This is a genomic window from Flavobacterium sp. 21.1, assembly GCF_057801535.1.
Genome location: NZ_JBYNXA010000003.1, coordinates 230,686 through 288,356, shown reverse-complemented (window position 1 = coordinate 288,356; position 57,671 = coordinate 230,686). Strand labels below are relative to the sequence as shown.

The window sequence follows — 57,671 nt, the reverse complement described above, 5'->3', positions numbered from 1 at the left end:
CTTCATAAACATCCGGAGCCCAGAAGTGGAACGGAACGGTTGCGATTTTGAATAACATACCCACAGTAATCATAGAAACACCGATGTAAAACCATTCTTCCGTTCTGGCTGAATTGGAAGCCAATTCGATCATTTCCATGTCGAATGAGCCTACAGCGCCATAGACCAATGCGATTCCGAAAAGGATAATGCCCGATGCGAACGATCCCATTAGGAAATATTTCATACCGGCCTCATTACTTCTCATATTCATACGATCACTTCCTGCTAAAACATACAAAGCAATGGAAAGCACTTCGATACCAAGGAAGAACATGGCTAAATTTCCGAACGAAACCATAGCAACCGCTCCGGTTAACAGGAACAACTTAATGGAAACAAAATCAGAAATTTTAGAAGCCTGGGTTTCATAGAAATTATGAGTCAGCGTAACCAAAAATATCGTCAGTACTATAAATAGACTTGAAAAAGCAACCGTGAAGTTGTTTACCACAATCATGTTGTTATAGTAACTCGCGGTTGTTCCGAATTCAGTCACAGTCATACCTAAAATGCCCAGTAACCCAATAATGGTTACAGGAACAATGGCTTTTCTTAAGTTGAAAATTTCAGCCAAAAGGCAAATAACGCCCAGGACTGCAATTGCTATTAAAGTATTCATTCTCTTTGACTAAATTTATTTAATGTGTACTAAAATCTCTTGGATACTTGGTGCAATCAGGTCGATGATTGGTTTCGGGAACAATCCGAAGAACAATAAGAAACCGATGATCACTACCATTACAATGCCTTCCGTCAGGTTAACATCCGCAAAAGGTTTTGCGTTGGTTTCGCCTAACATTACATGCTGGAACATTCTCAACATGTAGAAAGCTCCTAATATGATTGTTGTTCCGCCTAATACAGCGAAAGCCATATTTTTGGTAAACAAACTGTATAAAACGGTGAACTCACCAATGAAGTTAAAAGTTCCCGGTAAGGCAACAGAAGCCAATACCAAGATCATGAACATTGATGCAAATTTTGGCGTTTGCTGACGTATACCACCCATTTCGCTGATGTTTCGCGTTTCGTAGCGTCTATAAATGATTTCTGCTGCGAAGAACAAACCAACGATTACAAATCCGTGTGCGATCATCTGTAAAACAGCACCGCGAAGACCATCAACAGTTAAGGTATAACAACCTGCTGCAATTAAACCAACGTGTGCCAATGAGGAATAAGCCAATAAGCGCTTTAAGTCTTTTTGTTTTAAAGCCACGATGGAACCGTAAATTACACCGGCGATACTTAGACCGATAATAGTGTACTGTAGTTCTTTAGCTGCATTCGGTGCTATCGGCAACTGCCAACGAATTACGGAATACAATCCCATTTTTAACATGATACCGGATAAAAGCATGGTTCCTACAGTCGGAGCTTTTTGGTATACACTTGCCTGCCAAGTGTGGAAAGGGATTAGCGGGATTTTGATCGCATAAGCCATAAAGAAGGCCATGAAAATCCAAAATTCCTCTTTAGCTGATAATTCTAAAGCGTATAATTTATCCAATTGGAAACTTCCCGCTTTTTGATACATGTAAATGAAGGCAGCCAACATGAACAGTGAACCTACGAATGTGTAAATGAAGAATTTGATGACCGCTTTTTTGCGCTCAGAAATATCATCGTTACCCCAGATTAGGGCTATGAAATAGATTGGAATCAAAGATAATTCCCAGAAAATATAGTATAGGAATCCGTCTGATGCCAAAAAGGTTCCTGCCATCGCGAATGCCATGAACATTACTAAAGCGTAGAAATTTTTTGGGTTACTGAATTTGTTTCCAAAAGAAGACAGAATAATTAACGGTATTAAAGCCGTATTTAATAGTATCATGGCGATAGCCAAACCATCCACTTTAAGGGAAAATAAAACGTTAGGGTTTTTCATCCAAACTGCAGAGAAATTGCAGTCAATACCCTGATTGAATTGATTTAAAATAACAAAGGAAGCACCTAAAGCAGCCAAACTGAAAAACAAGGCTACTTTGGAAGCCAACGCATTTCCTGAGAAATAAGTCGCCAGCGCTCCGATTAATAATAGAATAAGTACTATAGTTACGTCCATTATATGTATAGATTATCGTAAGAAGAATAAATAAAACACTACCGAACAAAGCCCGAATACAAAGGCAAACAAATAGAAACCAATGTTTCCGTTTTGCAGTTTTTTACCTTGTAAAGACAATCCTTCCGCCACATTTCCGAAACCGAAAACCACGTTGGAAAGACCTGTTTCGATATAATCGCGGGAAAATTTCGAAATAGCGTATATCGGTTTTACTATAATTCTCATATAGCTTTCGTCTACATGATATTTTTGATATACGACATTTGCAAAACCGGTGATCTGATCGTCTTCGGCAGGAACTTCTCCTTTTTTGATGTATTTCGAATAAGCGATTGCAATACCCACTAAAGCGCCAGCAACAGCAAGTCCCATCAACATGTAGGCAGTGTTGTCCAAATGATGTTCGGCGTGTGCTTTTTCGCTAAAAACCGGTTGAAGGAAGTTGTTTAACCAACTGTTGCCCGGTAAGCTCAACGCCCCACCAACGGCAGAAAGAATTCCTAAAACAATCAATGGGAAAGTGATCAAGGCCGGACTTTCATGTAAGTGATGTTTCTGTTCTTCCGTACCTCTGAATTCTTTGAAGAATGTCAGATACATTAGACGGAACATATAGAAAGCTGTCATGATAGAAGCGATTGCTGCAAGAATCCAAAGTACTTTATCTTTATGGAAAGCTACCATTAGAATTTCATCTTTAGAGAAGAAACCTGCGAATGGAGGAATTCCAGAAATCGCTAACGTCGCAATAAAGAAGGTGATAAAAGTGATTTTCATTACGCCTTTCAAGCCACCCATTCTTCTCATGTCCTGTTCGCCATGTAAAGCGTGGATCACAGAACCAGATCCTAGGAACAGGCAAGCTTTGAAGAAAGCATGTGTGATTACGTGGAAAACGGCCACCTGATAGGCACCAAGGCCTAAAGCCAGGAACATCAATCCTAATTGGGAAACCGTAGAATAAGCCAGTACTTTTTTAATATCGTTCTGCATCAAGCCGATAGAAGCTGCTAAAACTGAAGTAGCCACACCAACTGTTGCAATAACCGTTTGTACATCCGGAGTAAGATCGAAAAGGAAATTCATGCGCGTGATCATAAAGATGCCTGCTGTTACCATCGTCGCCGCGTGGATCAATGCCGAAACAGGAGTCGGACCTGCCATCGCATCCGGTAACCAAGTGTACAATGGAATTTGCGCCGATTTACCACAAGCTCCGATAAACAAGCATAAAGCAGCGATACTTAACCAGCCCATGTTAGCGGCTGCATGTCCTGCAAGGATCTCTTGTTTTATGGTCATGAAGTCCAAAGAGTTGAAAACATATCCAATGATAAAGATACCAATAAGGAAACCTAAATCCCCGATACGGTTCATGATGAAAGCCTTCTTAGCTGCATCATTGTAATCCTGGTTTTTATACCAGAATCCGATCAATAAGTACGAGCATAATCCAACGCCTTCCCATCCGATAAACATGATCAGCAGGTTGCTTCCGACTACCAATGTAATCATGAAGAAAATGAACAGGTTCAGATAAGAAAAGAATTTGTGGATGTTTTCATCATCATGCATGTAGCTGATGGAATAGATGTGGATCAACGATCCGATTCCGGTGACGAACATCAGCCACAATAGTGATAACTGATCTAAATAGATGCTAAAATTAACATTCAGTTTATCCAGGGAAAACCAGTCGAACAAAGGAACAACAATAGCTTCTTTGGTCTCGCTTACCTGTAAAAAGAATACGGTGGTAACTACGAAAGAAACAATCACCGCTAAACTTCCTAAGTAACCGGAAGCATTTTTACCAAGCTGTTTTCCTAAAAATATATTCGCTAAAAACCCTACGAACGGGGCCAATAATAAGAGTAAAACTAATCCTGTGTCCATTAGGGCTTATCCTTTTAAGTTTTTTAATTTGTCAATATCAATCGAGCCGTGATTTCTGAAAATAGAAACCAGAATCGCTAAACCTACGGCAACTTCCGCCGCAGCTACCGCCATTGAAAAAAATACGAAAACCTGGCCCGAAGCATCCTGATGGAAGGTAGAAAAGGCTACCAGCATTAGGTTAACGGCGTTAAGCATAATTTCAATCGACATGAACATGATGATGGCATTTCTTCGTAAAAGAATACCGAACACCCCAATACTGAATAATAAAGCCGATAAGTATAAGTAGGTTTCTACTCCAATTTCCTTTAAAATAGTTTCCATATAATTATGCTTCTTTTTGTGTGTCTTTTTTCGAAATCAATACTGCTCCGATCATCGCTACCAATAATAAAACAGAAGCAAATTCGAATGGTACCATATATTCGTTTAATAATACTTTACCCAATACTTTAATCGATTGGAAATCTTCGCCCGACTGGAAATAACTTTCCACTACTGGTTTTGTTCTCAGTAATCCGGCCAACAAAACAATACCAACCAAGCAAAAGGCTATAGTGGCGGCGATTTGAGACGCAATGGATTTGTGGGATTCATCTTCCTTATTGAGGTTCATTAACATGATGGTGAACAACATCAGGATCATGATCGCACCGGAATAAACGATAACGTGAACGATTGCCAAAAACTGGGCATTCAGTAATAAATAGTGGCCTGCAATCGAAAAGAAACAAACTACCAATGAAATGGCGCTGTGAATGGGATTTCTGCTAAAAATTGTAAAAAAAGCAGTGCCCAGGGTAATTGTCGCTAAAATGTAAAATAGAATTTGACCCATGATTAACTTGCTTTGTTTTTACTGTTACGCAATGCCATTTCCAAAGGCATTACCAATTTATCTTTACCGTAAATGAAGTCTTCACGTTTGCTTGCTGAAGCTACCATAACTTTTGTTTCCGTTAAGTAAATAGCGTCTTTCGGACACGCTTCTTCACATAAGCCGCAGAAAATACAACGCAACATGTTGATTTCGTAGATTTCGGCATATTTTTCTTCGCGGTACAGATGTTCTTCTCCCGGTTTTCTTTCGGCAGCCTTCATGGTGATGGCTTCCGCCGGACAGGCAACAGCACAAAGTCCGCATGCCGTACAGTTTTCTCTACCCTGATCGTCGCGTTTCAGCATGTGCTGTCCGCGGTAAACCGGGCTTAATGCGCGTTTTTGTTCTGGATATTTGATTGTTACTTTTCGAGTGAATAAGTGACGAATCGTAATAAATAATCCTTTAACTATCGCTACCAAATAAAGGCTTTCCCAAAAAGACATCTTCTTGTTGGAAACCTCCATTTTTTTTCCTGATAATGAAATTGTATCTAGTGACATTTGTTATGATTATAATTTATCGGCTAGTAAAATTACTATTCCTGTGATAACTATGTTGGCAATGGCAATTGGAATCAGCATTTTCCATCCTAAATTCATCAATTGGTCATAACGGAATCTCGGGATTGTCCATCTTACCCACATATAGAAGAAGATGAAGAAACAGATTTTTCCGAACAGAACGGCAATACCAATGGTGTTTCCGACATTCACACCCCAGTTTTCAACGACCCACTGCATACCCGGATAATTATAAGCTCCGAAATAAAGGATAGCCAAAATAGCAGAAGATATAAACATGGAAGCATACTCAGCGAACAGATAGAATCCCATTTTCATTGAAGAGTATTCCGTGTGGTAACCTCCGATAAGTTCCGCCTCACATTCTGCTAAGTCGAAAGGTGTTCTGTTTGTTTCTGCAAAGGAACACACTAAGAAGATAATGAATCCTACCGGTTGGTAGAATACATTCCAGTTCATACCGGATTGTTGTGCCGCGATTTCGCGTAAGCTTAACGTTCCGGACATCATAATCAATGCAATAACTGCAAGTCCCATTGCAACCTCATAGGAAATCATCTGGGAACCTGCACGCATGGCACTCATTAACGAGAATTTGTTATTGGAAGCCCAACCTCCGATCATGATTCCGTAAACCCCTACAGATAATACGCCGAAGATATATAATATAGCCACGTCGATATCGGTTGCCTGAAGAATAACATCTCTTCCGGCGATATGTAATTTGTCTCCCCAAGGAATAACCGCACTGGTCATTAATGCGACACTCATGGAGATTGCCGGACCGGCAAGGAATAAGAATTTATTTCGGGTATCGGGGATGAATTCTTCTTTTGAGAATAATTTTAAACCATCGGCAAGAGGCTGAAGTAATCCAAGAGGTCCTGCTCTGTTCGGGCCGATACGATCCTGAAGCCAGGCCGCTACTTTTCGTTCTGCCCAAGTGGAATACATTGCCATGATCATTGTAATCGCAAAAATGGCTACAATGAAAATTCCCTTTTCTATAATAAGTACCTTATCCATGGCTTATGATTTAGAATTACCGTTAGTGTTCAAAGGAACTTGAACCATACTGATTTTCTTCTGATCCTTCTCACGGCCTAATAAAATCTGGTCTTCGGTCTGGATTTCCACTTTTGGAGGGTGGTTGGCGTATTTATTTCTGTTGATAACCGAGAATTTCTCGAATTTACGAGGGCCTTCGATTACCCAGTCTTTAACCTCTTTTTTGTCAAAACGACAAGTATTACAGATGAATTCTTCCACTTCATGATATTCGTCTTTACGGGCAGTAACACGTTGGATTTCCTCACCAAACATCCAAAGTGTGGTTTTTCCGCAACATTTGTCGCAGTCTCTGTGCGCGTTGTAGGGTTTGTTGAACCAAACTCTCGATTTGAATCGGAACGTTTTATCAGTCAAAGCTCCTACGGGGCAAACGTCGATCATATTTCCGGAAAACTCATTGTCAATCGCTTTGGATAAACAAGTAGAAATTTGAGCATGATCACCGCGGCTGATAACTCCGTGCACACGTCCGTCGGTTAATTGGTCTGCCGTTAACACGCAACGTTGGCATAAGATACAACGGTTCATGTGTAGCTGAATGTTCGGGCCGATATCTTCCGGTTCGAAAGTTCTTTTTTCTTCGATGAAACGGGTTTCGGATTTTCCGTGTTGGAAACTCAGGTTCTGTAAGTCACATTCTCCTGCCTGGTCACAAACAGGGCAATCCAGCGGGTGGTTGATCAACAAGAACTCGGTAACCGATTTTCTCGCTTCTTCCACACGGGCTGAACTTTTACTATTCACTTCCATGCCATCCATTACACCGGTAACACATGAGGCTACCAATTTAGGCATAGGGGTAGGGTTGGCGTCACTACCTTTCGATACTTCCACCAAACAACAGCGACATTTACCACCACTCCCCTGTAATTTGGAATAGTAGCACATCGCAGGCGGTACGGACTCGCCTCCAATCATTCTTGCAGCCTGCAGGATGGTCGTCCCCGGTTCTACATGTATTTCCTGACCGTCTATTGTTACTTTCATTTTATATACTGTTTAAAGTGCAAGGGTTGCGTTCAGTCCCTCATCACTTTTTCCTTTAATTATACTATTGTTTTTCCAACTAAGTGACGTACTTTTTCGAAAGGCTCGTTTACAAAGTGGTCTCTGTTTTTAACTTTTTCTGGGAAACGAACGTGGTACTCAAACTCGTCTCTGAAGTGACGGATAGCCGCCGCAACAGGCCAGGAAGCCGCATCCCCTAAAGGACAGATGGTGTTTCCTTCGATTTTACTTTGAATGCTCCATAATAATTCGATATCCTCTTCGCGACCGTGACCGTTTTCGATTCGGTGTAAGATTTTCTCCAACCAGCCGGTTCCTTCACGACACGGAGTACACTGTCCACAAGATTCATGGTGATAGAAACGCGAGAAATTCCAGGTGTTACGAACGATACAGGTAGTGTCGTTATACACAATGAAACCTCCGGAACCTAACATGGATCCAGTTGCGAAACCTCCGTCAGATAAAGACTCGTAAGTCATTAAACGGTCTTCTCCGTTGGCAGTTTTGAAAATCAGATTAGCAGGAAGAATTGGTACTGACGAACCACCCGGCACTAAAGCCTTTAATGGTCGATCGTTTAACATTCCTCCTAAATATTCGTCAGAATTCATGAACTCGTCTACGGATAGTCCTAACTCGATTTCATAAACTCCAGGGTTTTTGATGTGTCCTGATGCGGAAATCAGTTTGGTTCCAGTAGAGCGACCAACCCCAATTTTTGCATATTCTTCTCCGGAATTCATAACAATCCAAGGCACGGCAGAAATAGATTCTACGTTGTTTACCACGGTTGGATTTTGCCACAATCCGCTAACAGCAGGGAATGGGGGTTTGATTCTCGGGTTTCCTCTTTTTCCTTCCAACGATTCGATTAGGGCAGTTTCTTCACCACAGATGTATGCTCCGGCACCACAATGGACGTGTAAATCCAAATCGTACCCGCTTCCTAAGATGTTTTTTCCTAACCATCCTGCCGCATAAGCTTCTTTAATGGCTCTTTCCAGTATTTTATACACCCACATGTACTCACCGCGAATATAGATGTACGACAGGTTAGCGCCTAAAGCGTAACTTGAAGTAATCATTCCTTCGATCAATAAGTGCGGAATGTATTCCATTAAAAAACGGTCTTTGAACGTTCCCGGCTCGGATTCGTCGGCATTACAAACCAAATGTCTTGGTTTGCCAGATTTTTTGTCGATGAAGCTCCATTTTAGTCCCATTGGGAATCCTGCACCACCACGTCCGCGAAGTCCTGAAGTTTTTACTTCTTCGGTTACTTCATCCGGCGTCATCGATTTCAATGCTTTTTCCACAGAAGCATAACCTCCGTTCTGGCGGTACACTTCGTAGGTTTTGATACCCGGAATATTTATTTTATCTAATAATATCTTTTGTCCCATGGTATTATTTATCGTGTAATGTTATTTTACCGGCTCTGCAGTCGGCTATTAACTGATCTACTTTTTCCTGGTTCAGATTTTCGTGGTAGAAATCCCCGATTTGCATCATAGGAGCATAGCCACAAGCGCCCAAACATTCGACACCTACTACGGTAAACATTCCGTCAACGGTGGTTTCACCCTCCTGAATGCCTAATTTGTTGCAGGTATAATCCATTAAATCTTCCACGCCGCGTGTTACACAGCAAGAAGTGCGGCAGAATTCGAACATGTATTTCCCGATCGGTTTTTGGTTGAACATCGTATAGAAAGAAACTACTTCGTATACTTCGATCGGTTGGATGTTTAGGATTTCAGCCACTTTGTCCTGCAGTTCGTAGCTCAACCAGTTGTCGTGAGCATCCTGAACTTCGTGCAGAACAGGCAATAAAGCCGATTTTCTTTTGTCTTCCGGATAATGACTGATCAGTTCGTTGATACGGGTCATTAATTCGGGAGTGATATTGATATCCTGTTTGTAGATATATTTTTCCATAATCATTAAGCGTCTAATTCTCCGGCAATAACGTTCAAACTCGATAGGGTTGCAATGGCATCGGAAAGCATTTGTCCTTTTACCATATCGTTAAATGCCTGATAATATATAAAACAAGGTCTTCTGAAATGTAGTCTGTATGGGGTGCGGCTTCCGTCAGTAATTAGGTAGAATCCTAATTCACCGTTTCCGCCTTCTACCGGGTGGTATACTTCGGTTAACGGCACCGGTACTTCTCCCATTACGATTTTAAAGTGGTAGATCAGTGATTCCATAGTGGAATATACATCTTCCTTCGGAGGCAGATAATATTCAGGAACGTCAGCATGATAAGGGCCTTCCGGCATTTTGGCCAACGCCTGTTTGATGATGCTCAAACTTTCCCAAACTTCTTGGTTACGAACGCAGAAACGGTCATAAGTGTCACCCGATTTTCCAACCGGAATATTAAATTCGAAATCTTCATAAGAAGAATAGGGCTGCATTATACGAACGTCATAATCGATACCTGCTGCTCGAAGATTCGGACCTGTGAAACCGTAGCTGATCGCTTTTTCCGCTGAAATCGGACCTACATTAATAGTACGGTCCATGAAGATACGGTTACGGGTCAACAGGTTTTCGAATTCCTGCCAGATAGGAGGGAACTCTTCAAGGAACTTGTCCAGTTTTGTCCAGACAGCTGGGCTCCAGTCTCTTTCGAAACCACCGATACGTCCCATATTGGTAGTTAAACGGGCGCCACAAATTTCTTCGTAGATTTCGTAAATTTTTTCACGGAACTGGAATACGTATAAGAATCCAGTCAAAGCACCGGTATCAACACCTAAAACCGAGTTACAGATAATGTGGTCGGCAATACGTGCCAATTCCATTACGATAACGCGCATATACTGTACGCGTTTTGGCACTTCGATACCTAAGGCTTTTTCCAACGTCATCCACCAACCCATGTTGTTAATTGGTGCTGAACAGTAGTTCATACGGTCGGTTAATACGGTAATCTGATAAAATGGTCGGTTTTCCGAAATTTTTTCGAAAGCCCTGTGGATATAGCCTACCGTTCCCTCGCCGTCTACGATGCGTTCTCCGTCCATCAAAAGGATGTTTTGGAAAATACCGTGAGTGGCAGGGTGTGTTGGTCCTAAATTCAGTATAGAAAGCTCGCTTCCATCCTCATTTCTTCTTTGATTGATGATGTTGGCGTAGCGTTTTTCCGGTGGTAATAATAGGTCTGACATTGTTCTTTAAAAGTATTTCAGGGTTCTATTAGCAGTTTTGTGTTGTTCTTCCGAAGAAACGATCGTCTTTGTCGGTTCTTCCGCCGTCTTCCAATGGGAATTCTTTTCGCATCGGGAAAACGGTCATCTCATCCATGTTTAAAATACGTTTCAATTGCGGATGTCCTTTGAAAATGATTCCGTAGAAATCGTAAGTTTCTCTTTCCTGCCAGTTAGCGCCAAGGAAAAGATCGGTAACTGTATCGATTTCCGGATTTTCGCCGTGCAGGTAGCATTTGATGCGGATACGAACATTGTCGATCCAATTGTGCATGTGATATACCACGGCGAACTGACGGTCCACTTCATAAGCCGGGTAGTGAATTCCGCAGACATCAGTTAGGAAGTTAAAACGCATGGTTGGGTCTTCCTTTAAGTAACGCATTACTTCTGTGATAGATTCAGGGGTTACTTCGAAAGTTAAAATATCGTGGATCTGAACAAAATCGGATACTTTTAATCCGAAGTTTTCAATAAGTTTATTCTGTATTACTGAGGATTCTAAAGCCATTTTATTTGATGTTATAAGAACCTAATAAGTCATTGTATTCGTCGGAGCTTCTTCTTCTTACGGATTCGTTTTTCACTATTTCCTGTAATTTCATGATACCGTCCAGAATTTGTTCGGGTCTTGGAGGACATCCCGGAACGTAAACGTCAACCGGAATTACCTTGTCAATCCCCTGAAGTACAGAGTAGGTATCAAAAACACCACCCGAACAAGCGCAGGCTCCAACAGCGATAACCCATTTTGGTTCTGACATTTGTTCGTATACTTCGCGTAAAATCGGGGCCATTTTTTTGGCAATGGTTCCCATAACCAAAAGCATGTCAGCCTGACGCGGAGAAAAACTCATACGTTCCGATCCGAAACGCGCAACGTCATAATGCGATGCCATAGTAGCCATGAATTCAATTCCGCAACAGGAAGTGGCAAATGGTAATGGCCAAAGAGAATTGGCTCTGGCAAGTCCTACAACATCACTAAGTTTGGTGGCAAAAAAACCTTCTCCGGAATATCCTTCCGGAGCCGCTACCGTATTATATTTTGATGAATCGCTCATTTTGAATATTTTAAATTTTAAATTTTGAAGCTGAATTAAAATAATAGCTGTAATTCAACGTTCAACAATTTAGATTGTTATTCCCACTCTAAACCTTTCTTTTTGATAACATAGTAAAAACCAATTACCAAAAGCGCCATAAAAATGCCCATTTTGAGAAGTCCTTCCATGCCCATGGCTCTGAAGTTTACTGCCCAAGGGTACATGAATATCACCTCTACATCGAAAAGCACGAAAAGAATGGCAACCAGGAAGTATTTTACCGAGAACGGAATTCGGGCGTTACCTACAGACTCGATACCACACTCAAAATTTTTATCCTTATTCTTGGAATGTCTTTTCGGTCCTAAAAAGCTGGAGATTATAATGGTTGTTACCACAAATCCCACCGCTAAAAGTAATTGCATTGCAATAGGAATGTAATCGATTTGGTTTGTTTGCATGGTTAAAATCTCTTTTTATGAAAGAATTCACAAATATACATTCCTAAACTTTAAACGCAATGTAATTTTTAATGATTTTGGCCTTATATCTGCCATAAATGTAAAACATATTTAGACTAATTACAAATAATTAACTTGCTGTTGTGCGGGTATTTCTGAATTTTCTGAATAAAAAAAACCGCTCCTGTTTGGGAGCGGTCTAGACCTTCAGTCGGTAATCAAAAAATAATATATATTAGTCTTCGATAACAGCTACCTCAGCAGCCACTTTACCTTTTCTTCCTTCTTCTTCTACGTAAGACACTCTTACACCTTCGCTTAAGCCTTCAGATTGAAGACCTGTAGCGTGAACGAAAATATCGTTACCTGTTTCGTCGTCTGTAATGAATCCGTATCCTTTAGATTCAATAAAGAATTTTACTTTTCCTGTTCGCATTCTGTAATAAAAAAATAATTAATAATATTCCAAAGATAAACTTTTTTTCAAAGCAAACAAGTTTTTGGTTAAAAATTTTTAAAAAAAGTGTTGAAGTCTTGAAAAATATAAATAAAAGTTAATTAAACATTAAATAAATGAAAAAAAGCGGCCTGAAGTCGCTTTTTTTGTACTATTTTACATCTGATTTTATAGATAATTCCTCCAATTGTTTGTTGTCGATCAGGGAAGGTGCATCAATCATAACATCTCTTCCGGAGTTGTTTTTCGGGAAGGCGATGAAGTCTCTGATGGTTTCCTGTCCGCCCAAAATCGCTACCAGTCGGTCCAGTCCAAACGCTAAACCTCCATGTGGAGGAGCACCAAACTGGAACGCATCCATTAAGAATCCAAACTGATTTTTAGCTTCTTCTTCGGAGAAACCTAAGTATTTGAACATAAGTTGTTGCGTCTCTTTATCGTGGATACGGATAGATCCTCCACCGATTTCGTTTCCGTTCAAAACCATGTCGTAAGCGTTTGCACGTACTTTTCCAGGATCCGTTGGCAATAAATCGATATCCTCAGGTTTTGGCGATGTGAACGGGTGATGCATCGCGTGATAACGTCCGCTTTCTTCATCAAATTCCAGTAATGGGAAGTCTACAACCCAAAGCGGTGCGAATTCGTCCGGTTTACGCAATCCTAAACGCGTTGCCACTTCCATACGAAGCGCACTTAATTGCGATCTGGTTTTATTGGCAGGTCCTGACAATACGAAAATAATATCGCCTTGTTTGGCGCCGGTTGCTTCCGCCCATTTTTTCAAATCATCCTGATTGTAGAATTTGTCCACTGACGATTTTAAGCTTCCGTCAGCGTCCAATTTACAATATACCATTCCTGATGCGCCAATCTGAGGTCGTTTTACCCAATCAATTAAAGCATCGATTTCTTTTCTCGTATAGGAAGCTCCGCCCGGAACTGCGATTCCGACTACCAATTCAGCCGAATTGAATACGGCAAAGTCTTTATGTTGTGCTACAGCATTCAATTCGCCAAACTCCATTCCGAAACGGATGTCCGGTTTGTCGTTACCGTAGGTTTTCATGGCATGGTCGTAGGTCATTCTTGGGAATTTGTCTACTTCGATCCCTTTTATTTCTTTTAATAAGTGTCTTGTCAATCCTTCAAAAGTGTCCAGAATGTCTTCCTGTTCTACAAAGGCCATTTCGCAGTCGATCTGCGTGAACTCCGGTTGACGGTCCGCACGTAAATCTTCGTCACGGAAACATTTTACGATCTGAAAATATTTATCCATTCCACCTACCATCAACAATTGCTTAAACGTTTGAGGCGATTGCGGTAAAGCGTAAAACTGTCCCGGATTCATACGTGAAGGCACTACGAAATCACGGGCTCCTTCCGGTGTGGACTTAATTAAATAAGGTGTTTCCACTTCGCAGAAATCCTGAGCTGAAAGGTAATTACGAACTTCCTGCGCTACTTTATGACGGAACAATAAACTGTTTTTAACCGGATTTCTTCGGATATCCAAGTAACGGTATTTCATACGGATGTCTTCACCACCGTCGGTTTCATCTTCAATAGTGAAAGGAGGGGTAATCGCTTCGTTTAAAACCGTAAGCTCAGTAACAAGGATTTCAATGTCTCCGGTAGCCATATTAGGATTTTTCGATTCACGCTCGATAACGGTTCCTTTTACCTGGATTACGAATTCACGGCCTAATGTCTTAGCTAATTCGAAAACGGTTTTATCGGTACGGCTTTCGTCGAAAATTAACTGAGTGATTCCATAACGGTCACGAAGGTCAACCCAAATCATAAATCCTTTATCTCTTGATTTTTGAACCCAACCCGCAAGTGTTACTTCTGTATTGATATTGGAAGCGTTTAATGCTCCGCAATTATGACTTCTGTACATTTTTATAAAATTTGATGCAAATTTAAGTTTTTTTTTGACTTTGTTATTGGCTTTTTTGTATTCGCCGTAATTTTAATTTTGTAAGATTTTACTTTGTTGTGTTAAGTTTTGCTTCAGTGTTACCGAATTGTTACCTAAAAGTTTCTTTAATGTAAAATATGTCGTAATTTTATTTAATTATTTCAGCTAACCTATTAAAAAACAGATACTATGAGAAAGACTTTATTCGCAGGATTATTACTGATGGCAGGTGTGGTTTCTGCTCAGAAAATTGAACCAAAATATGAGATAGTAGGCAGACAAGTAAAAGCAACCTATTATTATGATAACGGTCAAGTAAAACAGGAAGGATATTATAAAGACGGTAAATTGAGCGGAAAATGGGTGGCTTATAATGAAGATGGCTCAAAACAGTCCATCGGAGAATATCAAAAAGGTATGAAAACAGGGAAATGGTTCTTTTGGAATAATACCACACTAGCTGAAGTAGATTACAGCCACAGTAAGATCGTCGAAATGAAAAAATGGACTAAAGACGCGATAGTAAACAGAAATTAATCACGGTCTGCTTTCGAGAAAAGATTATATCTGTTTACATAAGATGGATTCAATACCAGCGCCTTTTAGGAGAATGGCTGTCACAGAGTAGTGGCAGCCATTCTTGTTTTCTGCCGTAAATAAAATTTTCAATATGAAGTTTAATCTGACAAAATTGATATATTTGAAATCATAATCAACAAAAAAACTAATATCAATGAAAAAACTTTTTTTTGCTGCCGTTACTTTACTGTTAACCAATGCAACTATCGGTCAGAATAAAAGCTATGCGACTTTCTCCGCTCAAATCGCTAATGGTCCTAACGAAGTTATTATTTCGGCAAACGGGAAACCAATCAAAAAATTATCGGGGAAAAATGGTGTCTTTAAGGATACCTTACGTGTAAAAGAAGGTTTGTACGAATTGCAGGTAGGTGAGGAGTATACCGATCTGTACCTGAAAAACGGTTACGATTTAAAATTGAAAATGGATGTCAATCAGTTTGATGAGTCGGTTGTTTATGAAGGAAGCGGAGCTACAGAGAATAATTTCTTAGCGAAGCAGATTTTATTGGATGAAAAGTTGGATGTTAAAGGATTGTTGACTTCCAATGAAACGGATTTCAACACAAAATACAATGAATTGCTTAAAAGTAATTTGTCCCGTTTGGATGATAAAAACCTAAGTTCGTCTTTTGTAGCTATTCAGAAGAAACAAATGGAAATGAAATATGGTCAGTTAAAACAAATGTATGACCAGAATGCGCACATTGCAAAACTGAACAATACTGCGGCGCCATCTTTTGATTATGTAAATTATAAAGGTGGGAAATCAAAACTGGAAGATTTCAGAGGGAAATATGTATACATTGATCTTTGGGCAACATGGTGTGGGCCCTGCCGTGCGGAAATTCCGTTTTTGAAAGAAGTGGAGAAAAAATATCATGATAAAAATATTGTTTTCATGAGTATTTCCATTGACAAACAATCGGATATGGAAAAATGGAAAAAAATGGTAAATGAAAAGGAATTAGGGGGCGTGCAGCTTTTTGCGGATAACGACTGGAATTCAAAATTTGTAAAGGATTTTCAGGTAACCGGAATTCCGAGATTTATTCTGATCGATCCGAACGGAAAAGTGGTTAATGCTGACGCGCCAAGACCTTCTATGCCGCAATTGACTTCCGTTTTTGATAAATTACTGAACTAGTCTGATTGCGAGTTCTATTTTAAAACAGATGACACAAATCAACCATGGAAGGAATAAAAACGGTTCAAGCTTGGCTTGACGGAGTAAAGCCCGAGCATAGTGAAATCGCAATACGTGTTGACGCGCTAATAAGGGAAATTCTTCCGGATATAGTGTGCACTACAAAGTGGCATAAGCCTTCACAGCAACTTGGCATACCTTTTTACGGACTGCCTGAAAAAGGTTGGATGTTTGCTATGTGGTCGTTTAAGGACAGTGTTGGTGTTGGTTTTTTTGCCGGGACACTGCTGAACCCGGAACCACCCGTGGCAAAGATGGCAGGGCCGTGGAATAGAGGATCCAATTATAAAGCACGGAGAATCGACATACATAACGAATCCGATTTTGATGAAAAACTGCTTCGTTCATGGTTGACACAGGCAAAGAATTTGCCCGGATGGAGTAAGATAGAATAGATAAAGAATGGCTGTTACCGGAAAGGGACAGCCATTCTTGTTTCTTAAGCAAGCAATAAAAAACCGCCACATCACTGCAGCGGTCTTTTCAACAAAACTAAATTTAAAATTACATTTCGTGTTTCGGGTTAAAACCGTCTTCACTTAATTCTTTATGCACATAATCGGCTACCATTTCAGCTTCATAATCAATTTTTTCTCCTTTAGAGAATTTGGCAACTATTTTCTCCATGATTTCATAAATCACCGGAACGATGATCAGGGTCAGGAATAATGAGGAAATTAATCCACCGATGATTACCCAGGCCAGGCCGTTTTTCCATTCTGCACCGGCTCCGGAAGCTAATGCAATCGGGAACATACCAAATACCATTGCAATCGTAGTCATCAAGATTGGACGCAAACGGGCGTGGTTGGCCTGTATTAATGCCGTACGGATCGTTTCGCCGGCTTTACGACGCTGATTCGTATAATCCACCAGCATGATCGCATTCTTACACACCAGACCGATAAGCATGATGATACCCAAAATGGTGAAAATATTCAAACTGTTATTGGTTAATCCTAAGGCGAGTAAAGCTCCGATGAAGGAAAGCGGAATGGCAAATAATACTACAAACGGGTGTACAAAACTGTCATACAAACTCACCATCACAAGATAAACCAAAATAATAGCAGCCAATAATGCAATTCCCAAGGTGCCAAAACCTTCGTCCTGGTTTTCCTGCTGGCCTCCCCAAATGTAATTTACCCCATTTGGTTTTTTAAGTTTTTCTAATTTCGTTTTCCATTCGTTAACAATGGTTCCTGAAGGAACTCCAACATTCTGACCCTGTACAGTTACAGAAGCCGTTTTATCTCTTCGCTCCAACTGGCTTGGCCCTGATCCTTCTGAAATTGCAGCAAATTGAGATAATTTGATTTGTTGTCCTGCATTGTTTACGAAAATCAGATTACTTACGTCTTCAACACTTTTTCGGTTAAAGGCATCGTATTTAATATTGATGTCGTACTCGTATTCACCGGCTCTGAACTTTCCGTCCGTATTTCCGCTGAAGGCAGTCTGCATGGTCATACCCACCGTTTGTAAAGTAAGACCTAAAGCGGCCATTTTATCACGATCCACCTGTACGTTTACCTCCGGGTTACCTTCTTCGACCGTTAATTTGATTTCGGTGGTTCCGGTTATGGTACGCAATTGTGCTTCAGCTTGTTTGGCAAATGCCATCGCTGTTTTTACATCCGGTCCGGTTACAATTAGAGCTAATGAAGCATCTTCGGCAGTTCCTAAAATACCTACCGGTACCGTTTTTACTTTAGCGCCGACTAATTCTTTTTCGAGTTTACGTTTGATTTTCGCAGCAAATACCGAAGCATCATCAGAACGTTTGGACTGATCAATCATTTTAACATCGATTTCGGCCTTATAAGCTGTCGCCTGCGTTCCGGCAAATCCTTCTGAAGTTTGTCCGATAATGGTAAACTGACTTTCAACATATTGTTCTTTTTTCAAAAAGGCTTCCGCTCTTTGCGTCATGAAGTTGGTCTGTTCTAAGGAAGCATCTTTCGGCATCTCAATCTGAACTAAAAATTCCCCACTATCCGAACTGGCAAAAAACTCTCCTCCGATATATCCTCCGCCAAAGAGACCGAAAATAGTACCGAAAAATAAAACCAAAACCACTAAAATTGTTTTGATGTAATGATCCAAACACCAGGTCAATAAGTCGGTTATCCAATTCGTAAAACGGGTTAAATATCTTTCGAAGCCTAAAATGATTCTTCCGAATAAGTTTTTGCCTTCAATATGTTCCAGTTTACCAAAACGGGAAGACAACCACGGAATAATCGTGAAGGAAGCTAGTAAGGATAACATGGTTGAGATCATTACCGTAACGCAGAACTGTGTGATAATGTCCGAAACTAGCCCGGTGCTCATTGATATTGGTAAAAATACCACCACAATTACTAAGGTAATCGAAGTTACCGTACCTCCGATTTCGGCTGTACCGTCAAATGCGGCACGGATACGGCTTTTACCCATCTCCATATGCCTGTAAATGTTTTCCAGAACCACAATGGCATCATCCACCAAAATACCTACAACTAGCGAAAGTCCCAGTAAACTCATTAAGTTCAGGGTGTATCCCATCAGATAGATACCGATGAACGTTGCAATTAACGAGGCCGGAATAGACACCATTACAATAAGCGAGTTACGGATACTGTGCAGGAAGAACAACATTACAAAAGCAACAAGAAGAACGGCGAAAAATAAATCGTGAATTACAGAATCTGCTGCGTCTAAGGTATAAACCGAACTGTCTTTGGCGATCTGTAAAGTAAGATTGTTTGAAGCGTATTCTTTTTGTAGTTTGTCGAGCGATACTTTTAAATGCTCACTTACGGCTACCGCATTTGCATCGGATTGTTTTACAATCTGTAGAATGATGGCGCTTTTCTGGTCAACTCTGGAAATTTTTTCGGCTAATTTCTGAGCGTCCTGAACATCGGCAATATCTCTCAGACGAATGTCAATTCCATTTTGCGAAGAAACTACAAGGTTTCTCAGTTCTTCAACACTTTTGTATTTTCCGGCTAAACGAATTAATATTTTCTGATTTCTGGTTTGGATGTTTCCGGTAGGGAAATCAAGATTCGAAGCCAGAATAATTTGTTGCAGCTGTGGCACTGATATACCATAGCCCTGCATTTTCAACGCGTCTAAATTCACCTGGATTTCACGCTCCTGGCCACCAATAATGTTAACCTGAGCCACACCTGGCACACGAGACAATACCGGTGCTACTTTTTTATCTATTAAATCATAAAAGGCGGCTTCGTCCATTTTGGCATTGGCGCCAAGGGTCATAATGGGTAAATCACTAAAGGAGAACTTGCTCAACGCAGGCGTTTTAGCGTCTTCTGGTAAATCACTGATCAAAGCATTTACTTTACGTTGGGCGTCGTTCATCGCAACGTCAATGTTAGCTTCCGTGGTTAAAGTAACCGATACTACTGATAAACTTTCGTATGATTTGGAATCGATTTTTTTAATGTTTTCCAAAGAGGCAATTCCGTCTTCGATCTTTTTGGTCACTGTATTTTCTATCTCACTTGGAGAAGCTCCCGGATATACGGTAGAAATTGTAATAACGTTTGACTCGAACTTCGGAATCAATTCATAGCCCAATTGGCTATAGGTAAAAAGTCCCCCTAAGGTTAGTATCGCGAACAGTACGATTACCAACGAAGGACGTTTGATGGATATTTCGGCTAGTTTCATATAAGTCTGTTTTGTTACCACCAAGTGAGTACCTGGTGTAATTTTGTTTTGCTATTAATTACAGGACGATTATTTTATAATTTCTACAGCATTGCCGTCTTGCAAGTTGATCTGTCCGGTAATAATTACGCTTTCACCATCCGATAATCCATCAATAATTTCAACCTGATCGCCTAAAATTCTGCCGGCAACTACTTTTTTTAATTTGGCTTTACCATTTTCAACTACGAAAAGCTGGTTGCTGTTTACGCTTTCCAAAAACGCGGTTCTCGGAACAACTTTTAAATTCTGTTTTTGGTTTGAACCAAATTTTGAAGTACCATACATACCTGCTTTTAAACTGTTATTAGCATTGTTGGTCACTTCGATTTCAACCGGGAAATTCAATGTCGCGTCTGCCTTAGGGGCAATGAAAGTAATTTTACCGGAAAACGTTTTGTCAGGATACACCGTGGAAGAAATAGCCACCGGTTGCCCTAACTGTAAACTTGCTACTTGATTTTCAGTTACCGTAACGTTTAATTTCAATTTAGAAACATCCACAATGTCAAACATTTGTGTGGCAGGCATTCCTGTTAAAATAGATCCCGGCTCAATGTATCTTTTGTTGATATATCCTTTGATAGGCGCTTTAACTTTAGTGTCGCCCACGTTAATGTTTGCCTGGGTTAAATTGGCTTTGGCATTGGTTAAATTCAGTTTTGCCTGATCCAATTGTTGTTTGGTAACTCCTCCTGTTTTATAAGCGTTTTCATAACGATCGTAGTCCGCTTTAGCATTTTGATATACGGCGTTTGCGGTATTGGCATTTACGCTGATAACATCGGCTCTCATAGTCAAAAGCGGTTGTCCTACGGTTACATAATCGCCTTCATCTACCAAAACTTTGATTACTTTTCCTGATTTTTCGGCAGCGAACGTAAGTTCCTGAATGGGTGAAAAAATACCGTTCGCGCTGAAGTCTAAGGATATATTCTCGGTTTTTACGGTTGCTGTTTTTACCGCTACAGCAGCATTTTTTTCAGCAACGATGTCTGTTTTGGCTTTGTTCTCGGCTTTGTTTTTATTCAGGATATAGCCTATTAGAGCCAAGGAGACAAGAATTATTATTGTGGTTGTAATATACTTTTTCATATAGGTTGATTATTTTAGAAGGGTTTTTAGTTCAGCTCTTGATTTGATTAATGCTACTTCGGCTATTTTATAATTTAAAACGGCTCTGTTGTAATTGTTTTGGGCTTCAAGTGATGCATTTTGAGCGTCCAGTAAGTCGGTCAGTGATGCTAATCCCTGTAGGTAATTGTTCTTTGTGTTTTTCGTAATTTCCATAGCCAAATGCATATTTTCTTTCTGATTCGAAATGATTACCAGGTTGTTTTCGATCTGGGCTTTTGCATTTCTGTAATCTAAATCAAGAGAAAGTTGGGTGTCTTTAATGTCTTCCTGAAGTAATTTAATATCCATCTCCGCTTGCTTTACTTTAGAACGTGTTCCAAAACCCGTAAAAATAGGCACTCGCATAGTCAGTCCGACAGACGAATAATCCGACCAGTACACGCCGTTAGCCGGGTGTGCAAACCATGGCATTTCCGGGCCTTGTCCTAAATAGTTGTAGCCTGCAAATAAAGAGAGTGTTGGGTACAGTTGGGCTTTAATTGCTGTTTTTTGGTACCCTAGCAATTCTTCCTGTTTTTTCAATAACAAATATTCCGTTCTGTTCTGAGTATTTGGGGTACCCGTTAGGATTTCAAGGTTTATTTCGTACTCCGACTTCGGTATGGTGAATTGCGTTTCTATCGGCATTCCCATATAGAATTTTAATGCATTTTCCTGTAATTGGATCTGATTGCTGACTTGCTGACGATCGGCGTTAATGTTGGATAACTGCACTATGATTCGGTCTAAGTCTATTTTTTTCGCGAGTCCGTTGTTGTATTGTCCCTGAACAACATCTCTCACTTTTGCGGTGTTTGTATAAGTGCTGTCCAATAAGGTTAATCTTTCGCGTTGTACATAAACAGCGTAATAGCTGGTAGCAACTCTTTCAATTATCTGTTCTTCTGTCAGCTGACTGTTGATCTGATAAAATTCACGTGTGGATTTTGCTGCTCTTAATCCGGTAAAAACTGCTAAATCAAAAATGGCCTGGTCTAATCCGATGCCTGCCGTGGAAACCCATTTTTGGCCAAAAGTTGCCTGGATAGATGTTCCGGGCGCTCCAAAAGCAGATCCGTCAATAACGCTGGTCTGTAAAACGGGATTGTATGTCAGTCCCCCATGTGCAGCGATTTGCGGTAGTGCCAGCGAGCGGATTTCCTGGATTTTATAGTCGTTTTTTTCGATCTCTAATTTGGCTTTCTTCGCTTCGGATTTATTTTCCAAAGCATATTGCAAAGCATCCTTCAGGGTAAGTTCTTTTACCTGGGCTTTTGTGGAAAAAGCGGCTAAAAGTGCTATTAGGAATAATTTTCTCATTATATATTAGGGTTTTGTAAGTGTTTTTCAAGTTCCGTGATTCCTTTCGGAGTGGCGATCGCTCTGGTGTGGTATTCCAGGGCTTTTATTTCCATTTCGTGGACATCTTTTTCGTAAATGGTGTTTTCATTAATGTTGAATATCAGCGTGTAATAAAATTCAACCGCTGTTTTAATGTCTAAATCGGCCCGGTATAAACCTTCGGTGATTCCTTTTTCAATATTCTGTCGGAAGCTTCCACTGCAGAATTCAATACTTTTTTCCTGAATTTTCACATAAATCATCGGATAATGTTTTTTCAGTTGGTATACCGGCGAGGTATCGTACGATTTGAACATCTCTTTAAACATTTTCTGGATTTCAAAGTTTTCTTCGATGGCATTGAAGTTTTCCAGTGTTAATGCTTCGATTTTTTGGTTGACATCGTTATGTATTCTGGCTGTCGTTTCTTCCACCAAAATTTCCTTGTTGCAGAAATATTTGTAGATGGTCTTTTTGGAAATACACATTTCCCCTGCAATATCGTCCATCGTCACGCTCTTAAAACCCAGTTTTAAAAACATTTCTTTGGCTTTGGACATGATTTTGTCTTTCATAATCGTGTAAAATTCTATGCAAATGTACTTGGAAACTTTAAACACTGAAAAAGTTTCCGCGTTTTTATAGAAAAATTAACATTTGCTTAATATTTGATAAACTCCCGCTTTTGAAGTACTTTAGCCGAAAAATAATTTCATGCATTCCATTTTAGACTATCAGGCTATTATTTCCGATCATTTTTCTGAGATTTCAATCGACAGGGAGCCTGAAAATTTATATGAACCGATTCGTTATATATTGTCGCTGGGCGGAAAACGAATGAGGCCGGTCTTAACCTTAATGGCTGCAGAAGTATTCAATGCGGACTGTAAAGAAGCCTTGGCAGCGGCTACAGCGGTGGAAGTTTTTCATAATTTCTCCCTGATCCATGATGATATTATGGACGATGCGCCATTGCGTCGCGGGCATGAGACGGTTCATGAAAAATGGAATGTGAATACCGGAATTTTATCCGGTGATGCCATGCTGATTTTGGCATATCAATATTTCGAACAATATGAACCGAAAATATTCCGTTCATTAGCTAAGTTGTTCAGTAAAACGGCTTTGGAAGTATGCGAAGGGCAACAATGGGACGTCGATTTTGAAACCAGGGAAGATGTTACCATTCCGGAATACCTTAAAATGATCGAATATAAAACCGCGGTTCTTGTAGGTGCTGCCATGAAAATGGGGGCAATCGTTGCTGAAACTTCAGAAGAAAATGCAAATCTGATTTATGAATTCGGTTTAAATCTGGGAATTGCTTTCCAGTTGCAGGATGATTATCTGGATGCGTTCGGTGATCCGGAAACCTTTGGGAAACAGGTGGGCGGTGACATCATTGAAAATAAAAAGACTTATCTTTACCTGAAGGCTATGGAATTCGCCAAGGCCTCGGAGAAAGAAGAATTGTCACATCTGTTTTCGATTCAACCGAACGACAATACGGTTAAGATCAATTCGGTAAAAGCAATTTTTGATGCAACCGGTGCCAGCGAAGCTACGCAGGAGGCTATTAAAGAATACACGTTCAAAGCGTTTGATACTTTGGATAGAATGCAGATCGAAACCGCGAAGAAAGAAGTTCTGAAAACGTTTGGTGACAATTTGATGAACCGAAACGTGTAAAAAGAACAAGAGCAAAGAAGAAAAGAGATTGGATTTATCATGTATATAGCTCCTCAAAATACCGATTTGTTGCTTTCTGAAGCTCAGAAAGAAGCTTTGTATATAAAATTGGTGGAACAGATCAATAAGGATTTTACGTTTGCCAACGAAAGTGTTGATTTCTCTCCGGCTATTTCTCCCATTGACCTGAAAGTGCAATTGCATGAAAAAGTCTATCGCCTGATTCAGTATAAATTTGCGGAGTACCTGAACCTGCTATACATTATCGATGTCCCTGAAGATCAGGTCAAAAAACTGGACGGTTCCGATTTGGTGGATTTGTCCGAACAGGTGGTCTTCCTGATTTTGAAGCGCGAATGGCAGAAAGTCTGGTTTAGAAATAGGCTCTGACAAAAGGCATCCACGCTTGTCCGTACACATTTTTGTCTTCCTGGTACAGAAGGTTGAAGCGAAAACCAACCGTCACATTTTGAGACTGATATCCCAATCCTAAAAACAAACCGGTATTCCAAAAATCCTCTTTTATTTCCGGGACGTAATCGTAAGTGTTATTAACGCGCAATTGTTCCAATTCTACAGAAAGTTGAAGTTCGCGAATCGGGTTGATCAATGTTACGAAATTTGGACCGTACATGTGCGAGTCGTAAAAATCTTTTTCATGTACATAACTGTACTGTAATCCCAAGCCCACAGCCACATATTGATTTATAGGGTAAAGCGCTCCGGGTGCAACTAAAATATTGGTGTAAGTGTTGCTGATGCTCAAACCCAAACCGCCGCCAAATTGCAGTCTTTGCCAAAAATCACTTTTTTGTTTCGGAATGCTGTCGTACTGTGCCTGAATGGTGAGAGTTGATGTTAAAAAAAGAAAACAAGTCAGAACTATTGTTAAAAAACGAGGCAGGTTTGTTTTCAACTTCATCATTAGGAATATTTTATGATATAAAAGTATGAAAAACATTAGAAGATTATTGTAAAGAATTGTACTTTTGCGTAAAAATTTTTTTAACCCAAAATCGTCATTCGACAGAGTTATGGATAGGTTTTCCTTTTTAAACGCAGCACATACGGCATTTTTCGCCGACTTATACGATCAATATTTACAAAACCCGGATAGCGTAGAGCCAAGCTGGAGGAGTTTTTTCCAGGGATTTGACTTTGCTACTGAGTTTAACGGAAGTCCTGTAGAGGGATTAATGAACATGGCAGACGGCGCAGATTGTTCTGTGGTTTCGGATAAACTTCAAAAAGAATTCAACGTTTTAAAATTGATCGACGGTTACAGAACCCGTGGGCATTTATTCACCAAAACCAATCCGGTTCGCGAAAGAAGAACCTACTCTCCGGATTTGGCGATCGAAAATTTCGGTTTGTCTTCTGCTGATCTGAACACTGTTTTTGATGCAGCAAGAATCGTAAACCTTAACCCTTGTACGTTACAGGAAATCTTAAACCACCTGAACAAAGTATATTGTGAGGCTATCGGTATCGAGTACATGTACATCCGTGATCCTAAGGTGATCGAGTGGATCCAAAAACGTTTAGACATCAACGATAACCAACCAAGTTTCAATGTTGACCAGAAAAAACGTATCCTTAAAAAATTAAACGAAGCGGTTTCTTTCGAGAACTTCCTTCACACTAAATATGTTGGTCAGAAACGTTTCTCGTTAGAGGGAATCGAATCGGCTATCCCTGCTTTGGATTTCTTAATTGAAGCAGCTGCGGACCAAGGCGTAGAGCAATTCGTGATGGGAATGGCACACCGTGGCCGTTTGAACGTATTGGCGAACGTTTTCGGAAAATCAACTCAGGATATCTTCTCCGAATTTGACGGAAAAGATTATGATGATGATGCTTTGTTCGATGGTGACGTAAAATACCATTTAGGTTTAACAGCCGACCGCCAAACACAAAGCGGCAAAAAAATCAACGTAAATTTAGCACCAAACCCTTCACACCTTGAAACAGTAGGAGCGGTTATCGAAGGGATTGCGCGTGCAAAACAAGATAAATATTACGCAGACGATTTCTCAAAAGTATTGCCTATCGCGGTACACGGGGATGCTGCAGTAGCCGGTCAGGGTATCGTGTATGAAATCATACAGATGGCCAAACTGGACGGTTACAGAACCGGTGGAACCATCCACGTGGTGTTGAACAACCAGGTTGGATTTACAACCAACTACTTAGATGCACGTTCATCGACTTACTGTACGGATATCGCAAAAGTAACGTTGTCGCCGGTATTGCATGTTAACGCGGAAGACGCAGAAGCTGTGGTACACGCAATGTTATTCGCTTTAGAGTACAGAATGGAATTCGGAACCGACGTGTTCATCGATCTGTTAGGATACAGAAAGTACGGGCACAACGAAGGTGATGAGCCTCGTTTCACCCAACCAAAATTATACAAGTCCATTTCGAAACAGAAAAACCCAAGAGATATCTATGCTGAGAAATTAAAAGCAGAAGGTTCTATCGACGGGAATTATGTGGGCCAATTGGAAACAGAATACAAAACGAATCTTGAGCAAAGCCTTGAAGAATCCCGTAAAAGAGATTTGACGGTTATCAAGCCGTTCATGCAGGATGCGTGGGAAGGATTCAAGCAGGCAGAAGCGGATGTAATGCTTCAGAAGTTTGAAACTAAAGTGGATAAAGCGGTTTTAACCGAAATTGCAAAAACGGTAACGGAATTGCCTTCAGACAAAAAATTCATCAGCAAGATCACGAAACTTATCGGCGACAGAAAAACCATGTTCTTCGAAACCGATAAATTGGATTGGGCGATGGGAGAGATGTTGGCTTACGGTTCGTTACTGACAGAAGGTTTCGATGTTCGTATCTCCGGTCAGGACGTAGAGCGCGGAACATTTTCACACCGTCACGCGGTAGTAAAAGTGGAAGATTCAGAAGAAGAAGTGATCTTGTTAAATCACGTTCCAAACAAAAAAGGAAATTTCTTTGTATATAACTCACACTTGTCGGAATATGGTGTTTTAGGATTTGAGTACGGATATGCCTTAGCCAATCCAAACGCGTTGACGATCTGGGAAGCACAGTTTGGAGATTTCGGAAACGGAGCGCAAATCATGATCGACCAGTACATTTCGGCAGCGGAAGACAAATGGAACAACCAGAACGGAATCGTAATGTTGTTGCCTCACGGTTACGAAAACCAGGGTGCGGAACACTCTTCGGCTCGTATGGAGCGTTTCTTACAGTTGTGTGCCAACCACAATATGTATGTAGCAGATTGTACCACGCCGGCTAACTTCTTCCACTTGTTGAGAAGACAGTTGGTAACTAACTTCCGTAAACCATTGGTAGTATTCACGCCTAAGAGTTTATTGCGTCACCCGGAGGCGGTTTCTTCCGTAGATGAATTTGCAAACGGACAATTCCAGGAAGTGATCGACGATGCAAACGTGAATGCAGCCGATGTGAAATCATTGGTGTTCTGTACAGGTAAATTCTACTACGACTTAAAAGCGGAAAGAGAAGCGAACGGAAGAAATGATGTGGCTTTGGTGCGTGTGGAGCAATTGTTCCCGTTACCGGTTGAGCAAATGAAAGCCGTTATCGCTAAATATACTAATGCAGACGATTACGTTTGGGCACAGGAAGAGCCAAGAAACATGGGGGCTTACGGTTACCTGTTGATGAATTTCAACGAAGTGAAGTTCAGAGTAGCATCGCCAAAAGCATACAGTGCACCGGCAGCGGGAAGTTATGTGCGTTCTAAAAAACGTCATGCAGCCGCTATCGCGATGGTTTTCGACAAGAATTTATTCCAATAAAATTGTATTTTTGATAAAGTAAGATAATAACAACACCTATAAAATTATATACTGATGATTTTAGAAATGAAAGTCCCTTCACCGGGAGAATCAATCAAAGAAGTAGAAATTGCTACTTGGTTAGTTAAAGACGGAGATTATGTAGAAAAAGACCAGGCAATTGCCGAGGTTGATTCAGATAAAGCTACTTTAGAGTTGCCAGCTGAAATGAGCGGAATAATCACGCTTAAAGCGGAAGAAGGAGATACAGTAGCCGTAGGTGCGGTAGTTTGTTTAATTGATACAAGTGCTGCAAAACCAGAAAGCAATGGTGCTCCTGCAGTTGCAAAAACAGAAGAAGCTCCTAAAGCTGAGGCTCCAAAAGCAGCTCCGGCTCCTGCAGCAACAACCTATGCTACAAGCGCGCCTTCACCTGCAGCAAGAAAAATATTAGAAGAGAAAAGCATCCAGCCAACAGATATCGTTGGAACTGGAAAAGGTGGAAGAGTAACTAAAGAAGATGCTGTAAATGCAGTTCCTTCTATGGGTACGCCAACTGGTGGTTCTCGTGGTTCATCAAGAACTAAATTATCAATGTTGCGTCGTAAAGTAGCTGAGCGTTTGGTATCGGCTAAAAACGAAACAGCGATGTTGACTACTTTCAACGAGGTAGACATGAGTGCGATCTACGCAATCCGTGATCAGTACAAAGAAGAGTTCAAAGCGAAACACCAAATGGGATTAGGCTTTATGTCTTTCTTCACTAAAGCGGTTACGCGTGCGTTACAATTGTACCCGGATGTAAACTCTATGATCGACGGTCAGGAAAAAGTTTCTTACGATTTCTGTGATATCTCTGTAGCGGTTTCTGGTCCTAAAGGATTAATGGTACCGGTAGTTCGTAATGCAGAAAACTTAACGTTCCGTGGAGTTGAAGCGGAAATCAAGCGTTTGGCGATTCGTGCCCGTGACGGACAAATCACTGTAGATGAAATGACAGGCGGAACCTTCACGATTTCTAATGGTGGTGTTTTCGGTTCTATGTTGTCTACACCGATCATCAACCCTCCACAATCGGGTATCTTAGGAATGCACAATGTGGTGGACAGAGCGATCGTTAAAAACGGTCAGATCGTTATCGCTCCGGTAATGTTCGTGGCGTTATCTTACGACCACAGAATCATCGACGGACGTGAGTCAGTTGGATTCCTGGTAGCGGTTAAAGAAGCGTTGGAAAACCCAATGGAAATCTTGATGGATAATAATCCTAAGAAAGCGTTAGAACTTTAATAGTTTTATCTTATAAATTAAAATCCCGCTTAGTGATAGGCGGGATTTTTTTATGAATTTGATTGTGGGCACGGCTTGCTGTTAGGAGCCGGTTTGGTTTTTCAGTTTTTTATATTCTCGGATTAACTCTTTGAGTTGTCGGTTTGAGGTAACGTCGATCTGTTTATCCGATAGAAAATGTTTGAATCGGAATTGGCTTTTATAATTTTTTGAGATTATTTCCTGATCCACAACAAAGAGCTCATTCCTTAAATGTTGTTTTTCATTTTCGAGATTTTCCAAGCTTTCAAATTTATCTTTTAAGTCTCTGCGAAAAGTAGTGGTATTGAAAGGAATAGAATTTAAAAGTTGCATTTGTTTTTTAGACTTGAAATCTAAACTTGCAATAATTTTAACGGCAATTTCTTCAATATCTTTTTTGGATAGGGTGTCCATTTTTGCAGGCAGAAAGGATTCTGGTTTGTATTTTTTCTTTGTCATGTTTTCAGATTAGGTTTTTTTTAAGCTGGCGCATATGGTTTTGGGGTTTGGCCGCCGTTGCCGTAAATTTAAGAAAAATATGTTATGAAATGCGTTGCTCGAAAAACCTCGTGCTACGCAAAGTCTCCTGACTTTGCGTGCTCATTTCTAAAACAAAAAGCTACAATTTAATGCTGTAGCTTTCTTTTTGTTTCACACTTAGTGGTATTTTAAATAGTATTGCTCAAAGTCGGGAGACTTTGCGCAGCGGGGCAGTCCTTATTCTGCCTCAATTTCAATTCCTATACTTTCAAGTAATGCTTCATATTGGTCATTATCGTTATGTTGGATTTTATCTAAAATGAATTGTGCAACTTTTTTAATTTCTGGAATTTCTACTGGTATTGTTCCTCTATCAAATATTTCCTCTAAATGTGATAATTCATTATTTACTCTGTCTGTTAAAATAGTTGCTTGATGATTATCTCCAAAATATTTTAATAATTTCTTTGAGTTTGCATTGCTTGTCTGGTTGTCAATTCTTGAAGGGTATTTATAGAATAAAAGCGCTTCTAAAAATTTACGTGCATTATTTCCAAAATTATAAAAAACATGATGGCTTTCTTCTGATAAATCATTTTGTTTAGCGCATTTATATATTTGTTCAAAAAGGTAATTAAATTCTGTGGTATAATCTTTCAAATATTTTGGCATTAACTTAATCATGCTATTTGTTCCTTCTCTTGAAATAATAAAAAATTCATTCTTGTTTCTTTCAAGTTTAATACGTTTTAAATATTTTAGAAAATCAAGATTGTGTGTAGAAATGAATATTTGTTCAAACTCTTCTTTAGCAATAATTTCAGCATTAATCAGAGAATATACGAAAAAAATATGGTTGCTATCTAAGCTTGAAATTGGATCGTCTATCCATATAATTGGTTTGCTGCCTTTAGTTTCAATATCTTCAAGCTTCGCCATAAAATAGCAAAATGCTATTAAACTACATTCTCCTTCACTTAAATGATGTGCTTTTCTTCCATTTCTTACAATTTCAAATCGTATTTTTTTGCTACCCGAAGTATCTGCCTCTTCTATTGCCTTTAATGTTAGAAAGTCGTGTCCGAAAAAGTTGTTTAAATACTCATTTACTTTTAAAGCTCCCTTTTCTTCGTCCTTCATTAGGTGTTCTTTTTCTTCAATCGTTGCAATTTGTTGTTGAATTTTCTGCTCTATTTCTCGCTTACTTTGTGTTTCACTGTCTGAAGTTGCTTTTAAGGTTGATATTCTTGCTGTTACATTCGTGTATTGTATTGTAGCGATAAAATCACTAACTTCTTTTAATCTTAATAAATTTTTTGCTTTGTTTTGTTCGTTTTCTAATGAACTACTGTAATCATTTGCCTGAGTTCTGAAGCTTTCAAATGTTGTCCAACAATCTTCAAGTTGTTTACTATTGTCCGTTATGTCAATAAACGTTTTTGAATTTAAAAGATCTTCTTTACGTTCTTGTAGGCTTGCTTTGATGCGATTTAATTCAGATTTTATGCTGTGGATTACTTGTTGTTTTTTCGAAATTAAAGTATCTAAATCCGTATGAAATTTTGAATAGAAAGAATTTTTATTAATTGGCAATTGCATGTCAACAATACCAATTGAGTTTTCAATTTCGGAAATTAACATTTCAATTTCTTTTTCTAATTTTTCCGATTCTTCGTCAAAATGGCTGTCAAGTTTATTCCAACGCTCTAGTGAAATGTCATTCCCACAAAACGAACATTGCTCAAGTTTGTCTTTGTGTATTTGCCTCCCTTCTTTTACCCAACGATTGAGAACAGCATCTTTTAAAAGTTCTTCAATTTTGTTTGAACTACTAATTGATTTTGTAACAAGATCTTTAGATTTTGTATTAATCAAGTTTAAATCCAAGTTAGGTTTTGCAATTGGTGGAACGTCTGCATTTGCCCTTTCGTTTAACAAATTAAGCTTTTGTGTAACTTCAGTATCTGTTAAAGGTTGAAAAGAAGTTTTTAAAACAGAAGCAATATCTGCAGATAGTTTTGCAGTTGTATAATTTTGATCACCAAATTTATCGGACCTATATTTTATGCCTGTGTTTCTGTCTAATGCTTTTGTTGTTAATTGGAGGTTTAAATTGCTACTTTCCGTTTGATATATTTGCAGAGCAGTGTTTTCTGTTGCTGAAGCATTTTTAAGCTCAAGATATAATCCACTTTCATTATCTTCTTTGTTACTTCCTAAAACATTTTTTAGTGCTTGTATTTCAGTTTCTATTGTTGCATTACCGCCAATTATTGCAAATGGTGTGATGCTTTCGTCGGAATTCACAATGAAGCGAAGATTGTCTTTAACAAAATCTTCGTTAAATACTCGGATTTTCTTTCCGTGTGATGTTAGATTATTTTGTGTTGTGTCCGCAATACCTTGAATACTAACTGCAAATTGAGGGTTTTCGTACTTATCAGAAATAATGCCTGTTTCTAATGCTCTAACTATCCTAGATAGCGTTGTTTTTCCAGAATAATTACGACCATATAAAATGTTGATTGGTTTAAATAAAACTACATTGTTTCCGTCATCACGAATGTTTGCATTCCAACTAAAATTTTGGAAAACAGCAAGATTAGTTATTGAATTGAATTTTGTAATCATTTTTAATTGTTATGTGTGATTGTGTATCTGGGTAGCATTGACCATAACCCGTAAATACATACAACCAACGAGTCCCCACAAACCTAACCATAAAAAAACACCTTCACAATCACCAAATCTGGTGATATTTTGAGAAGCCGTACAAACCTTTTGAAGTTTATAATTATGCTCCGTAAATCGATTCCAGCCTTTCTTGTTTTTTTCAGTAATCGGAAGGATTGTTCATGTTTGGTGGCGTTATTCTTTAATCAATTTTCGGTACACCTTTCCCTTTTTCGTAGCGATTTCCATGATGTAAATTCCCTTTGCGAGATTTTCTACATTAATTTCATTGGTGTTCTGCGTTTGGACTACGATTGCTTTGCCCAGCGCATCAAACAGGGTCACTTTTTCAATTTTACGGTCACTTTTTATCTGAGCGACATAGCTGGCCGGATTCGGAAAGAGCTGCAATGCACCGGCAGCTGAATCTGTAGCAAAGTTTTCATTTGACAAGGTAGCCATATAGGACCAAACATAAGAGGTACAATTTGGAGCAGCTGCAGCTACCCATGGACTAAAGTCAGTTGGTGAGCAACCGGATCGAATGAAAATAGCAGTACATCCTGTCTGAGGTAAATTGGTCAGCAGAATTGGATTAGTAGAGGCTGGAATCCCACTGCCATTGGGTAAGGGGTCTCCAACCGAAAAATCAGGTACTACTACTATTTCCCAAAAGGTAGCGGTTCCATTTTCGGTCCAGCTTACTTGTGCTGCGCCGGGAAACGGCGTGGATGAGATTAAATTTGAGGGAGCAGGACATTGTGCGTTACCTATCAAATTGACAAGCAGGATAGTTAACGTAATTATTTTTTTCATAGAAGGTTGTTTGTATGCGATTCGTAAATATAGTTAGTTTCAGATTATACTTACAAATTTTATTATAGAAAAACACTTGCACAATCGTCAAAAGTGGTTCTGTTTTGAGGTCTTTTCTCTGCATGACAAAACCTGTTTCAAAAAAATATTTTTTTATGGAAAAATGCAACAATGAAAAAGTAGTGCCTCCATAAAAAAAAATCCTGCGCTATTGGAACGAGATTTATTATTGCTGCTGTTTACAAGAATACCGAAAAGTTTGAAGGGACGAAAGTTGAGAAATAAGAGAGAAGTGTAAACACCACCAATCCAAAAATCCAGCCCGGACTAGTACAAAAACCCGGTTGTACCCCAGCTTTCTTATTTAAATAAATTAATTAGCTCTGTTAGGTTTGAGTTAATAGAAAGTTTGCTTCCGATATTAAATATTTCAGCTTCCCATTTTTTCCACTCCTCCGTTTGAGGATTATTTAGTTTTATGTTGGTGTTAATATTGTTTGTGATGATGTGAAAATTATAAGATACTCCATCTAAAGTAATCCCTTTACCAGCATCGAATAGATTAAAATTTGCAATTTCTACAATTTTATCAGAAGTGTTTGGTAATGATTCAGTGTATATGTCTTTAATCTCGCTACTATCAAATGAAAAAACACCTTGAAGTAATTCATCAGGATTTGAATTTTCTCTAAAATTATTTTCATTGAATTTTATAGAAAAAACGCCGCCCCAACCTACGAATGAACTGGTTATAAATACAATCCATATTGATTCGATTTCTTTTTCATTTTCTCGCCAACCTTTTTCATTTCTAATTATTTGAGTCCCGCAATTTATTTCTGGGAGCCCAAGTTTAATCGCAAGAGCTTTTTCAATATTTTGATAAAATTGAAAATCGTCAATAGCTAGTTTTTGATTAGTTTCGTTTCTGTTCATTCTGTTTAGTTCAATTGAGGCATGCCATTGCTTAAAGCCGCTGTTAGCTGCCATTTATTATTTTTTCAAATTCATCTTCTGTAATTATTTGAAAATTCAATAAAGCCATTGACAAATAGGGTTCAAGAGACTTTGAATTTTTACTGTGCTTGAGATTAATCAGAAAGGATTTGATTTTTTCTTTCTCATTAAAGTTCAACAATCTTTTCAGCCCTGCGAACCTGACATCAATATCTTTATCAGTAAGAATGGAATGAAGTAATATATTTAAATATTTCGGGTCTCCGGAATCGCCCAACGACATGATGTTTCCAAGACGATTATCAGGAGCTAAATTATTTAATTTATCAATAAATTTGATTTCATCTTGACTTAACTCAAGATTGTAAAAACTTTGATTTTCTTTGATTTTCTTTCCAAAAATCTTATCGAATATAGTCATAAAACAGTAAGTTCTTTTTGGTGTTAAATGGCAGCTAACGTCCCGGCTGTTAGCAGCAGTTCTTTACCTTCCGTATTCGTCTTTAAGTCTAAATCTATTTTGTAAATTATTTTCAGTCAGAAAATTGTAACCAATGTCGATTGTTTTGCCAGCAAACTTAAAAAGTTGTCCGTCTGTAAAAATTGTTTCTTTATTATTTTCCTTTGTCCAATATTGGATTTTATATTTCAATGAAATGTTTGAGGAAACTTCTTTTCCTTTAAAAATTTCTGTCAATAAGTAAAAACTTTCTGCTTTTGATAAATCGCAAATAGCTTGTCCTTTCTCAAAACGTAAGCCTATGCCCCATGTTGGTAAGTTGGATTTGTCTTTTTTTAAAGGTGTTAATTTTAGTTGTTGATATAAAAATCTAACAGGTGTATAGGCCCAAAAGAGTTCTCTCGGAGATTGTTTACCATAATCAGTTATTGATTTTACTATTTTATGGTCTTTGATAAATACTACAGTTATTTCTTCATCATCAGTCCAGTTCGCTTGATAGTCATCTTTCAGGTTTGGTATGTCTGCTTTTTTGAAAGTGGTTATTATATTTTGAAAATCGCCATCTGAAATCTTGGAAGAAAAGAAACCATTCTCCGTATTGTAGCGTTCTCCCCAAAATAAAACTTCGCCACTTATGTCTATACTAATGTTCATAATTGGGCAAGTTCCAAAACAACCGGATGAAGAAACTATAATTTTCTCATAGGTTTCTTTCGGATTTAATTTGTACTTAGTTTTTGCATACTTTACAAATACACTGTCACTTTCTTGAAATATTAATGTGTCGCCAACAATTGAAACTATTTTTTGGCTTTTCCAGGTTCTGTCGGATAAGTCTAAAATTTTCAGACTGTCGTTTTCTATTTTGTATTTCGTTTTAGTGCCAAGATAGATGATCTTTCTATCTTCTCGTTCTGCTTCTTCAGTGCTTTTGAAGTATCCGAGTTTGTTTTCACAATTTTTGTTTTCATAGAAAATATATCCGATTGCACTTCTTCCAAATGGTGGAGGAGGTGGCAATAATTCATCATTAGGTTTTCTAGGATCTTGTGTTCTTATATATTTCCATTCGCCAACAATATCTTTTTCAAGTTGTTGGTTCGTTTTTGGCTTGCAGGAATACAAGGTTACAATTGAAAGGAAGAAAATTATGATTGTCGTTCTCATAGGATTACTGCTAACGTCCCGCCGGGTTTAAGAAGTTTCCCAAACCATTCCACTAGGACTAAAGCCAAATGTACAAAAAGATCGTTCCATTAAACACTAAATCCCAATTTCTTAAAACCGCTGTTATGTGTTGTTTTTATTCGAAAGTTATGCTCTCAAATTCCAATGAAGAATTATTGCAATTCAATTTAAAATAAACTTTAATTTTTGTTATATCAGAATAATCTACATCAATTTTTTTGCCTTTTCTACTTATAAAAACATCTGAAATTTCAACATAAAATAAGCCATTTTCAATTCTCAAATCGGATAAATTTAGCGCTATTATATTATCGTCATTTTGCTTTAAGACCTTTAATGATTCTTCATTTTTTTCAAAATTTTTGATTTTAAATCCACTTATTTCACTTGGTAAAGTTTTTAAAATAATTGAATTGTCTACTATATAAATTTCCTTTGCTTGAGAATAATCAATTCTTTCAATGTAATGTTTTAGTACTTCGGAATATATATTTTGAGTACTCAAATTCAAATTATTTGATTGAGCATTTGATAAATTTAATGAAAGGATAAATAATAGTAAGATAATGTTTTTCATAAAATAACACACAACGTCTCGCCGGCTTTAAGAAGTTGGGGATTTTTGTTCCCAAACCATTCCATTAGGACTGAAGCCAAATATACAAAACGATCGTTCCATTAAACACTAAATCCTAATTTCTTAAAAACGCTGTTTTATGTCGTAGTTAGTAGACGAAATTACAATTTTTGGCAATAAACTTCGTGTTTAATAAATATTTCATTTTTAATAGATCGAGTTTAATTAATTCTGAAAACACACTGTCATTAATCTTTGTTTTTGTCATTAGACTGTTAAAGCGAAAATATTCTCCACTCTCGTTTTCAATTTCAACTTTAAATTTTTTAATCATCGTTGAATCTGATTGCTGCAAAGTTTTTTTGATGCAGCTGTCTATTTTTGTTTTTATAACTTGTAAACTGTCGTAACGTTCTTTTTTGCCTGGAATCCCGCTCTCATTTACTTTGAATTCAATAAAAGAATCTTGCTGAGTTATACTTCCTTTTAAAAAATAATGTGAATCTTCAATTTCCTTATTTAATAACTGTATGTAAACTTCTTCAGATCTATTACAAGAAGTTATTAGAGATAGCACCAAAAATAATTTAAAAAAGAAAAACTTAGAATTCATATATAGATGATTTTAGGTTTCGTTTGGTTACTATGGAATACAACGTTCCGCCGGCTTGCTGTTGGCGGGGATTTTTATCCCCAAACCATTCCGTTCAAGACTGAATCTAAATGTACAAAAAGACCGTCTTGTTAAATATGAAGCCCCGTTTGCACAAAAGCACTGTTAAGCGACGTACTAATTAGCAATGTAGTAAAAATAGTTTTTATTTATTTTTTTATATTTCATAATCTGGAATAGAAAATTGTCTTCTTCCATTTCTCCTTGCTGATTAAAATAAAATCCATACGAATTATCTGTAAAACCATCAACCAAAAAGAAGATGCCTTTGTTCGTTTTCATGGCTGAATAGATCTTCAAATTTTTGAGTAGATTTAAAATTTTGATTTGTTTTTTTGAATACTCTTCTTTTATGTTAGTTTCGATTTTATTTGAAATTGGGAAAGGTGAATCTGAAGGAATAGCATATTTCCAATATTGATTATTTTCTTTGTATAGATTGTCAATTCGTTGTAGATTATTTTGGGACAAGAATATTTTGTTTTCATTTTCTAAAATAAGATTCGAAAGTTCATCTATTTTTTTTAGATTTTCAGTCAAGTAAATTTGCATGGAAGTAATTTCGTCAATTCCTTTACCTAAAAATTGATTTGGCATATTCATTGCCTCTTTCTGCGAAATTTTATATTTATTTGAAAATGCACCCCAAATGAAATTCGGAACCTCACCGGCACGATGAATAGTGTCTAAAGCCCACACTTTTTCTCTCTTCATAGGTCTTATATCCCATTTCGAAAATGGTTTAATATTGATTAGAAAGGTTTCTATTGATGTTGATTCTTTTTCAGTTGAAGCAACTAGAAAATCAAATATTTGAAGGTCATATTTTTTGTCCTTTTCAGGAAACTCTTGTCCAAATGCAAATGACGTAATCCCTAGAAGAAAATGTAATATAATTAGTTGTTTTTTCATCGTTTTTTAAAGTATGTCGCCTAACGTCCCGCCGGCGTTAAGAAGTTGGGGATTTTTGTTCCCAAACCATTACATTAGGACCGAAGTTAAATGTACAAAAAGATTGTTTCGTTATTACACAACACCGCTGTTACGCGCCGTTGTTATCCGTATCCATTTTTTCTCGTTCAATTCTAAGTTTTTCCTGATATTCGATATTGTCAGGATCTTCCATGGTGTTTTTTAGTGCTTTTGCATATTCAGGCTCATTTCGATACTTTATGTCAACCAAATTGGCATTTGGTGTAAAAAATGCCACTAAAGCAATTCCTCCAAACAAGGCAGATCGTTTAAAAATTCTAGTATAAAATTCCGATTTGTTTTTAGAATACTTAATAAGCGAAATAATTACAATTAGTATCAGACTAATTATTCCAAATAATAAATTGAAGTAGGAGCCTGGCCAAAACATAACTTTGAACAGTATTCCCACAAGTGTAATTGACAAGGAAATCCCTAATCCTACTGCTCCTAAGATTTTTAATGAACTGATGTTTTTATAGCTTTCTTTTTTTAAAATTCTTCTAAATCTAATATCATTGAATAGAGCAAAACCTAAATAGAAGTAAATGCATGAAAGTACCATGAAAGGTAAAATAAAAAATGTATTACTACCTGGAAAAGGTAAAAATACATTTAGAAGAAGAGCGAATATTCCAATGCCGATTAATATGGTTTCTGATTTTTTCATTAAGTTGTTATTGTGTTACTAAAATGGGATTTTTTTATGCTTTTGCAAAACGGATAGTAGCTGCAAATCAGTTCCGATTAACTTTTCGTTGTAAACTGAAACAAAATCAAATCGGCATTTTCGGGATCCCTGCGCTCCAACTCTTTAAAGTCTAATTTCTGAAGCAGTTTCGTCGAATTTTGATTGTCTTTATGTGTTGCTGCGATTATGGTTTTTATTTCAAGGGTTTCGGTGGCGTACTGAATGACTTTCCCCGCTGCTTCCATCATAATGCCCTGCCCCTGATATTCGGTGCTGAGTTCATATCCGATCTCGCATTTCTTCATGTCGTCTTTAAAGTCAAACAGACAAATGGTTCCGATTAGTTTTTCTGAGCCGGTTTTTGTGATCGCCCAATAAAAAGTCTGGTTTTCAAGTATAAGGTTGATGAAATTTACTGCATCATCCAGTGTTTTGCTTGGTTTTCTTTCCAGAAATTTATTGATTTCCTTATCGGAACGCAGTACTAAAATTTCGGCGGCATCACTAATTGAAAGTTGCCGAAGCGTTAATCGTTCCGTCTGTAATATTGCGAAGTTTTTCGAATCTTTCATTTTGTTTTGGATGAACCGTTTTTTAAAATTCAAATGACTAATTTATAATAATCTTATATTTCTTTGAAGAAGTATTTCCGCACATATCATCAGTACCGTCAGCGTTATATACATTTGGCCGAACCGTTATTTCCAAGGTAAACTCATACGTGCCTTTAGTGTTGGGAAGGCCGCTGAAATTTACTTTGTCACCGTTCAAAATAGTATAATTTATATTAGGAGGAAGATTTCCCTCGATCGAAATTTGAGAGATTGAGTAATCATTAACATTAGCATTGGTCATCTCAAAAGTTACATTGTCATTATAGGGCTGATATAGCCCACCGGTATTTAACTCCTTGGAAATCAGATTGGGTTTTATTCCGGCAATGCAATCTGCAACATCTTCGCAATTAGTCAACGAAAGCAATAAAAAGAATATGCTAATGAACTTAAGGGTTTTGTTTTTTTTCATTTGAATTTGTAATTGTTTCGTGGATCTAAATGGGCTGGTAAGTCGTTAATAAATACGATATGAAATTCAGCAACGATGCCCCGCAAACCTAACCATAAAAAAACACTTGTACAATCAACAAATTCCGTGATATTTTGATAAGTATTTGCACCAATCTAGCCATAAATTATTTGGGGACTTCGATAAATATTTCTTAAATATAAATATATTTTTATTGTTTATCGATAAATATTTATACCTTTAAGACATTAAGTTTAAATTCAAACATCATGTCAAAAACAAACAGCTTAGTATTTAAGGGCTTACTTATTGTGGCTTGGATCATTTTTGTCGGCCTGTGTATTGAAGCGGGAGGACTGCTGGTGAATTTCTTTTTTAGTCTGTACAAGCCTGAATTTGTCCAGAATCTTTATCAAAAACTGGACTTAACGCAAATGTACAAAGACAGTAGTGGAGCCTTTTTCGGAGCCTATAGTTTTATTCTGGTCATTGCAGTTTTAAAAGCCATTCTGTTTTATATTGTTGTCCGGTTAATGCACAAAATGGATTTATCACAACCGTTTAATGATTTTGTTGCGCGGCAAATTTCACTGATTAGTTATTACACCCTGTCAATCGGACTGTTAAGTTATATCGGAAGACATTCTGTTGGGTTTTTTATGGGTTATCGTATTATAAGCGACAAATTGAATCAGTTTTGGGCCGACAGTCAGGCCTTTATTCTAATGGGAGCCATAATCTACATTATTGCGACTATTTTCAAAAAAGGAGTAGCGATTCAAAACGAAAACGATTTAACAGTGTAAACTATGGCAATTGTAGTAAATTTAGATGTTATGATGGCTAAACGAAAGATATCGCTCAATGAACTTTCTGAAAAAGTCGGATTAACCCTGTCGAATCTTTCCATATTGAAGACCGGAAAAGCAAAAGCAATTCGATTCAGCACTTTGGAGACAATTTGTAGCGTATTGGAATGCCAGCCGGGCGACATTTTGGAATATGTTAATGATGAACAAAATACAACGAACCGCTAATAAAAAATCCCGCTCAATTCGAACGGGATTTTTTGTTGTTGATTTTTTTAAAATTATTGTTTAACGATTTTGATCACACTTTCACCATTGTCTGATTTTACTTTTGCGAAATAGATTCCGCTGCTCAGATTTGTAAGATCAATAGTCGCATCAGTCGTATTGACCAATTTTGTTTGGATCGTTTTGCCTAAAATATCCGTTACGGTCACCGAATTTATCAAATACGAATTGTCTTTTGATGAAATGAAAACCAAACCTTTAGTTGGATTAGGATACAACATTAGGGAAGCACTTCCGAATTCAGCAACACTCATCGTAGTTACAAATTCGGTGTTGTACGTGTTGGTAACAATGGCCGGGTTGAAATCAAAATAGATGGAAGCCGTGTTAGGAATAATATCCCCAAGGGCATAACCCGGTTTTGGTTTGATCTGGAAAGTTACTGCTCCTTTTCCGGATGGTGCCAGGTCGATGCCGTTGAAGTTCCAGTTTAAAGTATTGTTCACTCGGGTCAAATGGTAGTTGTGACTTGCGTTCATCATCTTAATGGAAGTTTCATCCAGTTTCGCGTCCAATATGTCATTGATGCGGACATTTTCTGCCTGGTACGTTCCCGTATTTTCGAACTGAATCGTATAGGTCAGGTAATCGTTGGAAGTAAACGAAGAGTGCACAATTTTCCCGCCATGGCTTTCTGTTTTGTCATTCGGGTCATACGAACCTACAACGGTTTGCGATAAACTGCCACTATTGTTTGTGGCAACAGCATCTCCTGCAATACCTGTAAGCGCAATAGAATTAGTCAGAATATCATTAAGATTTACAGTTGGAATCGTCGGCACCGATAGGGTTACAAAAACATAGCGAATTTCATTAGGTAGTAAATTTGCAAAACTATAAGTGAATCCGTTTGCGTTTGTAACTGCTGAGGCTTCTGAAATTGATACCAAACCAACGCGACTGTCTTTTGTAAACGTAATGGTTCCTGAAGTGATAGGCTGATTACCTACGTTTCGGATTCCGATTCTGTTGGAGTAGGTGAATCCCGGTCTTGGCGGTACTCCGTTTGCTAGCAGCATTACCGATGCATCGGTATACGGTAATTCGGTTACCGGGAAATTGTATACAATGACACCGGATCCTGTCACATAGCTTACGTCGTTATAAGATGCGGTCAATGAATAAAAAGAGCCATACTGCGGATCAATAACGAGGTTAAAATCGTAAGTATTGGAAGTGTTGGATTCCTGGACATAATATACCCCATTGGATGGATAAACCATATTGATATTTCCGGTATTATTTACCTGATAACGGAAAGTACCTCTGGTAAATGGAAGTTCACCCGTATCTTTCACACCGTTATTGTTACTGTCAAGAAACGCATTTAATAAAAATCCTGAATTGGCCACAGTAATTACAGCAGCTCCTGTTGAACAAATTGTTGGGCTTTGGGTGGCACAAATCTGATACGTCAATGTATAAGTTCCTGGAGCTGTTCCCGGTAACACACTGATGGTTCCGTTAGGGTTCATTGTAAAGCCTGAAGGCACAGATATCGGAGTTAAGGCCACGTCGCTGGTATTGTAAATCGGATGGCCATTAATGCCGTCATTATACAATACGGATACGGACGTAGTTACCAATGTATTACTGTTAGGATAAATCGTCATGGTATCATTATTCGCTGCAATGGTGATTCCCTGAATGGTTATGGTGGCCGTTCTTATCGTATTGGTAGAATCCGTTACGGTAACCTGATACGTTCCACCTTGCCCGTTAACCGCAAGACTCTGACTGGTTGCTCCGGGTATAGGGGCTCCATTAAGGCTCCATTGAAATGTAAAAGGTCCCGTTCCTCCGAATACTTCTGCAGTCAGGTTGCTGGTCGGGATTGTTTGTGTCGCAATAATATTTACGTAATAAGAGCAGTTTGATCCCGCGCTGGTAAAATTTAAAGGAGTACTCCACGGACTAAAAACGCCGCCACCACAGTCAGACCTTACGAAGACCTGATAAGCGGTACAAGGATTTAATCCGGTTATGACATAAGGAGTACTCATAACGGGAGTTCCCGGGTTGTTAGGGGTTGGATTCGGAACACCTAGCGGAAGTATGATGATTTCCCATGCGGTTTCTGTGGGACCGGGAGTCCAATTCACTACAGCGCTTGTTTGCGTAATGTTAGTAGCTGTAAGAGCGCTGACTCCGGGGCATTGCCCAAATGTGCCGGATAAAGCACTAAGGAATAAAAACAGCGTCAATAAGTATTTTTTTGTCATATTATAAAAGATTAGGAGGTTTAAAACAGGCCCCAAACTCGAAGGGATTTGGGGCTTGCCATTTTTTTATAGCATTACTGCTTAACTATTTTTAGGATACTTTCACTATTTGCTGATTTGACTTTGGCAAAATAAATTCCGCTTGAAAAATCTGATAAATCAATAGTGGTACTTGCCGAATTGATGGTTTTGGTTTGAATGGTTTTGCCCAAAATATCATTTACGATAACACTATCGATTAAATACGAATTGTCTTTTGAGGAGATATTTACAAAACCTTTTGTCGGATTAGGATAAACTAGGAAAGCTGAGCTTCCAAATTCCGAAACGCTCATCGCAGTTACAAATTCCGTATTATACGTGTTAGTTACGATTGCCGGGTTGAAATCAAAATAGATGGAAGCCGTGTTAGGAATAATATCCCCAAGGGCATACCCCGGTTTTGGTTTGATCTGGAAAGTTACTGCTCCTTTTCCGGATGGCGCCAGGTCAATACCGTTGAAGTTCCAGTTTAAAGTGTTGTTCACTCGCGTCAAATTGTAGGAATGACTTGCATTGACCATTTTAATGGAAGTTTCATCCAGTTTCGGGTCCAATATGTCATTGATGCGGACATTTTCTGCCTGGTACGTTCCCGTATTTTCGAACTGGATTGTATAGGTCAGGTAATCGTTGGAAGTAAACGAAGAATACACGATTTTTCCTCCATGACTTTCCGTTTTGTCATTCGGATCATACGAACCTACAACGGTTTGTGATAAGCTGACATTGTTGTTTGAAGCAACTGCATCGCCCGCAACTCCTGTAAGTGCAACTGTATTGGTCAAAATGTCATTCAGGTTGATAGTCGGAATGGTTGGAACCGACATTACTACAGTAATATATCGGATTTCATTGGGTAATAAATTTGTGAATGTATGGGTGAACCCATTTGCATTGATAACTGTTGTTGCTCCTGTTACTGAAACCAAACCAACACGGCTGTCTTTTGTAAATGTAATTGTGCCGGAAGGGATAGGTTGATTACCTACGTTTCGGATTACGATTCTGTTGGAGTAGTTGAATCCTGGTCTTGGTGGCGCTCCGTTTGGAAACAGTATTACCGATGCGTCGGTATACGGCAATTCGGTTACCGGAAAATTGTATACAATGACAGCGGATCCGGCCACGTAGCTGACATCATTATAAGATGCGGTCAATGAGTAGTACGTACTGTACTGTGGATCAATAACAAAGTTAAAATCATAAGTATTGGCAACGTTGGACTCCTGAATATAGTAAATGCCGTTTGAAGGATAAACTGTTGTAGTGTTTCCGGCATTGTTTACCTGGTAATGGAATTGTCCATAGTTGAAAGGAAGTTCCCCTGCATCTTTCACGCCGTTATTGTTACTGTCAAGAAACGCATTTAATAAAAATCCTGCATTGGCAACGGTAACTGTTGCGGCTGCGGTTGAGCAGATTGTCGGACTTTGGGTAGCGCAAATCTGATAAGTCAATGTGTAAATTCCCGCTGCTGTTCCTGGTAAGACACTGATGGTTCCGTTTGGATTGATGGTAAATCCGGAAGGTACTGTTAGTGGTGTTAAAATCACATCACTTAAATTGTAAATGGAATGACTGTTTATGCCGTCATTTGCTAATACGGAGGTCGAAGTAGTTACAGTTGTATTGCTCGTAGGATAAACCGTCATAGCATCATTATACGCTGCTATGGTAATTCCCTGAATGGTTATCGTGGCTGTGGTTGTCACATTATTGGAGTCGGTTACAATAACCTGATAGGTTCCGCCTTGGCCATTAACCGCAAGATTTTGACTGGTTGCGCCCTGAATCGGAGTCCCGTTAAGACTCCATTGATACGTAAAAGGAGGGGTGCCACCGATCACTTGGGCAAACAGTCCACTTGTCGGAATGTCTTGTGTCGCAGAAATAATTGCGGAAAAAGGGCAGGGGTCTGATCCTGTTGGTGGCAGGGTAGTGAAATGAAAGGGCCCTGACCAGACACTGCTCACTGTTGGAGAACAAAGAGATCGTACATAAAATTTATAAGCAGTACAAGGAGTTAAACCGGTATAAGTATATGGACTGCTTACACTTGTATGTGTGGGTACGCCTGTTGAAGTAGCCGAACTTAGCATCATTTCAATATCCCACGACGTAGCTGGTCCGGTACTGGTCCAGCCCAATAACGCCGAAGTTGGCGTTACTGAGGAAGCCGTCAATCCTGAAACCGTTGTACATTGCTGAGCAACATTCACATCATCAATCAACCATCGGTCACCTGTAGTAGTGGCACCTGTTTGTTGATGAACCCTGACAAAAGCAAGGTAAACGTTCTGCCCGGCATAAGCACCTAAGCTCTTTATGATTTCCCCATAAACATTGAAAGCGACAGATCCGCCTGCCCCCATATCGGCTTCCAGCTGTGATTCCGTCCATTGTTGGATTTGCGTAAAACTTGCCTGATTGGTTTGAGAGGTAGTGGAAACGCGTAATTGATAAAGTGTTCCATTGTCACCGGACAAGGTCATTTTTGTCCAGAAGCGCAACTGTCCGTTAGTCGGAACAGTAAGTTGGGGGGTTACCAGCCAATCTTCCGAGGTGTTACCCGCACCTATATTTTCTCTGTCTATCAAGGCATGCTGCGCACCGCCATGTGTAGGAAGAAGCAAAGTACTCGTAGTCGTCCAGCTTTGAGCTGTCCCTACACCATTGTCCATAACACTCCATGTCCCGGGAATTCCCGAATCAAAACTTTCATGAAATTGGGCAAATCCCAGGAAAGACAGCAATGACATGAAAAATACAAGAGTAATTTTTTTCATAATTAATATTTGGTTTGTTGTAGTTTAATTTCAAATGCAGAAAATTTTATAACAGCCCTTCTTAAAATTAAAACTTCCCATTGCCCCTCTACGCCATCTGTAGTCCAACCAAGTGTGGCAGTGGTTTGCGTGATGCTGCTTGCTGATAAGGTTGCTGGAATAGGACATTGTCCAAAAGTGCCGGATAAAACACTTAGGAATAAAAACTGCGTAAGTAAGTATTTTTTTGGCATAAATATTCAGGTTTAAGTAGGTGTATTTTTCAAAACAAGTAAAAGTAAGAATTTATTTCAGATTAAGGTCTTGTTTGTCAGTTAACTACTGAAAATATAACAATAATTTCAAATTTTGTTACACGCATTCAAGTGTAGGGTTGTGCCATATTTTAACTGCGACAAGTGGTTTTCAGATAAGATTTTTGTAGGTTTACTTTTTTAAAAATGACTATGAAGGAAAAGAAGAAATCGGCCGCGGTCGGGTTTATATTTATAACAATGCTTATTGATATTATCGGATGGGGAATCATCATTCCGGTAATCCCGAAGTTGATCGAAGAACTGATTCAGGGTGATATCAGCGTGGCATCCCAATACGGTGGATGGCTGACCTTTGCCTACGCGATGACCCAGTTTTTATTTGCGCCGCTCATCGGAAACCTGAGTGATAAATTCGGACGCCGACCAATTATCCTGAGTTCCCTTTTCTTTTTTGCCTTGGATTATCTTCTGTTGGCTTTTGCTCCGTCGATCGCCTGGTTGTTCGTAGGAAGGATACTCGCAGGTTTACCGGGAGCCAGCATCACCACTGCTACGGCTTATATTGCGGATGTGAGCGATGAGACCAACCGCGCTAAGAATTTTGGAATGGTGGGGGCCGCCTTCGGATTGGGTTTCATAATCGGTCCGGTTATCGGAGGCGTTTTGGGGCAATACGGTTCCCGAATCCCTTTTTATGCTGCGGCAGTACTCTGTTTGATTAATTTCCTGTATGGTTATTTCATACTTCCCGAATCATTATCAAAAGAGAATCGAAGAAGTTTCAGCTGGAAAAAAGCCAATCCCATAAGTGCTTTGTTAAACCTGAAAAAGTACCCGTCTTTAATAGGATTGATCGTGGCTTTGGTTTTGGTTTATATCGGAGGTCATGCCGTGCAGAGCAACTGGAGTTATTTTACCATGTACCGTTTTAACTGGAATGAAAGAATGGTCGGAATTTCGTTGGGTGTCATCGGTTTGCTGGTGGGAATCGTTCAGGGCGGACTGATTCGCTGGATCAATCCGAAACTGGGTAACAATCGAAGTATTTATTTCGGTCTCTTCCTATATGCGGTAGGGATGTTTCTTTTCGCGTTTGCTTCTCAGGGCTGGATGATGATGGTATTTTTGGTTCCGTATTGTTTGGGCGGTATTGCGGGGCCGGCATTACAGTCGGTTATCTCGTCCACTGTACCGGCTTCGGAGCAGGGCGGGATTCAAGGGACTTTGGCGAGTCTGATGAGCGCGACTTCCATAGTCGGACCGCCGTTAATGACCAATACTTTTTACTTTTTTACGCACGACGACGCGCCGTTTAAATTTGCCGGGGCTCACTTTATTCTGGGTGGAATTCTGATGATTATCAGCAGTATTGTGGCCTACAGAACGCTGAAAAGTAAATTCTGATCTATTTCAGATACACATAATGATTGTAATAATCGATGATGGCTTTGCCTCTCAGGAGAATGTCTGCACCGATGATTCCGTGGACGGGTTTGGCTTTATATTGGCTCAAGGCCTGATTGACGTGACTCATATCAAAAATCACCAAAGCAAAATCTTTTATTTTCCAGTGCGAAAGCTGTAGCAGGTTATCTGTGGCCATTTGCGTATACATTCCGGTGGCTCCGGCTCCGGCGGCTTTGGTGGGAGAATCTTTTGCGATAAGATTGAAATATTCGACACTGTCAAAGCCGAGGCAGCTGTTCGATGCGCCCGTATCCAAAATGAAATCGCCCAAAACACCGTTTATTTTTGCTTTTATTAAAAGGTGCTGTGTTTTGGATACTTTGAATTTTACCTTTTTGTATCCTTTCTTTTTTAGTACTTCGTGCAGATTTTCCATAACTCAAAAATAAGGAAAACAAAATCAAAGTCACTAACTTTGCACCAAATAACGAATGATGATTTTTACCGATACGCATACCCATTTGTATTCTGAAGAATTTGCCGAGGATAGAACCGAAATGATTGAACGCGCCATCAAAAATGGTGTCCATAGATTTTTTATTCCGGCCATCGATGCTTCTTATACGCAGAAAATGTACGATTTGGAAAAACAGTATCCGGAGAATATTTTTCTGATGATGGGACTGCATCCGTGTTATGTGAAAGAGAATTACGAAGCGGAGTTGGCACACGTGGAAGCGGAACTGGCAAAAAGAAAATTTACAGCCATAGGTGAAATCGGCATCGATCTGTATTGGGACAAAACGACTTTGGATATCCAGAAAATCGCGTTTCAGAAGCAGATCCAATGGGCGAAAAAATACAAATTGCCTATCAATATCCATTGTCGTGATGCTTTTGATGAAATATTTGAAGTTTTGGAGCTCGAAAAATCACCGGAGCTGTTCGGGATTTTTCACTGTTTTTCCGGAACTCATGAACAGGCTTTACAGGCGATTTCCTATAATATGAAATTGGGAATCGGTGGTGTGGTAACTTTCAAAAACGGGAAAATCGATCAGTTTTTAAACCAGATTGATATCAAACATATCGTTTTGGAAACGGATTCGCCTTATTTGGCTCCGGTTCCGTACCGCGGAAAACGCAATGAAAGCAGTTATGTAAAACTGGTAGCTGAAAAGCTTTCGGAAATCTATCAGTTGCCGCTTGAGGAAATCGCCAGGATTACGACGGAGAATTCCCGTGAAATTTTCGGGATTTAACAAAGAAATACTGTTTGATAAATAAAAATTTCGTTCATTTGTGAATTGTTAAAAAATAACTAATGCCAAAGTTTGACTCGATACGACAGTTTTATGACAGCGAAGTAAATACAGCCATCCAAAATATAATGCATCATCCTATGATGAAGGCATTGATGAGCTTTACTTTTCCGGATGTGGATGAATCGGTTTGGATGGAACAGTTGAAACGCACCCATTCGATTCGCGATTTTCAGGTCAACTTTATTTACCAGTCCATTCAGCGTGTTTTAGAACGCAGTTCGGATGGTCTGACAACTTCCGGTTTCGAAAAATTAGACCCAAATACATCCTATCTTTTTATTTCCAATCACCGTGATATCATTTTGGATACGTCCTTATTGAATGTAAGCCTTTTTGATCATGGTCAGATTATGACCGCTTCGGCTATCGGAGATAATCTGGTGCAGAAATCTTTTTTACTGACGCTTTCCAAGCTGAACCGAAATTTTTTGGTGAAAAGAGGATTACCGCCACGCGAACTGTTGCAAAGTTCAAAACTGATGTCGGAATTCATGTATCATTTGTTGTCTAAGGAAAACCGTTCCGTGTGGATTGCGCAAAGGGAAGGAAGAACCAAAGACGGTAATGATGCGACCCATCAGGGTGTTCTGAAAATGTTGGCCATGGCTTCGGATGAAGCAAATCTAATGGATTTTTTCAAGAAGATCCGAGTGGTTCCGGTTTCGATTTCTTACGAATACGATCCGACCGATGCTTTAAAAATGCCGCAGATCATGGCAGAAGCCAATGATGAAATCTACATCAAAGAAAAAAATGAAGATTTCATTACGTTAATCAGCGGGATCATCGGACAGAAAAAGAGAATACATATTCATGTAGGCGATATTCTGGATACCGAAATGGACAAAATCGCTGCTGAAAATGACAATAGCAACAAGCAGATTCAGGCGCTGGCACAGGTAATTGACGATTCCATTCTGTCGACTTACAAATTATGGCCGACGAACTTCATCGCGTACGATCTGCTTAATAATGACAACCGTTTTGCAAGTCAGTACACGGAAAAAGAAAAACAGCTTTTCGAACGTCGTTTAGAAATGCGTTTGGGAAGTGAAAAAGAAGCCCTTCGTGAAAGTTTCCTTGCCATGTACGCCAATCCGGTGGTTAACAAACTGAAATACCAAAATGTCGAATAAACCAAAAATACTATTGGTGTATACCGGTGGTACCATTGGAATGGTTAAAGATTCCGAAACCGGCGTACTTAAAGCATTTAACTTCGACGAATTACTGCACAACATTCCGGAATTACGATTGCTGGACTGTGATATCGAGACCTTTTCGTTTAGCGAACCAATCGATTCGTCAAATATGAATCCTGAAAAATGGGAGTTAATTGCGGAAGCCATTCAGGAAAATTATGACGCGTTTAACGGATTCGTGGTATTGCATGGTTCCGATACAATGTCGTATTCCGCATCGGCACTGAGTTTCATGTTGGAAAATCTGGCCAAACCGGTGATTTTTACAGGGTCACAGCTACCGATAGGGGATTTGCGTACCGATGCCAAAGAAAATCTGATCACAGCCATTCAGATCGCTTCCTTGCAAAACAAAAATAAACCGGTGGTAACTGAAGTCGGTTTGTACTTCGAATATAAATTATACCGCGGTAACCGCACCACCAAAATCAGTGCCGAACATTTCAATGCCTTTGCTTCACCCAATTATCCGGAGTTAGCGGAATCGGGTGTTGATTTAAAAGTGAATAGTGATTTGTTGCTGAAAAAAGCAGCTGGCAAAAAAATCAAAGTCAACAGAGGTTTTGACGATAATGTTGTCGTTGTAAAAATGTTTCCGGGTATTAACGAAAATGTGCTAAATGCCATTCTTCAGATTCCTGATTTAAAAGGAGTGGTTCTGGAAACTTATGGTTCGGGTAATGCACCTACGGAAGCCTGGTTCATTTCAATCTTAAAAAAGGCAATAAAAAACGGACTTCATGTTGTGAATGTGACGCAATGTTCCGGCGGAAGCGTAAATATGGGCAAATATGAAACCGGAATGCAGCTGAAGAAAATCGGTGTGATTTCGGGTCGTGATATTACAACGGAAGCTGCAGTCACCAAGCTGATGTACCTGTTAGGGCAGAAAGTGTCACCGGCCGTTTTCAAGACAGTTTTTGAAACTGCAATACGTGGTGAATTGACGTAAAAAAAATCAAATAAAACTTCGAAAAAACAAAATAAAGTCGTTATTTCGCAGTCAGAATTTAGAGAGGTGTCCGAGTGGTTGAAGGAGCAAGCCTGGAAAGTTTGTATATGGGTAACTGTATCGAGGGTTCGAATCCCTTCCTCTCTGCTAAAACTATAAAGGCAATCTAAGGATTGCCTTTTTTTATTTACCTTAGTACGGAAATTAAAACGGTATGACTAAATTTTTAATGTTGGCTTTATTTGCGGTAGTTCCTTTATGCGCTTTTTCACAAGAGAATGAAGAAGATAAGGCAAAAATGGAAACCATAAAGGTAACGGATTCGCTTTTTAGGGAAGATCAGTTTTACATTTCGATAAGTTATAACCTGGTACAGAACAGTCCGAATGGATTCAAGCAGTTTTCATTTTCTCCGTGTTTTACGGCAGGATTTCTAAGAGATATTCCGATAACAAAAAACAGGCACTGGGCCATTGCACCAGGTGCAGGTTATTGCTACACCAATATTAAACAGTTCATCAGTACAGATGACCTTTTTTCGATCAATCAGCCGGCTCTGCCTGAAGATATCGAAACCCGTATCATTTCCCACAGTATTGAACTTCCGCTGGAGGTTCGTTGGCGTAATGCACCCATAAAAAGTCATAAATTCTGGAGGATTTATACCGGATTTAAAGCACGTTATCTTTTTAGTACCAAATTAAGACTGGATTCGGAATCGTATGGAAGTTCTACGGATGATGTTATCGACAATGTGAACAGATGGCAATACGGGACTTATGTTTCAGCGGGGTATAATACCTGGAACCTCCATGTATATTATGGTTTAAACCCGATTTTCAAAAACGGTTCCAAACTGGCCGATCTTAACTTCGGGTTCATGTTCTATATCTTATAACCAATAATACCAAAGGCCTATCTGCGGAAGCGCTCCAACGATAATGCCGACGATCAGTTCTTTCATCGAATGCGCCTGCATGTACAGTCGGGAAGAAGCCACCAATCCGATAGAAACAATAAAAAATGCCGTAAGGTTTATAAAGGGTATTCCATAATGAACGGAAATTCCCATGATGAAAAGTGTAAAACCGGTAATGCCGATCATGTGGATACTGGCCTTAAATCGAAATACGATCAGTAGTAGGGTTAAAAGCGTACTCAACATGGCGCCCAGGAAAAAATAGTACAATTCCGGTACGACCACATTCGAAAAACTATGCTGAATAAGAACGAGATAAAACATGGCCTGAAATGCCAAAGGAAGTCGTCGTTCTTTCTTTTCGTGCAGCATGATGCTTGATTTTATCAGTCCCAACGATTTCAGCAGGAAATACATTGAAATTGGTAAAAACACCGTCAGAATTGAAATCTGAAACAGGATCAGAAAGATTTCGTAGGGATAGAAAAAGGATCTGGTAACGAAAAAATAAAACAAAGCGGCATACACCGAAATGAACAATGGATGAAAAAGATAGGAAAAAAACGGAAGTATTTTTCTTAGATCCATCGCTTATATTTTTTTTCGCATGCGCGCCACGGGAATATCCATCAATTCACGGTATTTTGCAATTGTTCTTCGTGCGATCGGATAACCTTTTTCCTTTAAGATTTCCGCTAATTTATCATCCGGAAGTGGTTTTTTCTTGTCTTCTTCTTCGATAACCGTTTTCAGTATTTTCTTGATTTCTATGGTTGAAACATCTTCTCCCTGATCATTTTTCATGGCTTCAGAGAAGAATTCCTTGATCAGTTTTGTTCCGTAAGGTGTTTCCACGTACTTGCTGTTGGCAACACGTGAAATGGTTGAAATATCAAGGCCTACCATATCGGCAATGTCTTTCAGGATCATCGGTTTTAACTTCGATTCGTCACCGTCTATAAAATATTCCTGCTGGTAATGCATGATGGCGTTCATAGTTACCAAAAGCGTCTCGTTTCGTTGTTTGATGGCGTCGATGAACCATTTAGCGGAATCAAGTTTTTGTTTGATGAACTGCACGGCGTCTTTTTGGGAATTCGATTTTTCTTTCGAATCCTTATAGGTTTGCAGCATTTCCTGATAGTCCTTGGATACATGCAATTCCGGCGCATTTCTTCCGTTTAGGATCAGTTGTAACTCGCCGTCTGTCACGCGGATGGTAAAATCAGGGACCACATGTTCAATGGTTTTCGAACTGCTTTCGAAAGCACCTCCGGGTTTCGGATTCAGTTTTTCGATTTCGTCGATTGCCTTGCGCAATTGTTCCTGTGAAATATCAAATTTCTGCAGTAATTTTTCGTAATGTTTTTTGGTAAACGATTCGAATTGCTGTTCGATTACCGAAATGGCGAGGCTTACAGAATCTGTTGGCGTTTTATGGCGGAGCTGCAATAAAAGGCACTCTTGTAAATCTCTCGCGCCAACACCCGCAGGCTCCAGCTGATGAATGATGTTCAGGATACGCTCCACATTTTTCTCGTCGGTATAAATACCTTGCGTGAAAGCCATGTCGTCCACGATGTCCTGTACGCTTCTTCGGATATAACCAATATCGTCAATGCTGCCCACCAGAAATTCGGCGATTTCGCGTTCTTCTTCAGTTAGGATAAAGGTATTCAGCTGATTGATCAGATCCTGATGAAAACTGATTGGAGCTGCAATAGGCAAACTTCGGTCTTCATCGTCATCACTGTAATTGTTTGCCTGAAGTTTGTAATCCGGGGTTTCGTCGTTGCTCAGATATTCATCAATGTTGATTTCATCGGCATCGATTTTCTCACTGTCAAAATCATCATAGTCATCATAATCGTTATCCGTTTCGTATTCCTCATTTTCCAGGGATTCTTCCTTCCCGGATTCCAATGCGGGATTCTCAACCAATTCCTCTTTTAAACGCTGTTCAAAAGCCTGTGTAGGCAATTGAATCAGCTTCATCAGTTGGATTTGCTGAGGGGATAATTTTTGAGATAACTTAAATTGTAGATTCTGCTTGAGCATTTACAAGGGGGTTTGATGTAAAAGTTCCAAGTCTAAAGTTAATAAAAAACTTAAAACTTGGAACTGTAAACTATAAACTAAATTTTATTAGAATTCTGCGTTCTGCGGTGTTCTTGGGAACGGAATCACGTCACGGATGTTGGTCATACCGGTTACGAACAATACCAAACGCTCGAAACCTAAACCGAATCCTGAGTGAACTGCACTTCCGAAACGTCTTGTGTCAAGGTACCAGTATAATTCTTTCTCGTCGATGTCTAAGGCTTTCATTTTTTCCAATAATACATCGTAACGCTCTTCTCTCTGAGAACCACCCACAATTTCTCCGATTCCCGGGAAAAGGATGTCCATCGCGCGTACGGTTTCTTTTCCAGGCTCTGTATTGTCGTTTAAACGCATGTAGAACGCTTTGATCTTTGCCGGGTAATCGAATAAAATAACCGGGCATTTGAAATGTTTTTCCACAAGGAAACGCTCGTGCTCACTTTGTAGATCAGCACCCCATTCTTCAATCAGGTATTGGAATTTTTTATTCTTATTCGGTTTCGAATTTTTCAGAATGTCAACGGCTTCGGTATAAGAAACGCGTTTGAAATTGTTGTCCATAACAAAGCTCAGTTTCTCTAACAACGCCATTTCGCTACGCTCTGCCTGTGGTTTTGATTTTTCTTCGTCAAGCAAACGTTGCTCTAGGAATTTAAGATCGTCGCCACATTTGTCAACCGTATATTTGATTACGTATTTGATGAAATCTTCCGCCAGATCCATGTTGTCGGCTAGGTTGTTGAAAGCAACTTCCGGCTCAATCATCCAGAATTCCGCTAAGTGACGCGAAGTGTTCGAGTTTTCAGCACGGAATGTTGGTCCGAATGTGTAAATCTGACCTAAAGCCATGGCGTACGTTTCTCCTTCCAACTGACCTGAAACGGTAAGGTTGGTCTCTTTTCCGAAGAAATCTTCTTTGTAATTTACTTTTCCTTCCTCCGTTCTCGGAGTTCCGTCGAATGGTAAAGCGGTAACTTTAAACATTTCTCCGGCGCCTTCCGCATCAGAACCTGTAATGATAGGTGTGTTTACATAGAAAAATCCTTGTTCCTGGAAATATTGGTGAACAGCGAAAGCTAACGTTGAACGCACACGCATGATCGCGCCAAAAACATTGGTACGGATTCTTAAATGCGCATTTTCTCTAAGGAATTCCAAAGAGTGTTTTTTGGGCTGCATCGGATATTTTTCCGCATCGGAATCGCCTAAGATTTTGATTTCCGAAACCTGGATTTCAACATTCTGTCCCGCACCCTGGCTTTCCACTAAATGACCTTTAACACTTACTGCAGCTCCGGTAGTGATTCTTTTTAATGTTTCTTCAGGGGTGTTTTCAAAATCAACCACACACTGAATATTATTGATGGTTGAACCGTCGTTCAACGCTATAAACTGATTGTTTCTAAATGTTCTAACCCAACCTTTTGCTTTTACTTCATGCAATCCCGGCGTGCTGTTTAGCAGGTCTTTAACTTTAGTGTGTTTCATTTCTAAATTGTTTTTTATTCAATTACCTTTAAAATTGAACTTTCAATAAATAAAAAATTAAATGGTTGCAAATGTAGTAAAAAGGAGAAGTAAATGTATCTTTTGAAGTTCAGTTTTTGTAAAAGATTCGGCTTTCAAATGCTATCTTTGCATTCAACTTAATTTTAGTTCAGATGAATTGGATTTTACTGGTTATCGCAGGTTTTTTTGAAGTAGGTTTTGCATCTTGTTTAGGTAAGGCGAAGGAAACATCCGGAACCGCTTCAAACTTATGGATGGTTGGTTTTTTTGTTTGCCTGACCATCAGCATGGTATTACTTTATAAAGCCACACAAACTTTGCCGATCGGAACGGCTTATGCTGTTTGGACAGGAATAGGTGCCGTGGGTACGGTGTTGGTTGGGATTTTCGTGTTCAAAGAACCTGCTGATTTCTGGCGTGTTTTCTTTTTGACTACGCTGATTGCTTCGATTGTCGGATTGAAATTTGTATCATCACATTAAAGTCCTAAGTCGAGGACATAACTGATCTTGATGGAGATGTTGTCCTGTACCTGGGGCAATCCGTTGGCGCCGTAACGATAAAATCCGGATAATCCCAATCCCATAAAAATATTGTTGAGCTCCAGACCGGATTCCATATAGCCGTCTTCTAAGGTCTTATATTCAAATCCCTGATGGTTCTTCTGTTCTCTTGAAGTTCCTACTGCCATTCTGGTTACTGCTACAAAAGTTGGTTTGACTTTTTTGAACAGTTTGGTTTTTCGGAACGCATGTTTAAAGTGAAGAGCAACATATTCACTGGAGAAAAATTCGTTGAAGCGCATGGTTTCAAAACTGTTTTTGCCGGCAAAGTTGATACGCTGTAAAATGGCATCACGATCCAGGGTGTTTGGCGAAATACTATAAAGATGCGTGATGGGAATATCACCTACTGCAAGACCGGCCTGAACCAGGAAGGAGGTTTTCTGTCCGTCGAGATATTGTTTTTCGATTTCGGTCTTAAAGTCGAATTTTGAAAAATCTAAATCATTTCCAAATACACCCGGTAAGGTTTTTGAGATCTGAAATGTAAATTTCGGGAATCTTTTCCTTGATTCGAGTCGTCCAACCGGAGTGTGCATGTAATCACTGAACGGATTCCACTGTACCGAAACCGAAGCCATCGAAATGGTATAGTCGGTGAAGGTGGTCCCGTTTGCATAAAACATATAGTCGAATTTAGGATCGATTTCCGTACGTGAAAACTGCCAGATACTTTCGGTCTTGGGAAAGATCCTGGTTTCAATATAAGCTTTCCATGTTTTATGACTGTAGAAGGTCGTTAAGTTGAAAGGCCGCGGATCGTAAAGTCGGAACTTTTTACGGTCAATTTCGAAAATCGTACTACCAATCTCCTGCAGGTCATCCGTATAAGATAAACCCAGCCAGGTGCTTGAGAAATTGCCGATTCGGGTGGCCTGGCCAAGGCTGAATTTAAATTTATCGTCCTTCAGGCCGTAGGCGCCATAACCATTCAATCGGATCGTCTTCGAAAAATTATCGTTGGTCACGCCGCCAAGACCAAATCGGAAGCCTTCGTAGTTGTTGTATTTGATGATTTGACGTAAATCCAGATCAACAGGGCCCAGAGGTATGAACCCGTTAATTACTTTTCGACCGATCTTAATTTTCTGTTCGTAACCTTCTTTCGAAACCAAACTGTCCAAAGTAGAATAAGTTTTCATGCTGCGGATATCCAAACTGTCTTTTCGAAACGGCGTCCAATAACTTTCGTTTTTGGAGATGGCCTCTTCATTAATATCGATGGCGATGAAAGGATGTTTAATGTTTACCGGTTTGTTGAATTCGGTTTCAAAATTTTTGGATTCGGAAAGAATGTAAATGTAATCCGAACCTGACTTCTTATGTTTTTTGGAAGTGTCTTCGTCCTCTTCACTGGTGAATTTGATGGTTTCGCCCAAAATTTTCACATCGTCCTTATTGCTTCCTTTTACAATTTTAAAC

56 protein-coding genes and 1 tRNA gene (2 of these 57 only partly in view) are annotated in these 57,671 nt (G+C 39.2%); 16 read left to right on the top strand and 41 right to left on the bottom strand.

Features of this window, described 5'->3' with window-relative positions:
• The 16 genes from AC3E9U_RS08060 to aspS form a co-directional block, all read right to left on the bottom strand.
• A protein-coding gene (locus tag AC3E9U_RS08060) for an NADH-quinone oxidoreductase subunit N (protein ID WP_488746392.1) crosses the window boundary here: on the bottom strand, window positions 1-661 show its 5' end (the start). 707 nt of this gene lie to the left of the window's left edge; 661 of the gene's 1,368 nt are visible here — the first part of the coding sequence; the start codon lies at window positions 659-661; the stop codon falls past the left edge of the window.
• Between the two features lie 15 nt (window positions 662-676).
• Entirely contained in the window at window positions 677-2,110 is a 1,434-nt protein-coding gene (locus AC3E9U_RS08055) for a complex I subunit 4 family protein (protein WP_488746391.1), read from the bottom strand.
• A 12-nt stretch (window positions 2,111-2,122) separates the two neighbouring features.
• Window positions 2,123-4,009 (bottom strand): NADH-quinone oxidoreductase subunit L, encoded by a 1,887-nt coding sequence (nuoL, locus tag AC3E9U_RS08050; protein WP_488746390.1) that lies wholly within the window; start codon window positions 4,007-4,009, stop codon window positions 2,123-2,125.
• A 6-nt stretch (window positions 4,010-4,015) separates the two neighbouring features.
• A complete protein-coding gene (gene nuoK, locus AC3E9U_RS08045; protein WP_488746389.1) occupies window positions 4,016-4,336 on the bottom strand; it encodes an NADH-quinone oxidoreductase subunit NuoK in 321 nt (106 codons plus the stop codon).
• Window positions 4,337-4,340: 4 nt separating this feature from the next.
• Window positions 4,341-4,850, bottom strand: coding sequence for an NADH-quinone oxidoreductase subunit J family protein (locus AC3E9U_RS08040; RefSeq protein WP_488746388.1), 510 nt, complete (start codon window positions 4,848-4,850; stop codon window positions 4,341-4,343).
• A gap of 2 nt (window positions 4,851-4,852) precedes the next feature.
• The gene (nuoI, locus tag AC3E9U_RS08035; RefSeq protein ID WP_488746387.1) at window positions 4,853-5,395 is read right to left on the bottom strand and encodes an NADH-quinone oxidoreductase subunit NuoI; all 543 of its coding nucleotides are present in this window, start codon (window positions 5,393-5,395) and stop codon (window positions 4,853-4,855) included.
• A gap of 9 nt (window positions 5,396-5,404) precedes the next feature.
• On the bottom strand, window positions 5,405-6,442 hold the full coding sequence (gene nuoH / locus AC3E9U_RS08030; protein WP_488746386.1) for an NADH-quinone oxidoreductase subunit NuoH: 1,038 nt from the start codon (window positions 6,440-6,442) through the stop codon (window positions 5,405-5,407).
• 3 nt (window positions 6,443-6,445) lie between these two features.
• On the bottom strand, window positions 6,446-7,474 hold the full coding sequence (locus AC3E9U_RS08025) for an NADH-quinone oxidoreductase subunit G (protein ID WP_488746385.1): 1,029 nt from the start codon (window positions 7,472-7,474) through the stop codon (window positions 6,446-6,448).
• A gap of 59 nt (window positions 7,475-7,533) precedes the next feature.
• A complete protein-coding gene (gene nuoF / locus AC3E9U_RS08020) occupies window positions 7,534-8,901 on the bottom strand; it encodes an NADH-quinone oxidoreductase subunit NuoF (protein ID WP_488746384.1) in 1,368 nt (455 codons plus the stop codon).
• Between the two features lie 4 nt (window positions 8,902-8,905).
• Entirely contained in the window at window positions 8,906-9,436 is a 531-nt protein-coding gene (locus AC3E9U_RS08015; protein ID WP_488746383.1) for an NADH-quinone oxidoreductase subunit NuoE family protein, read from the bottom strand.
• A gap of 5 nt (window positions 9,437-9,441) precedes the next feature.
• The gene (locus AC3E9U_RS08010; RefSeq protein WP_488746382.1) at window positions 9,442-10,677 is read right to left on the bottom strand and encodes an NADH-quinone oxidoreductase subunit D; all 1,236 of its coding nucleotides are present in this window, start codon (window positions 10,675-10,677) and stop codon (window positions 9,442-9,444) included.
• 28 nt (window positions 10,678-10,705) lie between these two features.
• A complete protein-coding gene (locus AC3E9U_RS08005) occupies window positions 10,706-11,227 on the bottom strand; it encodes an NADH-quinone oxidoreductase subunit C (protein WP_488746381.1) in 522 nt (173 codons plus the stop codon).
• Window position 11,228: 1 nt separating this feature from the next.
• On the bottom strand, window positions 11,229-11,780 hold the full coding sequence (locus AC3E9U_RS08000) for an NADH-quinone oxidoreductase subunit B (protein WP_488746380.1): 552 nt from the start codon (window positions 11,778-11,780) through the stop codon (window positions 11,229-11,231).
• Window positions 11,781-11,857: 77 nt separating this feature from the next.
• The gene (locus tag AC3E9U_RS07995) at window positions 11,858-12,223 is read right to left on the bottom strand and encodes an NADH-quinone oxidoreductase subunit A (protein WP_488746379.1); all 366 of its coding nucleotides are present in this window, start codon (window positions 12,221-12,223) and stop codon (window positions 11,858-11,860) included.
• Window positions 12,224-12,458: 235 nt separating this feature from the next.
• A complete protein-coding gene (locus tag AC3E9U_RS07990) occupies window positions 12,459-12,659 on the bottom strand; it encodes a cold-shock protein (protein ID WP_488746378.1) in 201 nt (66 codons plus the stop codon).
• 172 nt (window positions 12,660-12,831) lie between these two features.
• A complete protein-coding gene (gene aspS / locus AC3E9U_RS07985) occupies window positions 12,832-14,583 on the bottom strand; it encodes an aspartate--tRNA ligase (protein ID WP_488746377.1) in 1,752 nt (583 codons plus the stop codon).
• Window positions 14,584-14,793: 210 nt separating this feature from the next.
• Between aspS and AC3E9U_RS07980 the strand changes: the two genes are divergently transcribed.
• The 3 genes from AC3E9U_RS07980 (at window position 14,794) to AC3E9U_RS07970 (ending at window position 16,785) form a co-directional block, all read left to right on the top strand.
• Window positions 14,794-15,141 carry a toxin-antitoxin system YwqK family antitoxin gene (locus AC3E9U_RS07980; RefSeq protein ID WP_488746376.1) on the top strand — a complete coding sequence of 116 codons (348 nt, stop codon included), beginning with the start codon at window positions 14,794-14,796 and terminating at the stop codon, window positions 15,139-15,141.
• A gap of 196 nt (window positions 15,142-15,337) precedes the next feature.
• A complete protein-coding gene (locus AC3E9U_RS07975) occupies window positions 15,338-16,330 on the top strand; it encodes a TlpA family protein disulfide reductase (RefSeq protein WP_488746375.1) in 993 nt (330 codons plus the stop codon).
• Between the two features lie 44 nt (window positions 16,331-16,374).
• Window positions 16,375-16,785, top strand: coding sequence for a DUF1801 domain-containing protein (locus tag AC3E9U_RS07970; RefSeq protein ID WP_488746374.1), 411 nt, complete (start codon window positions 16,375-16,377; stop codon window positions 16,783-16,785).
• Between the two features lie 109 nt (window positions 16,786-16,894).
• Here AC3E9U_RS07970 and AC3E9U_RS07965 read toward each other — a convergent pair whose 3' ends face one another.
• The 4 genes from AC3E9U_RS07965 to AC3E9U_RS07950 form a co-directional block, all read right to left on the bottom strand.
• On the bottom strand, window positions 16,895-20,071 hold the full coding sequence (locus tag AC3E9U_RS07965; RefSeq protein ID WP_488746373.1) for an efflux RND transporter permease subunit: 3,177 nt from the start codon (window positions 20,069-20,071) through the stop codon (window positions 16,895-16,897).
• 69 nt (window positions 20,072-20,140) lie between these two features.
• A complete protein-coding gene (locus AC3E9U_RS07960; RefSeq protein WP_488746372.1) occupies window positions 20,141-21,205 on the bottom strand; it encodes an efflux RND transporter periplasmic adaptor subunit in 1,065 nt (354 codons plus the stop codon).
• Between the two features lie 9 nt (window positions 21,206-21,214).
• Window positions 21,215-22,546, bottom strand: a complete 1,332-nt coding sequence (locus AC3E9U_RS07955; protein ID WP_488746371.1) for a TolC family protein — start codon at window positions 22,544-22,546, stop codon at window positions 21,215-21,217.
• Window positions 22,546-23,142, bottom strand: a complete 597-nt coding sequence (locus AC3E9U_RS07950) for a TetR/AcrR family transcriptional regulator (RefSeq protein ID WP_488746370.1) — start codon at window positions 23,140-23,142, stop codon at window positions 22,546-22,548. The genes AC3E9U_RS07955 and AC3E9U_RS07950 overlap by 1 nt, the downstream gene beginning before the upstream one ends.
• Before the next feature lie 139 nt (window positions 23,143-23,281).
• Here AC3E9U_RS07950 and AC3E9U_RS07945 point away from each other — a divergent pair, with 139 nt between their 5' ends.
• Window positions 23,282-24,256, top strand: a complete 975-nt coding sequence (locus tag AC3E9U_RS07945) for a polyprenyl synthetase family protein (protein WP_488746369.1) — start codon at window positions 23,282-23,284, stop codon at window positions 24,254-24,256.
• A gap of 39 nt (window positions 24,257-24,295) precedes the next feature.
• Window positions 24,296-24,646 (top strand): hypothetical protein, encoded by a 351-nt coding sequence (locus AC3E9U_RS07940; protein WP_488746368.1) that lies wholly within the window; start codon window positions 24,296-24,298, stop codon window positions 24,644-24,646.
• Here the strand turns inward: AC3E9U_RS07940 and AC3E9U_RS07935 are convergent.
• Window positions 24,630-25,181, bottom strand: coding sequence for a hypothetical protein (locus AC3E9U_RS07935; RefSeq protein ID WP_488746367.1), 552 nt, complete (start codon window positions 25,179-25,181; stop codon window positions 24,630-24,632). The two genes, AC3E9U_RS07940 and AC3E9U_RS07935, sit on opposite strands and share 17 nt — an antisense overlap.
• 109 nt (window positions 25,182-25,290) lie before the next feature.
• Between AC3E9U_RS07935 and AC3E9U_RS07930 the strand changes: the two genes are divergently transcribed.
• Together AC3E9U_RS07930 and odhB are read left to right on the top strand one after the other, a co-directional pair.
• Complete coding sequence (locus AC3E9U_RS07930) at window positions 25,291-28,059, top strand: 2-oxoglutarate dehydrogenase E1 component (RefSeq protein ID WP_488746676.1); 2,769 nt, start codon at window positions 25,291-25,293, stop codon at window positions 28,057-28,059.
• Window positions 28,060-28,113: 54 nt separating this feature from the next.
• Window positions 28,114-29,328 (top strand): 2-oxoglutarate dehydrogenase complex dihydrolipoyllysine-residue succinyltransferase, encoded by a 1,215-nt coding sequence (gene odhB, locus AC3E9U_RS07925; RefSeq protein WP_488746366.1) that lies wholly within the window; start codon window positions 28,114-28,116, stop codon window positions 29,326-29,328.
• Between the two features lie 81 nt (window positions 29,329-29,409).
• Here the strand turns inward: odhB and AC3E9U_RS07920 are convergent, their stop codons facing one another.
• From AC3E9U_RS07920 to AC3E9U_RS07865, 12 genes are all read right to left on the bottom strand, one after another.
• Window positions 29,410-29,808, bottom strand: a complete 399-nt coding sequence (locus AC3E9U_RS07920; RefSeq protein ID WP_488746365.1) for a hypothetical protein — start codon at window positions 29,806-29,808, stop codon at window positions 29,410-29,412.
• Window positions 29,809-30,066: 258 nt separating this feature from the next.
• Window positions 30,067-32,460, bottom strand: a complete 2,394-nt coding sequence (locus AC3E9U_RS07915; RefSeq protein ID WP_488746364.1) for an AAA family ATPase — start codon at window positions 32,458-32,460, stop codon at window positions 30,067-30,069.
• A gap of 237 nt (window positions 32,461-32,697) precedes the next feature.
• Window positions 32,698-33,318 (bottom strand): T9SS type A sorting domain-containing protein, encoded by a 621-nt coding sequence (locus AC3E9U_RS07910; RefSeq protein ID WP_488746363.1) that lies wholly within the window; start codon window positions 33,316-33,318, stop codon window positions 32,698-32,700.
• 360 nt (window positions 33,319-33,678) lie between these two features.
• Window positions 33,679-34,308, bottom strand: a complete 630-nt coding sequence (locus tag AC3E9U_RS07905; RefSeq protein ID WP_488746362.1) for a hypothetical protein — start codon at window positions 34,306-34,308, stop codon at window positions 33,679-33,681.
• Window positions 34,298-34,696 carry a HEAT repeat domain-containing protein gene (locus AC3E9U_RS07900; RefSeq protein WP_488746361.1) on the bottom strand — a complete coding sequence of 133 codons (399 nt, stop codon included), beginning with the start codon at window positions 34,694-34,696 and terminating at the stop codon, window positions 34,298-34,300. The genes AC3E9U_RS07905 and AC3E9U_RS07900 overlap by 11 nt, the downstream gene beginning before the upstream one ends.
• Before the next feature lie 63 nt (window positions 34,697-34,759).
• On the bottom strand, window positions 34,760-35,863 hold the full coding sequence (locus AC3E9U_RS07895) for a DUF6438 domain-containing protein (protein WP_488746360.1): 1,104 nt from the start codon (window positions 35,861-35,863) through the stop codon (window positions 34,760-34,762).
• Between the two features lie 178 nt (window positions 35,864-36,041).
• Window positions 36,042-36,503, bottom strand: a complete 462-nt coding sequence (locus tag AC3E9U_RS07890) for a hypothetical protein (RefSeq protein ID WP_488746359.1) — start codon at window positions 36,501-36,503, stop codon at window positions 36,042-36,044.
• A gap of 148 nt (window positions 36,504-36,651) precedes the next feature.
• Window positions 36,652-37,116 carry a hypothetical protein gene (locus AC3E9U_RS07885; protein ID WP_488746358.1) on the bottom strand — a complete coding sequence of 155 codons (465 nt, stop codon included), beginning with the start codon at window positions 37,114-37,116 and terminating at the stop codon, window positions 36,652-36,654.
• A 177-nt stretch (window positions 37,117-37,293) separates the two neighbouring features.
• Window positions 37,294-38,088: a hypothetical protein gene (locus tag AC3E9U_RS07880; RefSeq protein ID WP_488746357.1), complete on the bottom strand. Its 795-nt coding sequence runs from the start codon at window positions 38,086-38,088 to the stop codon at window positions 37,294-37,296.
• Between the two features lie 130 nt (window positions 38,089-38,218).
• Entirely contained in the window at window positions 38,219-38,818 is a 600-nt protein-coding gene (locus AC3E9U_RS07875; protein ID WP_488746356.1) for a hypothetical protein, read from the bottom strand.
• Window positions 38,819-38,895: 77 nt separating this feature from the next.
• Entirely contained in the window at window positions 38,896-39,411 is a 516-nt protein-coding gene (locus AC3E9U_RS07870; RefSeq protein WP_488746355.1) for a GNAT family N-acetyltransferase, read from the bottom strand.
• 37 nt (window positions 39,412-39,448) lie between these two features.
• The gene (locus AC3E9U_RS07865; protein WP_488746354.1) at window positions 39,449-39,865 is read right to left on the bottom strand and encodes a hypothetical protein; all 417 of its coding nucleotides are present in this window, start codon (window positions 39,863-39,865) and stop codon (window positions 39,449-39,451) included.
• 269 nt (window positions 39,866-40,134) lie between these two features.
• On the opposite strand from AC3E9U_RS07865, the gene AC3E9U_RS07860 reads away from it, so the two are divergent.
• A complete protein-coding gene (locus tag AC3E9U_RS07860; protein ID WP_488746353.1) occupies window positions 40,135-40,671 on the top strand; it encodes a DUF2975 domain-containing protein in 537 nt (178 codons plus the stop codon).
• A gap of 3 nt (window positions 40,672-40,674) precedes the next feature.
• Window positions 40,675-40,902, top strand: coding sequence for a helix-turn-helix domain-containing protein (locus AC3E9U_RS07855; protein ID WP_488746352.1), 228 nt, complete (start codon window positions 40,675-40,677; stop codon window positions 40,900-40,902).
• A 53-nt stretch (window positions 40,903-40,955) separates the two neighbouring features.
• Here AC3E9U_RS07855 and AC3E9U_RS07850 read toward each other — a convergent pair whose 3' ends face one another.
• From AC3E9U_RS07850 to AC3E9U_RS07840, 3 genes are all read right to left on the bottom strand, one after another.
• Window positions 40,956-43,184: a DUF7619 domain-containing protein gene (locus tag AC3E9U_RS07850; protein WP_488746351.1), complete on the bottom strand. Its 2,229-nt coding sequence runs from the start codon at window positions 43,182-43,184 to the stop codon at window positions 40,956-40,958.
• A gap of 74 nt (window positions 43,185-43,258) precedes the next feature.
• Window positions 43,259-46,012, bottom strand: a complete 2,754-nt coding sequence (locus AC3E9U_RS07845) for a T9SS type A sorting domain-containing protein (RefSeq protein ID WP_488746350.1) — start codon at window positions 46,010-46,012, stop codon at window positions 43,259-43,261.
• Between the two features lie 2 nt (window positions 46,013-46,014).
• Entirely contained in the window at window positions 46,015-46,245 is a 231-nt protein-coding gene (locus tag AC3E9U_RS07840; RefSeq protein ID WP_488746349.1) for a hypothetical protein, read from the bottom strand.
• A 213-nt stretch (window positions 46,246-46,458) separates the two neighbouring features.
• Between AC3E9U_RS07840 and AC3E9U_RS07835 the strand changes: the two genes are divergently transcribed.
• The gene (locus tag AC3E9U_RS07835; RefSeq protein ID WP_488746675.1) at window positions 46,459-47,673 is read left to right on the top strand and encodes a TCR/Tet family MFS transporter; all 1,215 of its coding nucleotides are present in this window, start codon (window positions 46,459-46,461) and stop codon (window positions 47,671-47,673) included.
• Between the two features lies 1 nt (window position 47,674).
• Here AC3E9U_RS07835 and AC3E9U_RS07830 read toward each other — a convergent pair whose 3' ends face one another.
• Complete coding sequence (locus AC3E9U_RS07830) at window positions 47,675-48,112, bottom strand: retropepsin-like aspartic protease (protein ID WP_488746348.1); 438 nt, start codon at window positions 48,110-48,112, stop codon at window positions 47,675-47,677.
• Window positions 48,113-48,170: 58 nt separating this feature from the next.
• Here AC3E9U_RS07830 and AC3E9U_RS07825 point away from each other — a divergent pair, with 58 nt between their 5' ends.
• The 5 genes from AC3E9U_RS07825 to AC3E9U_RS07805 all read left to right on the top strand — a co-directional run bounded on the left by AC3E9U_RS07825 (window position 48,171) and on the right by AC3E9U_RS07805 (window position 52,053).
• Window positions 48,171-48,938 (top strand): TatD family hydrolase, encoded by a 768-nt coding sequence (locus AC3E9U_RS07825; protein WP_488746674.1) that lies wholly within the window; start codon window positions 48,171-48,173, stop codon window positions 48,936-48,938.
• A 62-nt stretch (window positions 48,939-49,000) separates the two neighbouring features.
• A complete protein-coding gene (locus tag AC3E9U_RS07820; RefSeq protein ID WP_488746347.1) occupies window positions 49,001-50,137 on the top strand; it encodes a 1-acyl-sn-glycerol-3-phosphate acyltransferase in 1,137 nt (378 codons plus the stop codon).
• Window positions 50,127-51,155, top strand: coding sequence for an asparaginase (locus tag AC3E9U_RS07815; protein WP_488746346.1), 1,029 nt, complete (start codon window positions 50,127-50,129; stop codon window positions 51,153-51,155). The genes AC3E9U_RS07820 and AC3E9U_RS07815 overlap by 11 nt, the downstream gene beginning before the upstream one ends.
• 60 nt (window positions 51,156-51,215) lie before the next feature.
• Window positions 51,216-51,302 (top strand) — tRNA-Ser (locus AC3E9U_RS07810).
• Between the two features lie 67 nt (window positions 51,303-51,369).
• Window positions 51,370-52,053 carry a porin family protein gene (locus tag AC3E9U_RS07805; RefSeq protein WP_488746345.1) on the top strand — a complete coding sequence of 228 codons (684 nt, stop codon included), beginning with the start codon at window positions 51,370-51,372 and terminating at the stop codon, window positions 52,051-52,053.
• Here the strand turns inward: AC3E9U_RS07805 and AC3E9U_RS07800 are convergent.
• The 3 genes from AC3E9U_RS07800 to asnS form a co-directional block, all read right to left on the bottom strand.
• Window positions 52,048-52,662 (bottom strand): hypothetical protein, encoded by a 615-nt coding sequence (locus AC3E9U_RS07800; RefSeq protein WP_488746344.1) that lies wholly within the window; start codon window positions 52,660-52,662, stop codon window positions 52,048-52,050. The genes AC3E9U_RS07805 and AC3E9U_RS07800 overlap by 6 nt on opposite strands.
• Window positions 52,663-52,665: 3 nt before the next feature.
• Window positions 52,666-54,132: an RNA polymerase factor sigma-54 gene (rpoN, locus tag AC3E9U_RS07795; RefSeq protein WP_488746343.1), complete on the bottom strand. Its 1,467-nt coding sequence runs from the start codon at window positions 54,130-54,132 to the stop codon at window positions 52,666-52,668.
• An 87-nt stretch (window positions 54,133-54,219) separates the two neighbouring features.
• Window positions 54,220-55,665, bottom strand: a complete 1,446-nt coding sequence (gene asnS / locus AC3E9U_RS07790) for an asparagine--tRNA ligase (protein ID WP_488746342.1) — start codon at window positions 55,663-55,665, stop codon at window positions 54,220-54,222.
• Window positions 55,666-55,838: 173 nt separating this feature from the next.
• Here asnS and AC3E9U_RS07785 point away from each other — a divergent pair, with 173 nt between their 5' ends.
• The gene (locus AC3E9U_RS07785; protein ID WP_488746341.1) at window positions 55,839-56,168 is read left to right on the top strand and encodes a DMT family transporter; all 330 of its coding nucleotides are present in this window, start codon (window positions 55,839-55,841) and stop codon (window positions 56,166-56,168) included.
• Here the strand turns inward: AC3E9U_RS07785 and AC3E9U_RS07780 are convergent.
• Window positions 56,165-57,671, bottom strand: the 3' portion of a protein-coding gene (locus tag AC3E9U_RS07780; protein ID WP_488746340.1) for a DUF5686 family protein. The gene runs 995 nt beyond the window's last position; only the last 1,507 of its 2,502 coding nucleotides appear in the window; the start codon falls outside the window, past its right edge; it ends in the stop codon at window positions 56,165-56,167. The two genes, AC3E9U_RS07785 and AC3E9U_RS07780, sit on opposite strands and share 4 nt — an antisense overlap.

Excerpts from the sequence above, each read along its gene's own strand:
- AC3E9U_RS07955 (WP_488746371.1), bottom strand. The coding sequence starts at position 22,546 with ATGAGAAAATTATTCCTAATAGCACTTTTAGCCGCTTTTTCCACAAAA.
- AC3E9U_RS07785 (WP_488746341.1), top strand. The coding sequence starts at position 55,839 with ATGAATTGGATTTTACTGGTTATCGCAGGTTTTTTTGAAGTAGGTTTT.
- AC3E9U_RS07830 (WP_488746348.1), bottom strand. The coding sequence starts at position 48,112 with ATGGAAAATCTGCACGAAGTACTAAAAAAGAAAGGATACAAAAAGGTA.
- AC3E9U_RS07990 (WP_488746378.1), bottom strand. The coding sequence starts at position 12,659 with ATGCGAACAGGAAAAGTAAAATTCTTTATTGAATCTAAAGGATACGGA.
- AC3E9U_RS07850 (WP_488746351.1), bottom strand. The coding sequence starts at position 43,184 with ATGACAAAAAAATACTTATTGACGCTGTTTTTATTCCTTAGTGCTTTA.
- AC3E9U_RS07970 (WP_488746374.1), top strand. The coding sequence starts at position 16,375 with ATGGAAGGAATAAAAACGGTTCAAGCTTGGCTTGACGGAGTAAAGCCC.
- nuoI (WP_488746387.1), bottom strand. The coding sequence starts at position 5,395 with ATGTCACTAGATACAATTTCATTATCAGGAAAAAAAATGGAGGTTTCC.
- AC3E9U_RS07900 (WP_488746361.1), bottom strand. The coding sequence starts at position 34,696 with ATGACTATATTCGATAAGATTTTTGGAAAGAAAATCAAAGAAAATCAA.
- AC3E9U_RS07890 (WP_488746359.1), bottom strand. The coding sequence starts at position 36,503 with ATGAAAAACATTATCTTACTATTATTTATCCTTTCATTAAATTTATCA.
- AC3E9U_RS07875 (WP_488746356.1), bottom strand. The coding sequence starts at position 38,818 with ATGAAAAAATCAGAAACCATATTAATCGGCATTGGAATATTCGCTCTT.
- AC3E9U_RS07905 (WP_488746362.1), bottom strand. The coding sequence starts at position 34,308 with ATGGCAGCTAACAGCGGCTTTAAGCAATGGCATGCCTCAATTGAACTA.
- AC3E9U_RS07975 (WP_488746375.1), top strand. The coding sequence starts at position 15,338 with ATGAAAAAACTTTTTTTTGCTGCCGTTACTTTACTGTTAACCAATGCA.
- AC3E9U_RS07870 (WP_488746355.1), bottom strand. The coding sequence starts at position 39,411 with ATGAAAGATTCGAAAAACTTCGCAATATTACAGACGGAACGATTAACG.
- AC3E9U_RS07965 (WP_488746373.1), bottom strand. The coding sequence starts at position 20,071 with ATGAAACTAGCCGAAATATCCATCAAACGTCCTTCGTTGGTAATCGTA.
- AC3E9U_RS07855 (WP_488746352.1), top strand. The coding sequence starts at position 40,675 with ATGGCAATTGTAGTAAATTTAGATGTTATGATGGCTAAACGAAAGATA.
- nuoF (WP_488746384.1), bottom strand. The coding sequence starts at position 8,901 with ATGGGACAAAAGATATTATTAGATAAAATAAATATTCCGGGTATCAAA.
- AC3E9U_RS08055 (WP_488746391.1), bottom strand. The coding sequence starts at position 2,110 with ATGGACGTAACTATAGTACTTATTCTATTATTAATCGGAGCGCTGGCG.
- AC3E9U_RS07920 (WP_488746365.1), bottom strand. The coding sequence starts at position 29,808 with ATGACAAAGAAAAAATACAAACCAGAATCCTTTCTGCCTGCAAAAATG.
- AC3E9U_RS07815 (WP_488746346.1), top strand. The coding sequence starts at position 50,127 with ATGTCGAATAAACCAAAAATACTATTGGTGTATACCGGTGGTACCATT.
- AC3E9U_RS07825 (WP_488746674.1), top strand. The coding sequence starts at position 48,171 with ATGATTTTTACCGATACGCATACCCATTTGTATTCTGAAGAATTTGCC.
- AC3E9U_RS07840 (WP_488746349.1), bottom strand. The coding sequence starts at position 46,245 with ATGCCAAAAAAATACTTACTTACGCAGTTTTTATTCCTAAGTGTTTTA.
- rpoN (WP_488746343.1), bottom strand. The coding sequence starts at position 54,132 with ATGCTCAAGCAGAATCTACAATTTAAGTTATCTCAAAAATTATCCCCT.
- odhB (WP_488746366.1), top strand. The coding sequence starts at position 28,114 with ATGATTTTAGAAATGAAAGTCCCTTCACCGGGAGAATCAATCAAAGAA.
- aspS (WP_488746377.1), bottom strand. The coding sequence starts at position 14,583 with ATGTACAGAAGTCATAATTGCGGAGCATTAAACGCTTCCAATATCAAT.
- AC3E9U_RS07910 (WP_488746363.1), bottom strand. The coding sequence starts at position 33,318 with ATGAAAAAAATAATTACGTTAACTATCCTGCTTGTCAATTTGATAGGT.
- AC3E9U_RS07800 (WP_488746344.1), bottom strand. The coding sequence starts at position 52,662 with ATGGATCTAAGAAAAATACTTCCGTTTTTTTCCTATCTTTTTCATCCA.
- nuoK (WP_488746389.1), bottom strand. The coding sequence starts at position 4,336 with ATGGAAACTATTTTAAAGGAAATTGGAGTAGAAACCTACTTATACTTA.
- AC3E9U_RS07805 (WP_488746345.1), top strand. The coding sequence starts at position 51,370 with ATGACTAAATTTTTAATGTTGGCTTTATTTGCGGTAGTTCCTTTATGC.
- AC3E9U_RS07995 (WP_488746379.1), bottom strand. The coding sequence starts at position 12,223 with ATGCAAACAAACCAAATCGATTACATTCCTATTGCAATGCAATTACTT.
- AC3E9U_RS07835 (WP_488746675.1), top strand. The coding sequence starts at position 46,459 with ATGAAGGAAAAGAAGAAATCGGCCGCGGTCGGGTTTATATTTATAACA.
- AC3E9U_RS07980 (WP_488746376.1), top strand. The coding sequence starts at position 14,794 with ATGAGAAAGACTTTATTCGCAGGATTATTACTGATGGCAGGTGTGGTT.
- AC3E9U_RS07935 (WP_488746367.1), bottom strand. The coding sequence starts at position 25,181 with ATGATGAAGTTGAAAACAAACCTGCCTCGTTTTTTAACAATAGTTCTG.
- AC3E9U_RS07915 (WP_488746364.1), bottom strand. The coding sequence starts at position 32,460 with ATGATTACAAAATTCAATTCAATAACTAATCTTGCTGTTTTCCAAAAT.
- AC3E9U_RS08040 (WP_488746388.1), bottom strand. The coding sequence starts at position 4,850 with ATGGGTCAAATTCTATTTTACATTTTAGCGACAATTACCCTGGGCACT.
- AC3E9U_RS07960 (WP_488746372.1), bottom strand. The coding sequence starts at position 21,205 with ATGAAAAAGTATATTACAACCACAATAATAATTCTTGTCTCCTTGGCT.
- AC3E9U_RS07885 (WP_488746358.1), bottom strand. The coding sequence starts at position 37,116 with ATGAATTCTAAGTTTTTCTTTTTTAAATTATTTTTGGTGCTATCTCTA.
- AC3E9U_RS07950 (WP_488746370.1), bottom strand. The coding sequence starts at position 23,142 with ATGAAAGACAAAATCATGTCCAAAGCCAAAGAAATGTTTTTAAAACTG.
- AC3E9U_RS07845 (WP_488746350.1), bottom strand. The coding sequence starts at position 46,012 with ATGAAAAAAATTACTCTTGTATTTTTCATGTCATTGCTGTCTTTCCTG.
- AC3E9U_RS07880 (WP_488746357.1), bottom strand. The coding sequence starts at position 38,088 with ATGAAAAAACAACTAATTATATTACATTTTCTTCTAGGGATTACGTCA.
- AC3E9U_RS07820 (WP_488746347.1), top strand. The coding sequence starts at position 49,001 with ATGCCAAAGTTTGACTCGATACGACAGTTTTATGACAGCGAAGTAAAT.
- AC3E9U_RS07865 (WP_488746354.1), bottom strand. The coding sequence starts at position 39,865 with ATGAAAAAAAACAAAACCCTTAAGTTCATTAGCATATTCTTTTTATTG.
- nuoH (WP_488746386.1), bottom strand. The coding sequence starts at position 6,442 with ATGGATAAGGTACTTATTATAGAAAAGGGAATTTTCATTGTAGCCATT.
- AC3E9U_RS08000 (WP_488746380.1), bottom strand. The coding sequence starts at position 11,780 with ATGAGCGATTCATCAAAATATAATACGGTAGCGGCTCCGGAAGGATAT.
- AC3E9U_RS08015 (WP_488746383.1), bottom strand. The coding sequence starts at position 9,436 with ATGGAAAAATATATCTACAAACAGGATATCAATATCACTCCCGAATTA.
- AC3E9U_RS07930 (WP_488746676.1), top strand. The coding sequence starts at position 25,291 with ATGGATAGGTTTTCCTTTTTAAACGCAGCACATACGGCATTTTTCGCC.
- AC3E9U_RS07945 (WP_488746369.1), top strand. The coding sequence starts at position 23,282 with ATGCATTCCATTTTAGACTATCAGGCTATTATTTCCGATCATTTTTCT.
- AC3E9U_RS08005 (WP_488746381.1), bottom strand. The coding sequence starts at position 11,227 with ATGGCTTTAGAATCCTCAGTAATACAGAATAAACTTATTGAAAACTTC.
- nuoL (WP_488746390.1), bottom strand. The coding sequence starts at position 4,009 with ATGGACACAGGATTAGTTTTACTCTTATTATTGGCCCCGTTCGTAGGG.
- AC3E9U_RS07860 (WP_488746353.1), top strand. The coding sequence starts at position 40,135 with ATGTCAAAAACAAACAGCTTAGTATTTAAGGGCTTACTTATTGTGGCT.
- AC3E9U_RS08025 (WP_488746385.1), bottom strand. The coding sequence starts at position 7,474 with ATGAAAGTAACAATAGACGGTCAGGAAATACATGTAGAACCGGGGACG.
- AC3E9U_RS08010 (WP_488746382.1), bottom strand. The coding sequence starts at position 10,677 with ATGTCAGACCTATTATTACCACCGGAAAAACGCTACGCCAACATCATC.
- AC3E9U_RS07940 (WP_488746368.1), top strand. The coding sequence starts at position 24,296 with ATGTATATAGCTCCTCAAAATACCGATTTGTTGCTTTCTGAAGCTCAG.
- asnS (WP_488746342.1), bottom strand. The coding sequence starts at position 55,665 with ATGAAACACACTAAAGTTAAAGACCTGCTAAACAGCACGCCGGGATTG.